The organism is Thalassotalea loyana (genome assembly GCF_030161435.1).
In the GTDB taxonomy this organism is placed as follows: Bacteria; Pseudomonadota; Gammaproteobacteria; order Enterobacterales; family Alteromonadaceae; genus Thalassotalea_G; species Thalassotalea_G loyana.
The window spans coordinates 115,343-173,013 of record NZ_BSSV01000004.1 but is presented as its reverse complement, the minus strand read 5'-3'; the positions used below and the strand labels follow the sequence as shown (position 1 = coordinate 173,013).

51 protein-coding genes and 1 tRNA gene (2 of these 52 running past the window's edge) are annotated in these 57,671 nt (G+C 38.8%); 29 read left to right on the top strand and 23 right to left on the bottom strand.

Features of this window, described 5'->3' with window-relative positions; genetic code table 11:
• The 6 genes from QQK05_RS10630 to hemH form a co-directional block, all read left to right on the top strand.
• Window positions 1-84, top strand: partial view of a heme lyase CcmF/NrfE family subunit gene (locus QQK05_RS10630; protein ID WP_284298382.1) — the end only. It extends 1,917 nt beyond the left edge of the window; only the last 84 of its 2,001 coding nucleotides appear in the window; its start codon lies beyond the left edge, outside the window; its stop codon occupies window positions 82-84.
• Window positions 84-629 (top strand): DsbE family thiol:disulfide interchange protein, encoded by a 546-nt coding sequence (locus tag QQK05_RS10625; protein ID WP_284298380.1) that lies wholly within the window; start codon window positions 84-86, stop codon window positions 627-629. Before QQK05_RS10630 ends, QQK05_RS10625 begins: the two co-directional genes overlap by 1 nt.
• Window positions 630-631: 2 nt before the next feature.
• Window positions 632-1,087 carry a cytochrome c-type biogenesis protein gene (locus QQK05_RS10620; protein ID WP_284298378.1) on the top strand — a complete coding sequence of 152 codons (456 nt, stop codon included), beginning with the start codon at window positions 632-634 and terminating at the stop codon, window positions 1,085-1,087.
• Window positions 1,088-1,093: 6 nt separating this feature from the next.
• Window positions 1,094-2,365, top strand: coding sequence for a c-type cytochrome biogenesis protein CcmI (ccmI, locus tag QQK05_RS10615; RefSeq protein ID WP_284298376.1), 1,272 nt, complete (start codon window positions 1,094-1,096; stop codon window positions 2,363-2,365).
• Window positions 2,366-2,451: 86 nt separating this feature from the next.
• Complete coding sequence (locus QQK05_RS10610) at window positions 2,452-2,982, top strand: glutathione peroxidase (RefSeq protein ID WP_284298641.1); 531 nt, start codon at window positions 2,452-2,454, stop codon at window positions 2,980-2,982.
• 15 nt (window positions 2,983-2,997) lie between these two features.
• Entirely contained in the window at window positions 2,998-4,020 is a 1,023-nt protein-coding gene (hemH, locus tag QQK05_RS10605) for a ferrochelatase (protein WP_284298374.1), read from the top strand.
• Window positions 4,021-4,099: 79 nt separating this feature from the next.
• Here the strand turns inward: hemH and QQK05_RS10600 are convergent, their stop codons facing one another.
• The 4 genes from QQK05_RS10600 to pepA form a co-directional block, all read right to left on the bottom strand.
• The gene (locus QQK05_RS10600) at window positions 4,100-4,309 is read right to left on the bottom strand and encodes a cold-shock protein (protein ID WP_193022195.1); all 210 of its coding nucleotides are present in this window, start codon (window positions 4,307-4,309) and stop codon (window positions 4,100-4,102) included.
• A gap of 347 nt (window positions 4,310-4,656) precedes the next feature.
• Complete coding sequence (locus tag QQK05_RS10595) at window positions 4,657-7,512, bottom strand: valine--tRNA ligase (RefSeq protein ID WP_284298370.1); 2,856 nt, start codon at window positions 7,510-7,512, stop codon at window positions 4,657-4,659.
• Between the two features lie 9 nt (window positions 7,513-7,521).
• The gene (locus QQK05_RS10590) at window positions 7,522-7,980 is read right to left on the bottom strand and encodes a DNA polymerase III subunit chi (RefSeq protein WP_284298368.1); all 459 of its coding nucleotides are present in this window, start codon (window positions 7,978-7,980) and stop codon (window positions 7,522-7,524) included.
• A 5-nt stretch (window positions 7,981-7,985) separates the two neighbouring features.
• Window positions 7,986-9,494, bottom strand: a complete 1,509-nt coding sequence (pepA, locus tag QQK05_RS10585) for a leucyl aminopeptidase (protein WP_284298366.1) — start codon at window positions 9,492-9,494, stop codon at window positions 7,986-7,988.
• Between the two features lie 239 nt (window positions 9,495-9,733).
• Here pepA and lptF point away from each other — a divergent pair, with 239 nt between their 5' ends.
• Together lptF and lptG are read left to right on the top strand one after the other, a co-directional pair.
• Window positions 9,734-10,867: an LPS export ABC transporter permease LptF gene (gene lptF / locus QQK05_RS10580; RefSeq protein WP_284298364.1), complete on the top strand. Its 1,134-nt coding sequence runs from the start codon at window positions 9,734-9,736 to the stop codon at window positions 10,865-10,867.
• Entirely contained in the window at window positions 10,864-11,931 is a 1,068-nt protein-coding gene (gene lptG, locus QQK05_RS10575) for an LPS export ABC transporter permease LptG (protein ID WP_284298639.1), read from the top strand. Before lptF ends, lptG begins: the two co-directional genes overlap by 4 nt.
• Before the next feature lie 21 nt (window positions 11,932-11,952).
• Here lptG and QQK05_RS10570 read toward each other — a convergent pair whose 3' ends face one another.
• Entirely contained in the window at window positions 11,953-12,444 is a 492-nt protein-coding gene (locus QQK05_RS10570; RefSeq protein ID WP_284298362.1) for an RDD family protein, read from the bottom strand.
• A 109-nt stretch (window positions 12,445-12,553) separates the two neighbouring features.
• On the opposite strand from QQK05_RS10570, the gene QQK05_RS10565 reads away from it, so the two are divergent.
• The gene (locus QQK05_RS10565) at window positions 12,554-12,946 is read left to right on the top strand and encodes a hypothetical protein (RefSeq protein WP_284298361.1); all 393 of its coding nucleotides are present in this window, start codon (window positions 12,554-12,556) and stop codon (window positions 12,944-12,946) included.
• Window positions 12,947-13,208: 262 nt separating this feature from the next.
• Window positions 13,209-13,293 (top strand) — tRNA-Leu (locus QQK05_RS10560).
• A 52-nt stretch (window positions 13,294-13,345) separates the two neighbouring features.
• Here the strand turns inward: QQK05_RS10560 and mobV are convergent.
• Genes mobV through QQK05_RS10545 form a run of 3 tightly spaced genes read right to left on the bottom strand, consistent with a single transcriptional unit; the run spans window position 13,346 to window position 15,056 of the window.
• Entirely contained in the window at window positions 13,346-14,515 is a 1,170-nt protein-coding gene (mobV, locus tag QQK05_RS10555) for a MobV family relaxase (protein WP_284298359.1), read from the bottom strand.
• A gap of 11 nt (window positions 14,516-14,526) precedes the next feature.
• Window positions 14,527-14,775 (bottom strand): hypothetical protein, encoded by a 249-nt coding sequence (locus QQK05_RS10550; RefSeq protein WP_284298357.1) that lies wholly within the window; start codon window positions 14,773-14,775, stop codon window positions 14,527-14,529.
• A complete protein-coding gene (locus QQK05_RS10545) occupies window positions 14,775-15,056 on the bottom strand; it encodes a hypothetical protein (RefSeq protein ID WP_284298355.1) in 282 nt (93 codons plus the stop codon). The genes QQK05_RS10550 and QQK05_RS10545 overlap by 1 nt, the downstream gene beginning before the upstream one ends.
• A 520-nt stretch (window positions 15,057-15,576) precedes the next feature.
• On the opposite strand from QQK05_RS10545, the gene QQK05_RS10540 reads away from it, so the two are divergent.
• The 9 genes from QQK05_RS10540 to QQK05_RS10500 all read left to right on the top strand — a co-directional run bounded on the left by QQK05_RS10540 (window position 15,577) and on the right by QQK05_RS10500 (window position 22,312).
• The gene (locus tag QQK05_RS10540; protein ID WP_284298353.1) at window positions 15,577-16,284 is read left to right on the top strand and encodes a TIGR00266 family protein; all 708 of its coding nucleotides are present in this window, start codon (window positions 15,577-15,579) and stop codon (window positions 16,282-16,284) included.
• Between the two features lie 114 nt (window positions 16,285-16,398).
• On the top strand, window positions 16,399-17,847 hold the full coding sequence (locus tag QQK05_RS10535; protein ID WP_284298351.1) for a replication endonuclease: 1,449 nt from the start codon (window positions 16,399-16,401) through the stop codon (window positions 17,845-17,847).
• Window positions 17,848-18,127: 280 nt separating this feature from the next.
• Complete coding sequence (locus QQK05_RS10530) at window positions 18,128-18,421, top strand: hypothetical protein (RefSeq protein ID WP_284298349.1); 294 nt, start codon at window positions 18,128-18,130, stop codon at window positions 18,419-18,421.
• 5 nt (window positions 18,422-18,426) lie between these two features.
• Window positions 18,427-18,627: a hypothetical protein gene (locus QQK05_RS10525; protein ID WP_284298347.1), complete on the top strand. Its 201-nt coding sequence runs from the start codon at window positions 18,427-18,429 to the stop codon at window positions 18,625-18,627.
• Between the two features lie 83 nt (window positions 18,628-18,710).
• On the top strand, window positions 18,711-18,914 hold the full coding sequence (locus tag QQK05_RS10520; RefSeq protein ID WP_284298345.1) for a major capsid protein: 204 nt from the start codon (window positions 18,711-18,713) through the stop codon (window positions 18,912-18,914).
• Window positions 18,915-19,051: 137 nt separating this feature from the next.
• Complete coding sequence (locus QQK05_RS10515; protein ID WP_284298343.1) at window positions 19,052-20,389, top strand: virulence factor TspB C-terminal domain-related protein; 1,338 nt, start codon at window positions 19,052-19,054, stop codon at window positions 20,387-20,389.
• Window positions 20,389-20,682 carry a DUF2523 domain-containing protein gene (locus QQK05_RS10510; RefSeq protein WP_284298341.1) on the top strand — a complete coding sequence of 98 codons (294 nt, stop codon included), beginning with the start codon at window positions 20,389-20,391 and terminating at the stop codon, window positions 20,680-20,682. The genes QQK05_RS10515 and QQK05_RS10510 overlap by 1 nt, the downstream gene beginning before the upstream one ends.
• A 20-nt stretch (window positions 20,683-20,702) precedes the next feature.
• The gene (locus QQK05_RS10505; RefSeq protein ID WP_284298339.1) at window positions 20,703-21,788 is read left to right on the top strand and encodes a zonular occludens toxin domain-containing protein; all 1,086 of its coding nucleotides are present in this window, start codon (window positions 20,703-20,705) and stop codon (window positions 21,786-21,788) included.
• 119 nt (window positions 21,789-21,907) lie between these two features.
• On the top strand, window positions 21,908-22,312 hold the full coding sequence (locus QQK05_RS10500; RefSeq protein ID WP_284298337.1) for a hypothetical protein: 405 nt from the start codon (window positions 21,908-21,910) through the stop codon (window positions 22,310-22,312).
• A 57-nt stretch (window positions 22,313-22,369) separates the two neighbouring features.
• On the opposite strand, the gene QQK05_RS10495 is transcribed toward QQK05_RS10500, so the two are convergent.
• Window positions 22,370-23,647 (bottom strand): site-specific integrase, encoded by a 1,278-nt coding sequence (locus QQK05_RS10495; protein ID WP_284298335.1) that lies wholly within the window; start codon window positions 23,645-23,647, stop codon window positions 22,370-22,372.
• A gap of 296 nt (window positions 23,648-23,943) precedes the next feature.
• Between QQK05_RS10495 and QQK05_RS10490 the strand changes: the two genes are divergently transcribed.
• A complete protein-coding gene (locus QQK05_RS10490) occupies window positions 23,944-25,380 on the top strand; it encodes a hypothetical protein (RefSeq protein ID WP_284298333.1) in 1,437 nt (478 codons plus the stop codon).
• Between the two features lie 140 nt (window positions 25,381-25,520).
• A complete protein-coding gene (locus QQK05_RS10485; RefSeq protein ID WP_284298331.1) occupies window positions 25,521-26,264 on the top strand; it encodes a substrate-binding periplasmic protein in 744 nt (247 codons plus the stop codon).
• Between the two features lie 13 nt (window positions 26,265-26,277).
• On the opposite strand, the gene QQK05_RS10480 is transcribed toward QQK05_RS10485, so the two are convergent.
• The 4 genes from QQK05_RS10480 to QQK05_RS10465 form a co-directional block, all read right to left on the bottom strand.
• On the bottom strand, window positions 26,278-27,006 hold the full coding sequence (locus QQK05_RS10480; RefSeq protein ID WP_284298329.1) for a DNA alkylation repair protein: 729 nt from the start codon (window positions 27,004-27,006) through the stop codon (window positions 26,278-26,280).
• A gap of 115 nt (window positions 27,007-27,121) precedes the next feature.
• A complete protein-coding gene (locus QQK05_RS10475; protein ID WP_284298327.1) occupies window positions 27,122-28,201 on the bottom strand; it encodes a GNAT family N-acetyltransferase in 1,080 nt (359 codons plus the stop codon).
• Window positions 28,202-28,354: 153 nt separating this feature from the next.
• Window positions 28,355-30,832: a TonB-dependent receptor plug domain-containing protein gene (locus QQK05_RS10470; RefSeq protein ID WP_284298325.1), complete on the bottom strand. Its 2,478-nt coding sequence runs from the start codon at window positions 30,830-30,832 to the stop codon at window positions 28,355-28,357.
• Window positions 30,833-31,304: 472 nt separating this feature from the next.
• Window positions 31,305-31,550, bottom strand: coding sequence for a YdcH family protein (locus tag QQK05_RS10465; RefSeq protein WP_284298323.1), 246 nt, complete (start codon window positions 31,548-31,550; stop codon window positions 31,305-31,307).
• 153 nt (window positions 31,551-31,703) lie between these two features.
• Here QQK05_RS10465 and QQK05_RS10460 point away from each other — a divergent pair, with 153 nt between their 5' ends.
• From QQK05_RS10460 to QQK05_RS10440, 5 genes are read left to right on the top strand one after another with little or no spacing between them, the layout of a single operon-like run.
• Window positions 31,704-32,384, top strand: coding sequence for an ABC transporter ATP-binding protein (locus QQK05_RS10460; RefSeq protein WP_284298321.1), 681 nt, complete (start codon window positions 31,704-31,706; stop codon window positions 32,382-32,384).
• A complete protein-coding gene (locus QQK05_RS10455) occupies window positions 32,372-33,325 on the top strand; it encodes an HlyD family secretion protein (protein WP_284298319.1) in 954 nt (317 codons plus the stop codon). Before QQK05_RS10460 ends, QQK05_RS10455 begins: the two co-directional genes overlap by 13 nt.
• Complete coding sequence (locus QQK05_RS10450; protein WP_284298317.1) at window positions 33,315-34,478, top strand: HlyD family secretion protein; 1,164 nt, start codon at window positions 33,315-33,317, stop codon at window positions 34,476-34,478. The genes QQK05_RS10455 and QQK05_RS10450 overlap by 11 nt, the downstream gene beginning before the upstream one ends.
• Window positions 34,475-35,662, top strand: a complete 1,188-nt coding sequence (locus QQK05_RS10445) for an efflux RND transporter periplasmic adaptor subunit (RefSeq protein WP_284298315.1) — start codon at window positions 34,475-34,477, stop codon at window positions 35,660-35,662. The genes QQK05_RS10450 and QQK05_RS10445 overlap by 4 nt, the downstream gene beginning before the upstream one ends.
• Complete coding sequence (locus tag QQK05_RS10440; RefSeq protein ID WP_284298313.1) at window positions 35,662-36,897, top strand: ABC transporter permease; 1,236 nt, start codon at window positions 35,662-35,664, stop codon at window positions 36,895-36,897. Before QQK05_RS10445 ends, QQK05_RS10440 begins: the two co-directional genes overlap by 1 nt.
• Here the strand turns inward: QQK05_RS10440 and QQK05_RS10435 are convergent.
• A complete protein-coding gene (locus QQK05_RS10435) occupies window positions 36,894-37,622 on the bottom strand; it encodes an SGNH/GDSL hydrolase family protein (RefSeq protein WP_284298310.1) in 729 nt (242 codons plus the stop codon). The two genes, QQK05_RS10440 and QQK05_RS10435, sit on opposite strands and share 4 nt — an antisense overlap.
• Window positions 37,623-37,682: 60 nt before the next feature.
• Window positions 37,683-39,599, bottom strand: coding sequence for a DNA topoisomerase III (locus tag QQK05_RS10430; RefSeq protein ID WP_284298308.1), 1,917 nt, complete (start codon window positions 39,597-39,599; stop codon window positions 37,683-37,685).
• Between the two features lie 121 nt (window positions 39,600-39,720).
• Here QQK05_RS10430 and QQK05_RS10425 point away from each other — a divergent pair, with 121 nt between their 5' ends.
• The gene (locus QQK05_RS10425) at window positions 39,721-40,746 is read left to right on the top strand and encodes an AraC family transcriptional regulator (RefSeq protein ID WP_284298306.1); all 1,026 of its coding nucleotides are present in this window, start codon (window positions 39,721-39,723) and stop codon (window positions 40,744-40,746) included.
• Between the two features lie 95 nt (window positions 40,747-40,841).
• Window positions 40,842-41,471, top strand: coding sequence for a transglutaminase-like domain-containing protein (locus QQK05_RS10420; protein ID WP_284298304.1), 630 nt, complete (start codon window positions 40,842-40,844; stop codon window positions 41,469-41,471).
• Between the two features lie 30 nt (window positions 41,472-41,501).
• Here QQK05_RS10420 and QQK05_RS10415 read toward each other — a convergent pair whose 3' ends face one another.
• From QQK05_RS10415 to QQK05_RS10385, 7 genes are all read right to left on the bottom strand, one after another.
• Window positions 41,502-42,146: a glutathione S-transferase family protein gene (locus QQK05_RS10415; RefSeq protein WP_284298302.1), complete on the bottom strand. Its 645-nt coding sequence runs from the start codon at window positions 42,144-42,146 to the stop codon at window positions 41,502-41,504.
• Window positions 42,147-42,272: 126 nt separating this feature from the next.
• Complete coding sequence (locus tag QQK05_RS10410; protein ID WP_284298300.1) at window positions 42,273-49,508, bottom strand: thrombospondin type 3 repeat-containing protein; 7,236 nt, start codon at window positions 49,506-49,508, stop codon at window positions 42,273-42,275.
• Window positions 49,509-49,711: 203 nt separating this feature from the next.
• On the bottom strand, window positions 49,712-51,847 hold the full coding sequence (locus tag QQK05_RS10405; RefSeq protein ID WP_284298298.1) for a peptidase domain-containing ABC transporter: 2,136 nt from the start codon (window positions 51,845-51,847) through the stop codon (window positions 49,712-49,714).
• A 276-nt stretch (window positions 51,848-52,123) separates the two neighbouring features.
• Window positions 52,124-52,324, bottom strand: a complete 201-nt coding sequence (locus QQK05_RS10400; RefSeq protein ID WP_284298296.1) for a hypothetical protein — start codon at window positions 52,322-52,324, stop codon at window positions 52,124-52,126.
• A gap of 1 nt (window position 52,325) precedes the next feature.
• Window positions 52,326-52,508, bottom strand: a complete 183-nt coding sequence (locus QQK05_RS10395; RefSeq protein WP_284298294.1) for a hypothetical protein — start codon at window positions 52,506-52,508, stop codon at window positions 52,326-52,328.
• 171 nt (window positions 52,509-52,679) lie between these two features.
• On the bottom strand, window positions 52,680-53,936 hold the full coding sequence (locus tag QQK05_RS10390) for an HlyD family efflux transporter periplasmic adaptor subunit (RefSeq protein ID WP_284298292.1): 1,257 nt from the start codon (window positions 53,934-53,936) through the stop codon (window positions 52,680-52,682).
• A 110-nt stretch (window positions 53,937-54,046) separates the two neighbouring features.
• Window positions 54,047-55,288 carry a multifunctional CCA addition/repair protein gene (locus tag QQK05_RS10385; protein ID WP_284298290.1) on the bottom strand — a complete coding sequence of 414 codons (1,242 nt, stop codon included), beginning with the start codon at window positions 55,286-55,288 and terminating at the stop codon, window positions 54,047-54,049.
• Window positions 55,289-55,455: 167 nt separating this feature from the next.
• Here QQK05_RS10385 and QQK05_RS10380 point away from each other — a divergent pair, with 167 nt between their 5' ends.
• On the top strand, window positions 55,456-55,710 hold the full coding sequence (locus QQK05_RS10380; protein WP_284298288.1) for a hypothetical protein: 255 nt from the start codon (window positions 55,456-55,458) through the stop codon (window positions 55,708-55,710).
• 99 nt (window positions 55,711-55,809) lie between these two features.
• On the opposite strand, the gene QQK05_RS10375 is transcribed toward QQK05_RS10380, so the two are convergent.
• Window positions 55,810-57,671, bottom strand: partial view of a TonB-dependent hemoglobin/transferrin/lactoferrin family receptor gene (locus QQK05_RS10375; protein WP_284298286.1) — the 3' portion only. Its footprint extends 316 nt past the window's final position; 1,862 of the gene's 2,178 nt are visible here — the last part of the coding sequence; its start codon lies off the right edge, out of view; the stop codon is at window positions 55,810-55,812.

Below are 57,671 nucleotides of genomic sequence, written 5' to 3'. Positions count from 1 at the left end.
CATGCAAAAGAGATAAAACTCAAGCCGTCAAATAAACCGATGGCAACACCGGCATCAACAGCAACAGAATCAGGTAATGCGTAATGAATAAAGTCATTCGATTTATTCCGTTAATTCTTTTCGTTTTATTAGCGGTGGTGTTATATCGCGGTCTTTCACTTAACCCTGAAAAGTTGCCGTCAGCGTTGATTGGTAAACCTATGCCTGTATTCACGCTAACGAAGCTAAAAGATCAAAATACCATGCTAACGGCGCAAGATTTAACAGGCGATATTGTTCTTGTTAACGTATGGGCGACTTGGTGCCCGTCTTGCCGCTATGAACACCCATACCTTTTGGACTTAGCAAAAAGTGATCGTATAAAACTTTATGGCCTTAACTATAAAGACGAACGCGATTTAGCGGTTCAATGGTTAAATCAATTAGGTGACCCATATGAGTTCTCGATTTTTGATGAAATGGGTCGCCTTGGTTTGGATTTAGGTGTTTATGCTGCACCTGAAACCTTCGTTATTGATCATCAAGGCATCATTAGAAAACGCTTTGCTGGTCCTATCGATGCCAAAGTATGGCAAGAAGAATTCGAACCGTTAATTAGTCAAATTGAAGCTGAAAAAGCGAAAGGATAGACATGAGATTTCTTACCTTAATTATTTCTCTATTTTGGTTAGCAAGTATTCAAGCGAGTCCAATTGACACTTATGAATTTCGAAATGAAGTCGACAAAACACGATATCAAGCACTCGTGAAAGAACTTCGCTGTCCTAAGTGTCAGAATCAAAATTTAGCAGATTCAAATTCACAAATCGCAGTCGATTTACGTGAACAAGTTTATGTCATGATCAATGAAGGGAAATCGGATAAAGAGATTGTTGACTACATGGTTGCTCGTTACGGTGATTTTGTGTTGTATCGTCCGAAAGTTAATGAGATGACTTATATTTTGTGGTTCGGCCCAGCGGTTATTTTGTTAATTGGCGTCTTGGTTGTTGTGATGATTTTACGTAAAAAAGCATCACCACAAGCCGACAAACCGATGAGCGCAGAACAAAAACAGCAACTAGCAGACATTTTAAAAGAAGAATAATTAGTTATGAGTACAGTAATTACCCTTGTTGTCTTACTTTTACTTGTCTTGGTAATTGTATGGCTACACTTTTTTAGACAACAACAAGTCGATGGTTTTGATCAAAACGTTCGTGATGATACCAATGTTAAGCTTTATCACGAGCACAAAGCGGAAATCGAAGCTGACTTTGCACAAGGTAAAATAGACCAGGAAAACTACGACTATTTAACACAAGAGCTTGATCAAAGTTTGTTGCAAGACGTGCAAGAAAATCAGCAACATGAAGAGGTTTTCGAGCAAAAGTCTCTATCAATCATTTGGCCGGTAAGTATTAGTCTATTTGTTTTGATTTTCAGTTTTGCGTTGTATGACAAGATTGGTGCGTTTGAGCAATTATCTCAACCCCAGCAAATGTCACAGCAAGATCAATTTGCACAAGAAGAAGCTGCGCGACAGCAGGAAACACTTTCTCGCGTTGCTGATTTACGAGAACAGATTAGTCAAAACCCTAATAATGCAGATACTTGGTATTCCCTTGGTCAAGCATTGGTGGGTGTGGGCGACTTTAATGGCGCGATTGCTGCTTTTGCAAAGGTTGAAGAGATTGATGGCCCACATGCCGATATTTATGGTGCGATGGCGCAAGCGACCTATTACCGTGAAAATCAAGAAATTACACCTGCTGTACAAGCCTTAATTGACAAAGCATTAGCGTTAGATCCATTAGACCCATCAACAAACATTATGCTGGGGATGGATAGCTTTATGAACCAAGAATATGCTAAAGCTATCCAATACTGGCAACCTGTCATTGACAGTGGTCGAAGCAATGTTAATGCACAAGCATTACAAGAAGCGGTTAACGAAGCTAAGAACCGCCTCTCGCTAACAGGAGGGGAGGTGAATGACGCTGAGCAAACCCCGGTTGTAGGCCCTGAGTTAACGCTAGAAGTTAGCATAGGTGAAGCGGCTATGGCAGAGCTGATCCAGCAAGAAGATAGAGCCGTATTTATTTACGCTATTGCCAGTGACGGACCTAAAATGCCTATCGCGGCTGTTAAAGTGTTCGCGAGTGATTTACCTGCAACGATCGTATTAAACGACTCTCAAGCAATGATGCCTCAAATGAAGCTTAGTATGTTTGAAAAAGTGCATGTATTCGCGGTAATTTCACAAGACGGAACACCAGGTGTTAAACCAGGTGACTACCAAGCTGTCGTGCGTGATATTCAAGTAGCATCAGGCGAGCCGCTTGACGTTATCATTGATGAGAAAGTTACGGATAGCGTTGAATAATAACTATTAAGGAATTGAAGATGAAGTTTTCAGCCATCAACAAAGCGATAGCGGCAACCGCGTTTATCGGATTAATGAATGTACCAATGGTAGGTAATGCTGCCAGTGACCAAGCGGCAACATCACAAGTAGACGCTCAATGTCCAGCATACTTAAACCAGACTATGCGCATGTTGCACTCAAGTAAAACGGTTAACTTGTGTGAGTTAACACAAGGTAAAACAGTGTTGTTTGTAAATACAGCAAGTAACTGTGGTTTTACACCTCAGTTTAAAGGGCTAGAAGCGTTATATAAAAAGCATAAAGATGACGGCCTAATGATTGTTGGCTTCCCATCTGACGACTTCTTTCAAGAAGAAGACGATGAAAAAGATACGGCAGAGGTATGCTTTGTAAACTACGGTGTAACTTTCCCAATGTTGGAAACCTCGAGTGTTCGTGGTAGTAAAGCGAACCCTGTATTCGCGCATTTGGGGGAGCAAACGACATCACCGAAGTGGAATTTCTACAAATACTTAGTCACCGACAATGGTAGTAAAGTTAAGCACTTCAACTCTCGTGTGTCACCAACAGACGAAGAATTTGTTCAAGCATTAAATCAAGCATTAACGCAATAGGGACAAGAACTAAGTATGTCGCGATTTGCTGGTAGAGATAAATCTCTACACGAAAAAACGCCGCGCACTGGTGTCCTCCTAGTTAATTTAGGGACACCTGAAGCCCCTACGGCTGATGCACTGCGAAAATATTTGCGCCAATTTCTATCCGACCCTCGCGTTGTTGAGATTCCTCGACTCGTTTGGATGATTATTTTACATGGCATTATTTTGCGTGTTCGTCCGGCAAAATCTGCAAAATTGTATGAGAGCATCTGGACAGAGAAGGGCTCGCCATTGATGGTAATCAGTGAGCAGCAAAAAGAGAAAGTTACGTTGAAGTTGGCACAGGAGCTTGATGAACCTGTAGAAGTCGCGTTAGCGATGCGTTACGGGGAGCCGTCAATAGACAAAGCGTTAAACAACTTTCAGCAACAAGGTATCGACAATATTGTTGTGATGCCTTTGTATCCGCAATATGCCGGTCCAACAACGGGATCTGTTTTTGATGCCGTTGTAGATGCAGTAAAACCTTGGCGTTGGATACCAAGCTTACATTTTGTCGGTAGCTATCATCAAAATGAAAAGTATATCAAAGCGTTAGCAGCAAGTGTCACCGAGCACTTTGAACAACACGGAAAGCCTGAGAAATTAGTATTGTCATACCATGGCATGCCAAAACTATTCCATACGCAAGGCGACCCTTATTACTGCTTCTGTGCGCTGACGACAAGAGCACTGGCCAAAGCCCTTAATCTGTCTGAAGATGACTACGTGATGACCTTTCAGTCGCGATTTGGTAAAGCCGAGTGGTTGAAGCCATATACAGATGCGACATTAGAACAGCTCGCCAATAATGGCGTTAAGGACATCGCTATCATGAGTCCTGCCTTTAGCGCCGATTGTTTAGAAACGCTTGAAGAGCTTGTCGAAGAAAATAAAGAAGTCTTTATTGAGGCCGGTGGTGATAACTATCACTACATTCCTTGCTTGAATGATAGAGATGACCACATCGAAGCTATCGTAGAGATGATTAAGCCTTATACAATTAGACCTTAATGTTTAATGGCTTGATGTAAGAAAGTTAGGTATAAAAAAAGGAGCTTCTAGCTCCTTTTTTTATGGTAAAAGCATTAAATTATAATGCTGTTACGTTCTCAGCTTCAGGGCCTTTTTGACCTTGTTTAACGCTGAAAGAAACTGCTTGGCCATCAGTTAAAGTGCGGAAACCCGAACCTGTGATGTTTGAGAAGTGAACGAAAACGTCTGGGCCGTTTTCTTGCTCGATAAAACCGAAGCCTTTTGATTCGTTAAAAAATTTAACTTTACCAGTTACTGTGTCTGACATACTTACATTTCCCGTAGTACTAAAATTTAAATAAATGACCTAATGGTCGTTTCACGGAGTAAATGCCCTCTACCCAAAAGTACAGACAGAGGAAGGTATTGCCAATAACACTAGCGCGCCAGGTGAATCAATACATCTATATTTGATTATGAACCTTCATCCGAACGCAAAAACTCAACGCGAATATGGATTATCATGCATGTTTGAGAGGCTTGCATGTCCATACCCTTGGCAATGTACCTGCTTTTTGTGACAATGTCATGAACTATTTAATAAAAACAAAAAAAGCCAGCCGAAGCTGACTTTTTGGTCAAGTAAAATAGCCTATAGAAAGCTATTTTGCTCTATTATAGTGCAGCAATTTGAGCTTTTTGTTCAACAAGTTTTGCGAGTGCTGATTCTGCTTCTGCAAGCTTGTCTTTCTCTTTCGCGATAACTGCTTCAGGTGCTTTAGACACGAAGTTTTCGTTGCTCAGTTTGCCCTTTGTGCGCGACACATCTTTTTCAAGCTTCTCAATTGCTTTAGTTAAACGTGCTAGCTCAGCTTCTTTGTCGATTAGACCCGCCATTGGAATGAGCACTGATAAATCACCAACAACTGCTGTTGCTGACGCAGGGCCTTCTTCGTCATCAGCTAAAACTTGAATAGACTCAAGCTTCGCCAACGCACTTAAGAATTGCTCGTTTTCGTCTAAACGACGTTGGTCTTCTGCGCCAACGTTTTTAAGTAACACTGGTAATGGTTTGCTCGGCGCAATATCCATCTCACCACGAATGTTACGAATAGCTATGATGAATTGTTTTAACCATTCAACGTCAGTTACCGCTTGCTCGTCAACTTGATTGTCGTCAAATTGCGGGAAGCTTTGAACCATGATGCTATCACCTGACGTTTCAAAGTTAGTTAACGGCGCAACGCGCTGCCAAATCGTTTCAGTGATAAATGGCATAATCGGGTGCATTAAACGCAATAAGCCTTCTAGTACTGAGACAAGCGTATGGCGTGTACCACGCTGTGCAGCCTCATCACCTTTAAATAGGACAGGCTTAGTTAGCTCTAGGTACCAGTCACAGAATTGGTTCCAAGTGAATTCGTAAAGCGCTTGCGATGCTAAGTCGAAACGGAATGTTGCAAATGCTTCATGAACCGTTTTAACGGTTTCCTGGAATTGGCTTTGAATCCAACGATCGGCTAACGAGAATGTCATCTCACCACCATTCTTTCCGCAATCATGCTCTTCAGTATTCATTAGCACGTAGCGAGATGCGTTCCAAAGCTTGTTACAGAAATTACGGTAACCATCAAGACGCTTCATATCCCAGTTGATATCACGACCTGTAGATGCTAATGCAGAAAGTGTGAAACGCAGTGCATCAGTACCATGAGCTTCAATGCCTTCTGGAAACTCTTTCTTGGTCGCTTTGGCAATCTTCTGAGCTAGCTGCGGCTGCATCATATTACCTGTACGTTTCTCAAGTAAGTCGTCTAATGAGATGCCATCAATCATATCAAGTGGATCAATAACATTACCTTTAGACTTAGACATCTTATCGCCACTTTCATCGCGGATAAGGCCCGTCACGTAAACTTGTTTAAATGGTACTTGTGGTTTGCCATCTTCGTCTTTGATGAAGTGCATCGTCATCATAATCATACGAGCAACCCAGAAGAAAATAATATCAAAGCCCGTCACCAACACATCGGTTGAATGGAACTTCTTCATCATTTCTTCTTCGTTTGGCCAACCTAGTGTTGAGAATGTCCACAACGCTGAAGAGAACCAAGTATCAAGTACATCATCGTCTTGTTTTAAGATTACATCATCAGCTAAGCCGTTCTTTTGGCGAACTTCAGCTTCATCACGACCTACGTAAACTTTACCTGATTCGTCATACCATGCAGGAATTCGGTGACCCCACCATAATTGACGCGAAATACACCAATCTTGAATGTCTCGCATCCAAGCAAAGTACATGTTCTCGTATTGTTTCGGTACGAATTCAATATCGCCATTTTCAACCGCTTCAATTGCTGGTTTTGCTAAAGGCTCAACTCTTACATACCATTGGTCGGTGAGTAATGGCTCGATAATCACACCAGAGCGATCACCATATGGTGCAACCAAATCGTGATCTTTCACAGCCTCTAATAAACCTAACTCATCAAACTTTGCAACGATGGCTTTACGCGCTTCAAAACGGTCAAGACCGGCAAATTCAGCAGGTAATGCCGTGTCAAAGTCTGTGCTTGGTTCACCATTTGTGTTGTAAACTTCTGCCGCTTCAAGAATTGCCGCGTTTTTATCTAAGACATTGATCATCGCTAGGCCACAACGCTTACCTACTTCATTATCATTGAAGTCATGCGCTGGTGTGATTTTTACACAACCTGTGCCTTTTTCCATGTCAGCATGTTCATCACCAACAATTGGGATAAGGCGACCAACAAGTGGTAACTCAATGTGCTGACCAATAAGGTCTTTGTAACGAGGATCTTCAGGGTTAACTGCTACACCAGTATCACCTAACATGGTTTCAGGACGAGTAGTAGCAACAACAAGGTAGTCTTTACCTTCAGCGGTTTTTGCGCCATTAGCTAATGGGTAACGCAAGTGCCACATGTGACCTTTTTTGTCTTTGTTTTCAACTTCTAAATCTGAGATCGCCGTGTGCAATTTTGGATCCCAGTTAACTAGGCGTTTACCACGGTAAATTAGGTCATCTTCGTATAAGCGAACGAAAACTTCTTGTACTGCGTCACTTAACCCTTCATCCATTGTGAAGCGTTCGCGCGTCCAGTCAATCGAGTTACCCAAACGGCGCATTTGCTTACCGATGTTGCCACCCGATTCGGCTTTCCATTCCCAGATTTTGTCAATAAACGCATCACGACCATAGTCATGACGAGTTTTATCTTCTTCTGCAGCGATCTTACGCTCTACCACCATTTGCGTTGCAATACCTGCATGGTCAGTACCTGACTGCCATAAGGTGTTTTTGCCTTGCATACGTTGATAACGAATCAATGTATCCATAATGGTTTGTTGGAAAGCGTGACCCATGTGCAGGCTACCCGTAACATTCGGTGGTGGAATGGCAATGCAGTAACCATCACCTTCACCTGTCGGGCTGAAGTAACCTTTTTCTTCCCAAGATTGATACAGGGAATTCTCAATGTCAGCTGGATTAAATGTTTTTTCCATCAGATTTACTTAACTTTCTGTGATCGCTTGTTCTTGCTTTGTTTGGTGGGTGTTTAACGAAAAACCCATTGAGCGGTATTGTTTAAATCGCTCTCTAGCATGCTGTTTCAACGTGCTATTGGCTGGAACAAAGTCGATAATTTGTTGATATTGATTAGCAAAGTTAGGTACTTGAGTTGTTAAATTAATCAGTACCGGACGACGATTTTTTGGAGGCTGGTGGCCTATTTCTATTGCCGCACCTTGCTTATTTCCCTCGCCAACAAGGTTATGAGGGACGAATGCTTGAGGATCAAATGACCATAGTAACTCATCAATGTCGTGAGCTTGGTTGAGATCTTCGGTGTATATATATGCTCGTATGTTTTGACGATATAAGTTTGCCGCGTGCACACAGGCTTGAAGCAGATAATCATTATTATCTGCTTCCGTGTCAGGTAATACGAAAAACTCTACCTGTGTTTGCATAATGCTTACTCGCCTTGCTCTTCACCAGAACGGTTAAGTAAGAATTGGCTTAGCATGCTTACAGGACGACCTGTAGAACCTTTGTCCTTACCGCCACTGCGCCATGCAGTACCCGCGATATCAAGGTGAGCCCAGTGATATTTTTTAGCAAAGCGAGATAAAAACGCTGCTGCGGTAATTGTACCCGCAGGGCGACCACCTAAGTTAGTAAAGTCAGCAAATGGACTTTCCAGTTGTTCTTGATACTCATCCCATAATGGTAGGCGCCATGCTCTGTCACCACTTTGATCTGATGCGTTTAATAACTCGTGAGCAAGTGGGTTGTGGTTACTTAATAAACCTGTTGCGTGTTTACCTAAAGCGATAACACATGCACCGGTTAACGTTGCAACGTCAATAACAGACTCTGGCTCATAACGCTCAACGTATGTTAATGCGTCACAAAGCACTAAACGACCTTCGGCATCAGTATTTAATACTTCAACCGTTTGGCCTGACATCGTCGTTAACACGTCACCTGGACGGTATGCGTTGCCACCAGGCATGTTTTCACAACCAGCTAACACACCAATGACATTAATTGGTAGGTTCATTTCAGCTAGCGCGTGCATAGCACCTAATACGCCGGCTGCACCACCCATGTCATACTTCATTTCATCCATGCCTTCGCCTGGCTTAAGTGAAATACCACCTGAGTCGAACGTTAAACCTTTACCAACGAGTACAATTGGCTTTGATTCGTCCGTCGCACCTGAGTATTTAATAATACTCATCATAGATTCGTTAACACTACCGCGACCAACAGCTAGATATGAGTGCATACCTAACTCATCCATTTGCTTCTCGCCAATAATCTCAGTTGTAATGTTGTCGTAATCGTTTGCTAAAATTTTTGCTTGTTCGGCAAGGTAAGCAGGGTTACAGATGTTTGGTGGCATGTTCGCGACGTTTTTACACGTTGTGATACCTTCAGAAACCGCTAAACCGTGAGCAATTGCACGCTCACCAATGGCTAATTCACGACGTGTTGGCACATTGAAAACCATTTTACGAAGTGGACGACGTGGCTCTTCTTTGCGAGTTTTCAAACTATTAAAACTGTATAAACAATCATGCGTTGCCTCGATAGCTTGACGCACTTTCCAGTAGGTATCGCGACCTTTTACATGAAGCTCAGATAAGAAACATACTGCTTCCATTGAACCTGTTTCATTTAGTGTGTTGATTGTCTTACTGATAATTTGGCGGTATTGACGCTCGTCTAGTTCACGTTCTTTACCACAACCTACAAGTAAAACACGCTCACTTAAAATGTTAGGTACATGATGTAACAATAGCATTTGGCCTGACTTGCCTTCTAAGTCACCGCGGCGTAATAAATTGCTAATGTAACCTTCACTGATTTCATCAAGTTGTTCAGCGATAGCCGAAAGGCGACGAGGTTCAAAAACACCTACGACGATACACGCACTGCGTTGTTTCTCAGGACTGCCACTTTTTACACTGAACTCCATGGGTTCTCCTATTTACCTTTAAAGTCTGTAATTTTTTGATAAAAAAACGATTAAACTTGCCTAAATCATCTAATAATAGATAAGCTTACTATTATTTTAAGCTCGCTAAAGGCTATAATTATAGCCATACTCGCAACTTTTACCTATGCGACTCGAAAATTATTTATATATAAAAATGACAAGTTTACTCAATATTCTTCCAAATGTCAGAAAAAAACTAAGTTTTTAGGGGCTTATTCGTGATTATTTTTCGTTATTTGTTATCAGAAGTAGCCAAAACTCAGTTTGCGGTATTTTTCATTTTGATGACCATCTTTATCAGTCAGAAGTTTGTTCGTGTGTTAGATGATGCGTCAGAAGGTGGTATTCCAGGCCATTTAGTGATGATCTTTATAGGCTTAAAAGTCCCCGATCTTGCTGGCACCTTGTTACCGCTTAGTCTGTTTCTTGGTATTTTACTCGCCTACGGCCGTATATATGCCGAGAGTGAAATGACTATCTTGCATGCGTGTGGCGTAAGTGAGTGGTATGTAGTACGGGTTACGCTAGTACTTGGTTTAGTTACTGCCATTATTACTGGCGTATTTACGCTCTACTTGTCACCAATGGCTGCAGAATATGAGTATCAAGTTAAAGAAAAGCTCGCGGCAGATTCCGGCATTAGTTCTGTAGTTGCAGGGCGTTTTCAAAAGACGAGTAATAACAAAGCTGTGATGTTTGTACATGATAAAGATCGCGAAGGGAGTCGATTAGAGAAAGTCTTCGTGGCGCAACTTCCTGATGAAAACAGTAGCTTTACAGAAATTATTAATTCAAGCCTAGTTTATGCTAAATCTGGTCGCGTATTAGAGGAAGAAAATGGTGCGCAAAAGTTAGTCTTGGAAGACGGTGTTCGTTACCAAAAAGATGCAGAATCACAAGAGTTAAGAGCGGTTAGTTTTGGTAATTATTCATTCGATATTCAAGACAAAAAAGTAGAACATAAGCGACGAAAAGTGACAGCGACGCCAACAAATGAGCTGTTCGGCAACGATGACCCAGAAGCAAAAGCTGCGATGCAATGGCGTGTTGCTTTTCCTATCTCATGCTTAATTTTAACCTTGATTGCTGTGCCATTATCTGTGGTTAACCCGAGACAAGGTAAGTTCGCTAAGCTTGTACCAGCATTACTTTTATTCCTAACGTACTTCTTATTACTCACCTCAATTCGAAGTGGTATTGAAAGTCAGGCTGTGCCACCGTTTATCGGTTTGTGGCCGATTCATTTATGTGCGTTAGTACTTGGCGTTAGTTTAATCGTTCAAAGTAGAACCAGTGGCCGTAAAATTAAAGCTAAGTTGCCAAAAGTGCAGTTAAGAGGGCGTAACGCATAATGAGAATTTTAGATTTATACATTGGACGCGTTATTGCTTCTACCACAATTATGACACTAACAGTGTTTGTCAGTATCAGTGGCATTATTAAATTTGTTGAGCAAATTCGTGCCGTTGGTCGTGGTAATTATGACTTATCGCATGCAGCCTTATACGTGCTTTATGCGACACCTCGCGACATCGAAATATTTTTCCCGATGTCTGCACTTATTGGTGGCTTGATTGGTATTGGTATGCTGGCAAGCCATAGTGAGTTGATTGTTATGCAAGCTGCTGGCTTGTCACGTCTTGATATTATTAAATCAGTTATGAAAGCCGCAGCGATTCTAGTATTACTTAGCATGGCGGTAGGGGAGTGGTTAGCACCGCAAGGTGAAGCAACGGCCAGAGAAATACGTGCTCAAGCAATTTCTGGCGGTAGTTTAATCTCCTCAAAAACCGGGGTTTGGGCAAAAGACGGTGATTATTTTGTTCATATCAACGAAGTAGAAGACACGGGTACACTGAAAAAAATTCAAATTTATCGTTTCGATGAAAACCTCAAACTAGAAAGTTGGTCAGCAGCCAGTAAAGCAACTTACCAAGAAGATGCGTGGCTGTTACATGAGGTTAAAAATACCCAAATCTCTGAAATGTCATACACAACAGATATTGCAGACACACAATTATGGCAGTCAACACTAACACCTGAAAAGTTGGGTGTGGTGACGGTGAAACCTGAGGCATTGTCTATTCGAGGCTTGCTGGAGTACCTGGAGTATTTACGAAGTAATGACCAAGATCCAAGTCGCTACGAATTAGCCTTATGGCGCAAAATCATTCAGCCATTTAGTGTTGGCGTTATGTTACTGCTTGCTTTGTCATTTATTTTTGGCCCGTTGCGATCTATGTCGATGGGGGCAAGAATCGTGATGGGGGTTGCGACCGGAATCATTTTTTACTTGGTAAACCAAGTCGCGGGGTCCATCAGTTTAGTGTATCAATTGCCACCTGTGCTTGGTGCAATTTTACCGTCCATTATTTTTGTCAGTGTTGCACTGTTTTATATGAATAAGCGCGCCTAATGCGCGCTTATTGAGTTGATGCTATCTAGGTCGATTAGCTTCTAGTGTTAACACCACAACTTCAGTATTGGTGACACGGTCTTGCAAGCTGAGCTTGTTCTTTCTATCGAAAATCACCAATAGGTTGCCTAATCCAAATAGTGTTGGAAGCAGGCGTTTAAGCCCTGTTTTTTTACTGATTAAAGTGCCATCTTGGTTCTGCAAACGTAAACGCCAAGCTTTCATCCCAATGGTTTGGCCACTGCGAGCCCAGAAAAAAACAAAGAAATAAGCTACCCACGCAAACTTAAATACCTCGTTTAGCCACGTGTAGACAAAAGAATTTTGCATCACGCTAATAACGTGTTCTTCACCACCATTTGGAATTATTCCTGTACTCACTAGTACCGCAAATATACCGAAACTAATCGCTCCTGCCGTCATGTAAACTGCGACCGCAATTAAGACGTCATAAACCCAACTGCCAAAGCGTCGAAAAAAACCAGCACGAGGAAACTGCTCTTGAGATGACATAACAAAACCCATTGTAAATTTTCGGCTAGTCTAACAAAGCAACATATAAAGGTTAAGTCTTGAATTGTTTGCTAAAGTTAAAGTGATGGATAGAAATAAGGTGCACGTGTTGAATAGTCAGTTTAGAGCTCACGGTTATTGTGATATTCATACTAAAGATAACATCATTTATATTGATGCTTACGGTCCCTGGAATAAGGAGTATTTTGATAATTTGCATCAACGACTTGCTGGTGTTGTTACTGAGGTTGATCGAGACAACTTTGCGGTTTATCTATGCCCAATTGGTGAAGCCATTGCAATGAAGGACGGATTAGAACAACACAAAATGTTTTTAGAGCACAGCAAAGTCAAAGCTGTGGCTATCAATTTGAATCAATGCGCCACAAAATTTCTGACCAAAAAATTATGCGTTGATATTTATGCTAGTCAGAATATTACTCACGAATTTTTCACTGAGAAGCAGATAGCAATCAACTGGTTGCGTGGGTTTTTAGACTAACTTGGTTGTTTGCTAATCAATCAGTAACTGCTTGAGATAAAACAGTTGCTTAGCGTTTTGTTTATCGTATAATGCCAGCCATCAAACGTTTTGTTTGTCCTATCTAATGCCGGAGTGGTGGAATTGGTAGACACGACGGATTCAAAATGCAACCTGTTTATGTTGTTTTTGTATCTAACTATATAAAAAACCTTAACTTTTAGGTCTTTTTGTCTTCCTGTCAAGCTGGTATGATTTGGTATGAAGATTTTTGTTAAAAAATGCCAGTGTGATGGAATTGGTAGACATGGGTGATTCAAAATCACCTGCCGAAAGGCGTGGCGGTTCGAGTCCGCCCACTGGTACCATTTTTTAAAATCTTTCAATCTTCTTGACCGATCATCAATAAAAAAAGCTCTATTACATAGAGCCTTTGTTTGGTTTTAAAGTTGGTTTAGGTTTTCTTTTTATACCTTCTTTTTTTCTTTTTTCTTCTTCTATTTTTAGAGCTAGGTCGAATCCCCCCGATTTTATTTTTTCTAAACCTCCTTCTGGATATTCATATTTTATTTTTCCCTCTAAGAATGATTTACCTGATAAGTTAACTTCTTTCTTTTCTTGTTCTAGGTTAGTTAATTTACTTAAATCATAATCAATATTAGCTTTTGCTCTATTGTCTTTAATAATTGCTTCACGTTGCTTTTCCTTGTTTATTTTAAGTTCTTTTAGAAATCTCTTAGCAAACTTAGGTAGTTTGTCCATTAACGTAGGGGTAAATTTAAATAGATAGTCTGAAATAGCTTCTAATACATCTGTTAAGCTTTTAATCTTCTTATTGGCTTGTGTAAGTTGGTTTTTTAATTCCATTCTTTCAGCCTGTAATCCTCTTATACGCTCTTTTAGGTTTTTGTTTATGTTATTGATAGATTCAACTTTATGTTTAGCCTCAAGCTCTTGCTCTGCTAGTTCTTCCTTAGTTTGTTCTAATTCACCATAAAATGTTTTTAGGTCTTTATGATTTGCATTAGAACCATGTGTGTACTTAGATATGAAAGGAAGGTCTTTGAATGCTTGATAGTATTCATCTTGCATTTTTACCAGTAGGGGTTTGTCGAAGAATCTTTTAGCTGCGACTTTATGTTTTTTAGCCTTATCATCAAAGTAGATTGGTACTACTACAGCATGTATATGTGGGGTAGATTCGTCTAAATGTATAGATATGTGGGCTAGCTTGTTGCCGTATTTTTCCTTTAAGAATTTAATAGCTCTTTTGCTGAATTGGTCGATAGATTTTTTATTGAATGTATCTTTATAGTCTAATTCACCTTTAGTGAAAAACTCAGGTGATAAAGAAAGAACCATGTGATTGCATAGAACAGCATTTTTTCTTAATTTTGTATAATCAATGTCATGTTTAGACATTAATTCTCTAACGTCTTTTGTTAAATTTGATGAACCAAATAACCTTTTTATGTGTCTTTCAGGGTCAGCATTAGGTACATCTTTTAATCTGTTATTATGAGCACCAATTGAATGTAATTGTTGCCATGTTTTTACTTTTTCCTGTCTTATTATTGTTTTAACGTCCATGTTAGTTATCCTTATAATTGTTTATTAATATTTCCGCAATGTACACAAATTACATTTCCTGATTCATTTGATTTTGTGAAATTGAATCCTTCACATATTTCACACTCATATATATCCATATCTTCAATTGGTTCTGTTGAATCAAAGTTGTTATAATATTTTTCTTCTTCTTTGTTTATATTGCTAGGGAAGAAATTTAAGTATTTTTTGTATTTTTCAAATTTTTCATTTATTTCTTTTTCTTTTTTAATGTTTTTCATTATTTATATTCCTTTATTTGAAAGTTAAAATATCTGTACGTTTTCATAGCTCCAAATTCAGGGTGTTGGTAATATATAGTTATTAATGATTCTTCTTTTCCTCTGAATTTAGTTTTTACATTTGACATTGGCGTTGTCATTCCCCAAATATCTATCCCAAATTCTTTATCTAGTCTTTTTACTTCTCCAGCAGTAAATGCAACATGTTTTTTGTTGTTTATTGCTTGAGTAAGTTCATTAAGCGTTTCTATAGCGCTTTTTTCCTTTTTATTATATTTCATTTCTTATCTCCTTTAATTTATGAAATAAATTTCTTAGCTCCGCAGGACGAACCTTTTGGAACAAAAGTGTAGTGAGTACACTTTTGAAAAAAGTAAATATACAAATTGTGTATACACTTTCTTATATTGTTAATTAGTACCACTTATTTAAAAAAATAAAAGAGATAGTGTTGATTTTAAAAATAGTTATGTAATATTTATTAATATATAAATAAAAATTTCTGTTATGGATGAATTAAATAATAAATATAAATATCTTAAAAATAAGTGCTTAAATAGTAAAACTTTTGATGAAAAACAAAAGTACATGAACTTATTGTCTAAGGTTCATAATCAAATTATTGAGGATGAATTAAAGGAAAGAGAAGTTTCTAGATTGTCTAATAGAGGTTTGTTTTAAATTGTGTGTGTAAAAAGGAGATAACAAATAATTATTGTAAGAGGAAGTGATAACCTCTATAAAAAATTTCACATCTCCTTCTGCCCCTTCGGGGGCAGTTTTCATTTATAAGGAGATATTATGAAATATGAAATTTTAGGTAACGATCTACAAACATTAGAAATAACTTTGGATTCTGAGGAATCAATAATTGCTCAAGCTGGAAGTATGTATTTTATGCAAGAAGGTATTGAGTTTGAGGCGATTGCTGGTGATGGAAATGAAAGTAATGGTTTTATTTCTAATATTATGAAAACCACAAGACGCGCTGCTTCTGGTGAATCTGCGTTTTTTGCAAAGTTCAATAATTATTCCATCTTTGATGGAAAAGTTGCATTTGCTAGTCCTTATTTAGGTAAAATTATACCTATTAATCTTTTAGAACATGATTCTTCAATTATATGTCAAAGAGGTGCTTTTCTATGCGGCTCTGTTGGTACAAATATAGATATACACTTTAACAAAAAAATAGGTACTGGTATTTTTGGAGGTGAAGGTTTTATTCTTCAAAAAATTGAAGGTATAGGTGAAATATTCCTTAATACTTTTGGCTATGTTAAACAAATAGAACTAAATAACGAAGAAATAAAAATAGATAATGGTTGTTTAGTTGCTTATTCTGGTGATATTGAGTATGGGATATGTACTACTGGTAATATAAAAAATATTATATTTGGTGGGGAAGGCTTATTTTTAAGCACCTTAAAAGGTACTGGTACTGTTTGGTTGCAAAGTTTACCAATCGAAAAATTTAAAAACTGCATCCTACAGGATGCCTTGGATAAATAAGAATAAGTGTCGTAAAAAAATATTTCCCTATAAATAAAGGTATTTTGATTTTCCTAAATTTTCTCTCTTGCATGATTATATATAAGTGGTATTAATTATAACAAGGGGATAATTATGGAAGATTTAAAAACATTATTAAATGGCATTAAGCTTTGCCGTGAAAAAACTCAATCTGAAAGGATTTTAGAAGAGTTAATAGCAATTCAAGAATATGATGATTTATGTGAGAGAAACGAGCTTTTACAATTTATTTATAATCATTCTATCGTTCAAATAAAACAATCAAAAAAATCATCAATCGTATTTTATGAAAACTTATCTTTAGTTACATATAACCTAATTTCTTATTATAAAGATAAATTTGATTCTTTAAGTTCTAATAGTGAAATTGCATTCGGTTTAAAATTCTCTCAATTAGCTGGTAATAGAAAGGATTCTAAATTTAATCATTTGATGGATTTCGAATATCTATACAAGAAACTAGAGCAAATAAAACTTATCTATATTGAATGTATTAACTTGCATAAATATAAAATGAGTTATGTTACTGATCGCCTATTAGACAAAACTAAGAAAAAGCTTGAAAAAGAAAAACTATATTTAGAAAACACTTATCTTAAAAATCAATCTGGTGAAGTTTTCTCTTTAGCTCAATTAACTAGAGATAATGATACAAAACTAGCTGAATTACATGCCTTTAACAAGCAATTAGAGCTTAAAGCTGAAGCAATGGGTTTTACATGGGTATTTGCAACTATTACTTGTCCTCCTAAGTTTCATATTAACCCTAAACAATCTAAATCTGACTGTTGGGATAGAGAATCAACACCAAAAGATTCTGTTAATTTTATCAATAAAATCTGGTCAAACTTTAGGAAAAAGATTGATAAATTGGATATTGATATGCCTTTTGGTTTTTGGTCTAAAGAGCCACATTCAAGTGCTGCTGTTCATAAACACGCTCTAATATTTTGTAGAAAAGAAGATGTTAGTGCTATCTGTAGATGGATTAGTCACTATACAAAATTATCTTTTTCAAATGTTGGTCATAAGTATGTACATGATGTTTCATGTAAATTTGTAGTTGAAAAAACATCTGAAAAATTAGCTGATAAAGGAAAGAAAAAGGCTAAACCTTCTTCGTATATTTTTAAGTATATAAAGAAAGGTCTTTGTATCTCTGATGAAGATAGTAAGGAGTTTAGACAAATACAATCTCATTATAAAGAACATAAATATAGAAGATTTGGTTTTTTTGGTATAGATAGGTGTATTGTATTATGGAGGGAATTGAAAAGATTTAATAAACTTGAACTTAAAACGGATGATGAAGCATTGTTAGAATTATCTAAAATGGTAAAAGATAATAATTTCAAAGATTTTTGTACATCTCCATTAAAGGATTTTGTTGAATTTATATATAAAGATGCAATATATGATGAATATGGTAATTTTATAGAATATTATTTGGATGATTATGGTGATGATAAAAAACAAATATGTGGTTTTGTTTGTAATGGTGTTGAATATAAAACTCGTAACGAATATATAAAAATTAATTAAAATAATTTCCTTGTTATTGTTGACATTATTTATTTCTATGTTTTAATTAAATCATAAGCAATTAAGCTTTTTTTAAATCTTGCTTTTGCAATAAATCAATCCCCCCTAAAAAGCCATCTTCGGATGGTTTTTTTACGTCTCAAAAATATTAAACTCAAAAAATACCAATAGGTAATATCTTTTTTTAATATATTAAAAATAATTATTGTTTATCTCTTTTAATATTGTTTTTGTGTGGTAATTGTTTAGTTATAGCCAAAAATTAAAAAGGAGATAGGTTATGTTTGATAAGAACAGTTATTACATTGTTGGTGAAATTCGTGATGTAAATTCTAATGAAAATAACGGTAATACTTTTATAAAGGTTACTGTCCTACTAGATACTAAATTCGCATATCTTAATATTACAAAAGAACTTATAGATAAAAATCCAAATATCCAAGAAGATATTTTGTCTCTTGTTGGTAAAAAGGTTAGTGCGGAAGTTAGCTTTCAAAACAAAATAAATAAATCAGGTACTGGTATATATGAGAATGTATATCTTAGATCTATGCCTGAAACTGTAGAAAAGTAATTATTATGGAAGGTTATGTTTTGGTTTGTTCTGAACCTTATGATGTTGATCGCACTTGTAAGGGTACAGAATATATTGTTCATGTTAATGAAATCCAAGGAGGATTAACACATGAAGAATATTATGAAATGTTACCTTCTGTTATTGCAATAATGGCTCTTGCGTTTCTTTTTAGAATGATTTTAAAGAGTCTTATTAATAGGTAAGGATTTAGCTTTTTGCTAATTATTGGATTTAACCAATTAAAAAAAAGAATAAGGAAATTATAAATATAACAAGGAGAAAAAATATGAAAAATTTACTTATAAAATCTGGTGTTGTTGTTGGTGCAACTGTAGCAAGTACAGCAATGTTTGCTGTTGATGTATCTACTGTTACAGGTGGATTACTTACTGATGGTACTGCTGCATTAACTGCTGTTGGTATGGCTTTAGTAGGTCTTGCTGGTGTAACAATCCTATTCAAATGGATTAAAGCTGCAATATTCGGTTAATCAAATTAAATAAGGCGTGTAAACGCCTTATTTGTCAAAGAAAAAAATTAAAAAAAGGAGATTTTTAATGCTAAGTATTTATGACTATTACATGATAACAATGATTATCTCTTTTCATATTATGATGGATGCTTAATATGATTAGGATAAAAGATAGTTCTGGTTTTGTTACCAGATATATATTAATGGCATTTGCTTTTATATTTCTTCTAAAAATTGACCATGCTTTTGCTGGTGCTCCTACAATTCCTGATTATCAGTGTGGTACACCCAGCCCTTCTTTTGAAACTTTTGATTGTACAGTTCATCCTGATGGATTTATTTCTCAAGGCTCTTATTTGGGGCAGCCTACGTATACTATTTATACTTCTTCTTCACAATCTTATGGAAGTCCCGCTGGTACTAGAACAAGAGCAAGTCACTGTCCTAGTGATGTATGGACAAGTAGTAAAATATATCTGTATAGAATTGACGATTATGATCCAAATGCAAAAGGGGTATTTAGTTTAGAGGGCAAATGTATTGACCAAAACGACCCTCAATATACAGAGTGTGATGTAGGTCATTTAGGTGCTAAATATGATGCACAAGGTACTTGTGTTAATAACGTCACAAAAGATGATGTTTGTTCTTACCTATGTAATGAAGATAATAGAGTTCCTGAATGTAAAGTAAATGGTAATTGGACAAGTGGAAGTAGCGCATGTGTTGGTAATACATGTGTTTCTAGTGGTGTTCCTATTGCAAATTGTGATACAGACCAAGGTAATACAGCCGATCCAGAACATCCTTTAAATAGTAAAAATCAAGATGGAATAGCTACTGATGGTTCTCATGGTGGTGGAACATCAGGTGGTGATGGTGATTCTGATACTGGTTCTGTTGGTGGTAATCCAGAAAATCCCTGTGTAGACCCTTCTAATTGTCAAGCTTCTGGTGATGGTACAGGAGCTGTTTCATACACACATACTCAATGCGGTGAACCAGAACAATGTGATGGTGATCCTGTCCTTTGTGCGTCTGTTGCTTATCAAAAATTACAATATTGCAAGTCTTTGGAAGGTGGGGATTCGTCAGAAACAAATACTAAGTTAGATAATTTGAATAACTCAGTTAATTCAAGTGCAGATAAGATTGTAAATAAACTAGATGATGTAGCTAATAAAATAGTTGAATCAAACAAAATAAATGAAAGTGATATAGATGCAATTGTTAATGAACAAAATCAATGGAAAGCTAATAACGAAGATGGTTTTTTTAATGGTGAAACATTCGATTTAGATAGTTATTTCAAGGAAACATCTATTTTAGGTTCTGGTGGCGGAACTTGCCCCGCTCCTGAAACATTTACTGTTATGGGAAAAGTGTTTTATATCAAATACGATTTGTTTTGTGATTTCGCAATAATGATTAGTTATTTAGTAATGGCATTTTCTTATTTTAAGGCTTACCAGATTATGTTTAGGGGTAATTAATGGGGTATTTATTAAATGCATTAATATCTGTTGCCATACCTTTAGTTTTAAAGCTATTAACATATTTTGGTGTTGGTTATGCAACCTTTACTGGTGTTTCTAATTTAACAGATGGATTAACTTCAAAAATTATTGCTAATTTAAATGGTTTACCTGTTTCTATGTTGGAAATGTTGATGTTACTAAAAGTTGATATTGCAATGAATATTATTATTACAGCAGTAACAGTAAGAATGGTTATGAATGGATTGAATGGGGGAAGTTTTAAAAAGCTTAGATTTGGTAAGAAATAAGAACAAAAAGGAGATTTGTTATGATTTATTTAGTTACAGGAAAGCCAGGGAATGGCAAAACATTAAACACAATTAAAGAAATATATGAGAATTATATTTGCACTAGAAAACTAACTTTTAAAGAGAAGTTATTATGGAATATTAAGGGTGTTTTTCCAAAGCCAGATGAAAATCATAGACCAGTATTTTATTATAATATTAATCAATTAGATCATGATGTAATTCCTTTTAAACCAACTACTGAGGAAGCAATAAGAGATTGGAAGAAGTTTCCCAAAGATGCAATTATTATAGTTGATGAGTGTCAAGAAATATTTAGAGCTAGAACAAATACTCGTGAAACAATTCCTGAATTTATTACAGATTTAGAAAGGCATAGACATTATGGTTTAGATTTCTTTCTTATTACTCAAAACCCTACCATGATTGACACTCATGTTAGAAAATTGACTTATCGCCATATTAATTATTATAGACCTCGTGGTGGTAAACTTGTTGTTCGTGCTGAATCTGATACGGTTTTTAACCCTGATAATCGTAAAGAAGTTGGTGATTTAAGTTCTAAAGCATTTAGATTACCAAGTAAGTATTTTAAAGTTTATAAATCAGCAGAAGTTCATACCCATAAATTTAAAATGCCAAAACAAGTTTATGTCTTATTGGCTGTTTTAGTTGGTATTTATTTTCTTGTAGACTATTTATATAACTTAATGAGTTCTCAAGACCTTCGTAAAAAAAATACCAGTAATACTGATACTACAAAATCTAGTAATGTTATTGGTGGAAACTCAGATGTAACTAATGCAGTTAAAAACGGTACTGTTGATACAACTAAAATGATGATTGGTAGAGGTAGGGAATATATGAGTGAAGAAGAATATTTTGAAATTCATAAACCAAGAATTGCAGGTTTACCACATACAGCACCAATATATGATAATGTAAATTCACCAAAATTGTCACCAAAACCTAAATCATGCGGTTTTATTGAATATGATGGTAAATCAGATTGTTTTTGTTATACAGAACAAATGACAAGAATAACTGGAATGTCTGATTCTCAATGTATGTATATCGTTAAGAATGGTTTATTTGATGCGTCATAATAAATTATAGGATAAAAACATAAAAAAGGGCGCATAAATACAAAGCTGTGCTGTATTGCGCTTTTATGTTTTATTGTTTAATGATATATTATTAATGTTTATTATCAGAGGGTATATATATGGAAGATATATTTTTAGATGTTAAGAAATTAAAAAAAGTTTTTGCTAATTTTTCAGTTTTAGAAGCTCAGAAGGTAGAGAAGAACATAAAAGAGGCTATGAATAGCCTCAAATTACCATCAGAAAAGCTTTTGGCTCTCATGAAGGAAGAAGGCTTATCTTTTGAAGATTTCAAAGCTGGTGAACGCTCTCAAGAGTCTTCAAGTTCAAAGACTCCAAGAAAACTAAAAGCTGAAAATCAATCATTTGCAATAGTTGGTAACAAACGTGATTTATTGTTAGTTAAAGGTAGAGCTAAACAGAATTATGATACTGTTATCTCTTTTGAAGATCTTGATGATAACCAAAAAGAAATAGCTATAAAAATAGTAGAATTAGATAATCAAGAAAGAGGGGCTATCTAGCCCCTTAAATTGTCAATCGTTAAAATGTAACAAACTTGTTTTGTTATATTTTGATGATTAGTTAAAGTGTTCAATGTCAAGCTCTTTTACTACATGTTCAGACGCTAGCTGGCTTGTAACTTTTGAATAACTTCTCTGTATTATTTCTACTGAATTACCTACATATTTTGCTAGTTTATATATATCTACATTGTTGAGTAGTTTATCTGTTATGTAGTAATGCCTATAACTATATAGTGTTATTTTTTCATCAGATAATCTATTGTTTAAATGTTCTTTTAATTGATTGAATGAGTCTCCAAAGTTTGGTATTTTTTTATCACTTCTTTGAAATATGTATTCATTTTCAATTTTTGCTAGTTTAATAAAAATAAATAAATACTTACTACTAAATTTCATTTCAGAAGATTTATCTTTTAATGGGTTGTCATCTTTCATTTTTCTTCTTAGAAGCTCAACAAGGACACTAAAAGTCTTTTTATCAATGGCAATATCTCTTGATTTCTTTCTTTGCCCCATTTTTCCTTTTTTAAGTGATATAACTATTCTTTCTTTTCCATCTCTTTCAGATGAATAAATATCTTTCCATTTTATTTTTGTTTCTTCACCACTTCTTACGCCAGTATTTTTAAGGAACTCCATGTATAAATATAAAAGCTCTCTGTTTTCTCTCGATGTTTTATTAGTACCATTTTCAATAAAGTTTTTATAATCGTTTTCTATTATTTCAAAATCATTTTCTCTGAAAATAATCTTTTCTTCTGGTATTTCTTTTTCAACTTTTATTCTTTTGAACTCAGGTGTATCTCTTTGATTGATTATTTTGTTTTCCACTGCATAGAAAAATAGTTTGTCAAATGTTGTGTTTGTTAGTGTTATTCTCGTTGGAGATTTTGCCTTTTTATTATGATAGAACTCTTTTAATTCTCTTATTTGTAGGTCTTTGAAATATAAATGTCCTAACTGTGGGATTATTTCCTTTTCAAGAATTCTTATGTAGTCCTTGTGTGTTTGCCTCTTTATTTTCATATCCTGTATTTCTTTTATTACTTTTAGGGCAACACTTTTTACAGTAGGTTTTAATTCATAAAGTGGAATTCCTTCTTTTATTTTTACTTTATTTTCTGCGATTAGGTTAAGACCAAAAGCCACAGCTTCATAATAATTCTCTACTGTTCCAATTTTAATTCCTGTTGGTATTCTTTTTCTGTTGTTCTTAAAACCTAATTCTGGTGGTGTTTTAATCTGTGCATACCAATAGGACGAATTCTGTTTCATAATCACTAATTCGTCATTGATTATGTTCCAATTTGTAATATCGTTTTTTATGTTCATTTTCTACACTCTGGTATGAAGAATGGTATGATAGAATTATAAAGTAATCATAACACATTGATAATATAGGTGTATAAGTATAAACAGTGTGAATTCAAAATCCGTTGCTCTTGCGAGCGTGACGGTTCAAGTCCGTCCTCCGGTACCATTTGTAATACATATTCTTATTTTATGAACATGCTGCACAGCTTATGTGCTGTATTTCTATTTTCATTTTTTCCTTATTGCTTTTATTAACTCATTGTTAAAAATATGTTAATGTTCTTCCTTTTTGTAGTTATTTCAAAGGATTGAACATGAAGTTTAATGCTGTTTTTGTCGCGATAACGTCGTCTTTACTCTTCTCGTGCGGTGGTGGTGGCGGAAGTTCATCTACTGCGACAAATGGTGGCTCTGTTGATCAGGGCTCAACACCTAACCTCAATACACTAACAGTGTCGGCTGTTTATCAAGATGCGTGTGGTAATGAAACACCCGTTAGTAATGCTTCGCTTGTTATTCATGATGCAAACTTCGGAAATGAAGAAGTCATCAGTGCCAACGCAAATGGTGTGATTACCTACGCTACGGCAAGCGATTCACGCGATATTTCGGTGGTTATGCCTACATTAGGTGACGTACAAGGTGTTACACCAATTGAAATGTACACCGTGATTGACCAACCAATGTCAGATGAACTGAATTATCGCATATACACAAACGAGACAGGTCAATGTGAATGTCAGGATATTGAAATACTGGCAACGGTTCCGCAAAGAGCGACGGACTTTCCTTCAGGTGGGTTCTTAGATGACGTCAATGGATATTCAATGACTCCATCATTGGGCGCAGCGAGATTTAGAGATATTGAAATTTGTAAGCCTATTCAGGGTGATTACAACCCAATTAGTATCATGCTTACTTATAGTGATCCTGAAGAAGCTTTTGGTGCGTTCATCAATGACTTCTCGCAACCGCAAATTACTGTGCAGCCAAACCTTTATGGTAGCGAAGTACTGATCAATACAGATGCTCAAAACTCAACACAAGCGCTAACATTTAGTGATGGCGAAGGATTGTTCAGAAATTACGTTTTCTCACACGAAGACAAACCACTTTATGTGTTTGATCATGAGGACAAAGATTACTTTAGTGTAAGCTCGTATTATTTTGAAGATGTTAATACTGGCACAGGTGCTGACCGCGCTCAAATGTTTTACTTTAATCGATTGGATACAGAAAACAATAATCAAACTTTTGATTTGCCAATCGAGTATGTGGATTATTCCGAGTTAGCAAATGTGGTTTCTGGTGTCTCAGAAACTTATGACCTTTCGAACTATCAAAATTATGATTATTTATCGATATCGGTTGATGCTTTTTCACAAGGTCAATCAGTGATTTACTGGTTTTTAACTGCGCCGACTTCGGGGACTGTGCCTAGCTTTGAAAATTTAGACACGAATCAGTTTATACCGGATGCGCAAGTAGAGAGCCTTGTTGATAACGCTCGTTTTAACATCGCGCTTGGCGGATATGAGGGAATTAATTCATATCAGGATTTCTTAACCAATAGTACGCCAGTTGAGTCACGAACAAGTGAAGCGTGGAACCACTTCCACTATGCGCGCTTAGGTATTGTACTGAGTAATTTAGATTTAGGGCCTTTATCTCAGTTTTCCGAAGTGACTAAGTCTCTCACTCAGGGCAAAGCAACAGTAACACCGGTGAAAAATAAAGCACCTATTCTTTAAAATCTATCACTTAATGAAAAGCCCGAATTATCGGGCTTTTATTTAACTTGTTGTTCTTTATAGATAACTTTAATTAAGCTGTTATTAGAGATGTAACAAATGTTTACAGGCGGAGTATTTTTTACTATCTTGATCTGAATATGATTAGTGTTTTGTTTGTAACTTTATCTTTGTTCTTTAGCTTTTTTGCCTATGCGGGCGATAAAGACATGATAGCCTGTATTGATGATCATCCCCCATATCAATACTTAGGGCCCGAACCGTACGGTAGTCACATAACTGCACTCAAAAAACTATCAAAGGTCTTAGACCGTAATCTTACCTATATTCAAGCACCAAATTTTGCACGTTGTGTTGCCTTGCTCGAATCGGGGCATGCCGATGTTATTGCCGGGCTAAATATCACGGAAGAACGCAAAGAATTTGCGTTTTACGCGCCGTTTAAGTTAGCTGATAAGTTAACTATTATCACGAAAAAAGATATTGCGATAAATACCTACGAAGACTTTAAAGGGAAAATTATTGGTGTTCCACGAGGCTCTACCTATTTCTTCAAATTCGATAATGATGATTCGTTAAACAAAGTATCAATTCAAAATGAACGAGTCGGCTTATCTTTGTTAGTGAAAGAGCGTATCGACCTGATGATGACCAATCCGATGATGTTAGATTTACATTTATCAGAGATTCAACGAAGAGCGCTGCGTGTATCGCCTATGTCACTCGATAATGAACGTTCGAAAGAGACGTATTTTGGGTTCAGCAAAAAGCACAATATTGGTTTAGAGGAAGAGCAAATTAAGTTGCTCATTAGCGACGCATTTAAACAGGGCGTGTTTCTCCCTGATCCTAAAAATGCTAAGAAGCTTGCACCGCATTATTAATACGATTGAGGTACTAGGATTTATTGAGTTTTTCGAGTAATGAAGGGCTAACCAAGTGCTTGTGCACATCAAAAGGATCGCATTTAGCGCCGTCTTCGTTAAAATCTATCGGACCTATATCTTTGGCTATTTGCGCAGAACGAAGGTTTAATGCTTTATTTCTTTTGCCAATTCCCATCAGTGACCCGCCCATGGCTAGACGCATAGATTTAGACTCATTGTCTGCTTTCAACCTTTCTTCTAAGTGGTCAAGGCAATTAAAGAAAAACTCGTCAGTGAGTTTAGCGTTACGTTTATTTTTGGAAAGTTCATACAATAATCCGTAAGCGCTTTTTCTCCGATATTCGTCATCTGTTTCAAGCCATCGGTTTGCTAAATCAAAAGCCAAAGGAGATTTGGCTAATGTGGCATCGCACGAGCTATAAACATGCACTAACATGCCCGCTGCTAATTCATCGACTTGTTGTTCGGCTTGTGCTTCCGTTATTGCTTTAGGGTCGTCTATCAGAAGTGCGATTACTTTGGCGTCATACACATCAGATTGCCAAAGTAGCGCTGATAATGAGCGGTTACGGCCGATTTTTTTGGCCAGTTTTCTAAGTTGAGTTAGCCCAATGCCATACGAGGTAAGTTCATGCTTATTGGATAACTTTTCCCAGTTATCAATGCCTCGTTGGTTTTTATTCTCATCGAGTAGAGCAATAACATCGTCAACGCTATTATATGGTTTTTTGTCAGTCATATAGTCCACTCTACTCTAATTCGTTATTAATGTTTAATAGCCAATAAGTGAAGGAAATGCAAAGTGATAATAGTCACTGCACTCACCCGTTTGTGGCGTGCTCTAATACTTAAGATTAGCGTTTATCGGCAATAAGCCTTAGGCATTTTTCCACATAGCCTGTCATTGTTCTTTTTGAGATAACCCAGCTATTTAACATGTCGTGATGTGTTGATAAGCGAGCTTTGTAGCTCGCATGACTGGCCAAAAAGTTATATTTTGCTTTGTTGGCGTTAAGGTTGTATTCGATGGCTAAGGTGTGTGATATCAGACCTGGCCTAAACTTATTTTCAGGCAAGTAGTTAAAGCCACTTTGATAAAAAAGCACCTCATTGTTGTGAACAAAGTTATATAGATAACCCAGAACTTCTTTACCACTGGTGACTTTGAGTAGCTGAACAACACCAGCGTCAAAATAATCTTCTATGAGCGTTTTGTGAAATACTTCAAAGAATGTCGATGCAAAAGAGCCTGTTTTTCCTTTGCCTTGCCAATATACTTGATGCAAAGGCTTCAAGGCGTCAAGGAACTGGAGCGCTTGTTGTGTTGAATTGGCAGCAACGATTTGAAGTGGGCCGTACTGGTTTTGATAGGCATTAAAAGACTGCCTAAGTTGATGACGCGTATTTTTACTTCGTGTTGTATTGTAGCTAGCAATGTCACTAAATTGTGTTAAGTCTACCCAGTAAGCTGGCGTTTCTTGTTCCCGTACAAAGTAGTCAGAAAATAATGACACATCTAAGCCAAAACTATGGGGTACCCTCAGTTCTTCAACCTCGCTTAAATGGTTAAACGCAATTCTTAACTGTTCTGCTGGTGAATCAAACGGTGAAATAACACTATTGTATTCAATGACTAAATCATCAAATACTTCATCGCCTGTACTATTGAGGAAACCACGTTGCTTTTTAAATCGATTTTCTTTTTTATGTGTCAGGCCTAAGAAAAAACACGCAGTAGGCTGCTCGTTTGCCAAGTTAACAACGAATTTAATCTTTTGGTTTTCAGGTAAGCATTTTAGCCAGGTTGACAACCAAGGCCAGCTGTTAAAAAAGCTTATATTCTGAGCGTTTGACGCTAGTTGTTGATATATTTCCTGCACACGCTGTCGTGATTGGTATGGACATAATGTGATGGTCTCGAGTTTAGCGTTCACAGTCGGTCGTTATTATTATGTGTTCATGCTATTACATCAAAACTAAGCAATCTCAACAAGTTGCATTTTTGGCTTACGGAAAAAAATGTTGATTGTGATCTTTTGAAAACAAAAAACGCTAGCGAGGCTAGCGTTTTTTATTAGGCTGACATCTTAAAATTTATAAGATGTACTCACGAAGAAGGTTCTACCTACTACGTCATAAATGGCTGGTACTGTGCCCATGTCGTTACCGTCTGGCACTGACTCTGGTTCAGTATCAAATAGGTTTTTAACACCGCCGTTTACTTTCCATTGATCGTTAATGTGGTAAGCAGCTGAGATGTTGTGGTAAACAACAGAGTCGGTGCTATATGCTTCACCGTAGTAGTCACCATCCATACCTTGGATATATTGCGCTGTGTAAAGCACACTAAAGTCGTCAGTAATATTGGCAGAAACATTTAAATTAGACTTTAACTCCGCATATCCACCCATGTTACCGTCGATAGTACCGGTATAGTCGATGCCATCTTCGGTGTAATCAATTAAGTAGGTTGTATCTAGTGTTACTTTGAACATATCGCCCGAGTAGGTGATGTTCCAGTCCACACCTGATGTTTCTAAACTACCTACATTGGTAAGTGGCGATGAAAGCTCAGATAGATCGCCGTCTGGCGTGATATTGATGGTGTCACAAGCAACCATATTACCTGCATAACAAGCATTCATTGCTGATTGCACGTTAACACGAGTAATTGCGTCGGTAACATCAAACTTCCAGTAGTCTAACGTTGTTGATAAACCTTGTTGAATTTCCCAAACCATACCGAATGTTAATGATTCACTTTCTTCTGGTTTAAGATTTTCATCAGACGTGTAATTAACTAGAATTTGTGGGTCAACTTCATTACCCCACGGATCATCTAGGTAATCGAATGAACCTGAATTACCACCATATAACTCGGCAACATTAGGTGCTCTAAAGCCTGTTGCTGCGACGGCACGCATCATGAATGAGTCAGTTACTTGGTAGGTTGCACCAAGTTTCCATGTTGTTGCACCACCAAACGTTGAGTAGTTGTCGTAACGTAACGCGGCTTCTACATTGAATGCATCTGTTACGGGAACGGCTACTTCACCGTATACCGATTGAACAGAGTAATCGCCTTCAGTCGGATCTTGCTGGGCTGCTGTACTTTCGCCAGCTTGAGTCACTTCATCTGGTGTGTAAAAACCTGACTCATAACGGCTTTCAACGCCAACTGCGTAGCCAATATCATTTTCAGTTGTGCCGCTGTAACCCGCAGCTAAAATGAACTGTTCGTTGCCACCTTCGTTTTCTTCGGTGTAAATAACACCTTCATTAACTAAGAAATCACGATCTAGGTCATCACCGCTAAACCATAAGTCTTGATTAGCGTAAATACTGTCTTCCATGTTGCCGGCATGGATTGAGTTTTGGACCTTGTCTTTAGAGTCGTTTCGGCCATAAGTAGCAGAAATATCCCATTGAGCATCGTTATCTAAGTAGCCAATAAGGCCGATAGACGCACGGTAGGTATCCGTCTCTTGTTCATAGATACGAGGGCCAGCATCTGTCATGCGACGCTTGTAACGTAACTCTTCAGGCACATTGCCATCTTCATCTTGGAAATGATCAGTATATTTACTGTCTAATTGGCTTGAGTCTAAGTCAATGTCTGCTGGCTGTGGTGCCATTTGCTGATTTGACTCACGACGCGTATACATAAAGTCAACCGCAAGCTCTGTATCGGTTGCAATCTCTTTGTTGTAGCTGGTAAATAGGCTCGCTAATGTATTTGGTGTTTGAGCGTAGCTATCTTCTGTGTAGTCGTAACTAGTATCACGCGGTTTAAAACCACCGTTACCGTCTGGAACCATATCGTTTAAGCTACCACCAGGCACAAAAGAGGATTCACCCGGCGGAACAAAATCGCGATCCGCTTGAATCACCTCACCACGATCAGAATATTGAACACCAACCACTAAGTTACCACCAGCTAACTCAGTGCCGTGTAAAATACTAAAGCCACCCGTTTCACCGTCACCTTTGTCAGTAATGCTGCCATCAACGGTTAATTCTGTGCCTTCAAAATCTTTTTTCGTGATGATGTTAATTACGCCAGAGATCGCATCAGAGCCATATACTGCAGACGCACCGTCTTTAAGTATTTCAATGTTTTTAATCATTGATACAGGAATCGTATTTAAATCAACTGACGCATCTGCACCTGTGCCCGATGCAACCATTCGACGGCCATTAAGTAATACAAGTGTGCGCTGTGAACCCATACCACGTAGGTTTACCGTGGCACTACCACCTGAACCATTATTAGTTGTTGAGCCGATGTTCATGCCCGCTACCATAGGTTGTGAAGAAAGGATTTCTTCAACCGATTGGAAGCCACTGTCGGCAATAAATTCTGCGTCAATAACGGTAATAGGGCTAGATGATTCAATATCGGTGCGGTTAATACGAGAACCGGTAACTTGAATGCGTTCTACTTCTTTTTCAATTTGTTGGTCGGCTCTCATATCAGCCATTGCTTGAGTTGCTGCAAATGGGGTGGAAGCAACACTTAATAAAATAGCGCTTTTAATCGCTTTATTTAATTTACTGATGTTCATGTTTTCTCTCTATGTTTCATTACTGCTCTCTATGAAGCACGAAAACAGTGTGCATCAGCTATTTGCTAAAGTTTGTTTATAAATGTTTTTTTCTTATAGAAATTCGTGACGTTTGTAATCAAGGTGTAATTATTCCGCAAAACTGCGCTTTTTTTAGTCGGTTTTCGGTGTTTTTGTGAGTGGTTATGCGGTAAATGTAGTTAGGTATGCGTAGTTTATTCGGTCTTTGATTGTTAATGAGGTGCTCGTTTTCTGTTAACAGAATGATGTGTTATATAAGTTGATGAATTTTCTGGGTTTGTTTTTATTTTCTTTTTGAGGGAAAAAGATGGCGTTAATGAATACTAAAATGAATAAAAATAAATAAAAATAAACAGTAAATTACAAACTCACCTCGTCTTTTGATTATAATTTACTGTTCGTGTGTTGTTTATCTGGTTATCCATATTTGCTCTTTTGTGAGCGGTGCACCTTAGCTTCTTGCACTGAGCAGTTGCTGGTACAGCTTATCTTTTAACTCTGCTCTGTCATGTTTTAATTGATGCATGGCTTCGTCTTTTATTGGCGAGTCTCTCATCTCAAGTACTCTTATTTCTTTGTCCAATGCGTTGTATCTTTTGTTATCTGCTACAAATCGTTCGTTTGTTGCCATTAAGGTTTGTAACTGATCCTTAAAGTCCGGGAAGTCGTTTTCTAAAGAGTGCTGTTCGCCTAACATATGGTGTCCTCTACTAAGTCGAGTATCTACTCATTGAGCTTTAAGCATAGTCAATATTTTTACTTGTAGAGTTCAATTCTTATTATGTTAATCTGTTGTTAATTTCTCTTGGGCTGTGTATATTGTTTGGGTTAAAGAATAAAGGGAATTATTTTGATAGAAGTAATTGATATTAATAAAATTTATGGTGAGAACGAATCAAAAGTTATTGCGCTGAATAACGTTTCTCTTTCCATCAAAAAAAACGAGTTTGTTGCCATCATGGGCCAGTCTGGCTCGGGCAAATCCAGTTTAATGAACATTCTCGGTTGTTTAGATACGCCCACTAATGGCGAGTATTTGCTTGCTGAACAGCACATTGAAAATATGGATGATGAAGCTTTATCCGCTTTTCGTAATCAAAAAATTGGCTTTATCTTCCAAACATTCCACCTGTTACCCCGCTTAAGTGCTGTTGAAAATGTCATGGTGCCGTTACGTTACAGCGATTGCACAACACAAGAAGCTCAAGAAAGAAGCTTAGCCATGCTCGACTTAGTTGGCTTGAAAAGCCGCGCGTACCACAAGCCATTTGAAATGTCTGGTGGTCAGCGCCAACGTGTCGCTATAGCTAGAGCATTGGTCAATAACCCTGAGGTTATTTTTGCTGATGAGCCAACAGGTAACTTGGACTCAAAAACATCCCACGACATTATGAATTTACTCAATCAATTACATCAGCAGGGCAATACCATTGTATTAGTGACCCATGAAGAAGATATTGCCGAGTATGCGCAACGCGTGATTCGTATGAAAGATGGTGAAATTGTAGAGGATAGTTTATGCGCCGTTTAATGCTCGCTTTCGCCTTGGTAAGTCCGTTGTGTTTTGCGGAATCTTTTTTACTATCAGGACAAGTTAAAACTCAAGACAGCCAAGTATTTTATGCGCCAAAAACGGATAATTGGCGTGTCCAATTAAAATGGATGTTACCGGAAGGGGATGTTGCTAAACCAGGCGACGTCGTGGTGGTATTTGATAGTGCCGGTATCGAAGGTAAGATTGAGCAAGCAAAAGCAGGCTTAATTAGCGCTGAAGATGAATTATTTCGAGTAACCTCCGAAAGTAATCAAAAGCTTATTGAAGCAGAGCATCAAGTTAAGCGCACCAAGTTGTTACTTGATAAAGCCAAAATCGATGCGGGCATTGGTAAAGACTACATCAGTGCGTTTGATTATGAGAAGTATCAGCTTAACTACGAAAAAGCCATTGTTGAATACGCTAAAGCCACAGAGCGACTCAAGCAGGTAAAACTGTCAAATCAGGTTGCCATCAAAAAGAAAGAACTCGAAATTGCGAAAAATAAAACTGAGCTTGCCTATCAACAAAGTAAACTTAGTAAGATGCGCCTTACAGCTCAAGACGAAGGGGCTATTCTATATGGTAAGCATCCATGGAATGGTGAAAAAGTCTTTGTTGGTATGACCGCTCAACCGTCGTGGAAAATTGCTGAAATTCCGTCTGGCAATAACCTATACATTGAAGCTTGGCTTCATGAAGTTGATTTTCAAAAAGTTAAGAAAGGCCAACGTGCATCGTTCATTTTTGACGCCCACCCAGCACGTTCATTCGATACAGAGTTGGTTGATGTAGCTTCACAGCCTGAAGAGCGCACTATGTGGGGTGATGACGTTTACTATCGCCTTAAATTTAAATATTCATTGAAACCTGACTTCACCGTATTACCCGGGATGAGTGTTCAAATTGAAGTGAAGGAGGGTGCTAATGCTTCGTAAAATAATGGCCGTGTTGGTCACAACATCTTTTCTAGCGGCTTGCGAAAAGCCTCCTGTCACTTCAATACAAGTAGAAACACTGAAGCAAAGTGTGAAGGCAAGTGGTGAATTAGAATCTAAACAGTCTCAGTTAATCGCACCACCATCAATTGCACAAATGTGGCAGTATCAAATAAAGTCATTGGTGCCTGAAAACAGTAAAGTTAAAGAAGGGCAAGTGATTGTTTCATTTGACGACAAGCAAGTATCAGATCGTCTCGTTGAAGAAAATGGCAAGCTTGTTCAAGCGAAAAAAGAGCTCGAAAATAAGGAAATCAAAGAGCAAGAAAAAGAGCAGGAATTGGTACTTGAGTTGGCCGAAAAGCAAATGGAGTTTGATAAGTCAGAGCGTCGAGCGGGTATCTATGACAATAGCCAATCGGACAACGATAGAGAGAAATCGAAAATTGACTTTATTATTGCCGAAGCTGATCTAACACTTGCTCAGCAAAAGCTAGATTTCCATCGTAAAAATTCAGTACTTAATTTAAATCGTCTAAAAAGCAAAGTGGCTCGTCTAACGTCTGAAGTGGATATGCTTAAATCTGATATTGACCGATTGAAAGTCAAAGCACCTATGTCGGGCATGACGTTATATCGTACGAACTGGCAAGGTGAAAAACCTGCTGTTGGTGAAAGCATTCAATTTGGTCAGCCAGTATTAGAAGTTGCGTTAATCGAGGAAATGCAAATTGTTGCACAGGTAGCTGAGCCTGATAGCGGCAAAGTTAAAGTAGGGCAGGTTGTTGAAATATATCTAGATAGTGCAAAAGACACTAAATACCTGGGTAAAGTTGTCGCGCTTGGTAAAGTCTTTAGAGATAAATCTTATCAAGATCGTAGCCGCGTATTTGATGTCATTATTGACATTGATGATATTGACGTAGGCACCATGAAACCGGGTATGACCGCTCGATTAGAAATAATAACGCAACGATTTGACGAACAATATACCGTTCCATTGCAAGCACTTAAGCAGGATGATGATGGCTATTTTGTTGAAAAAAATGGCATGTGGGGCTTATCGAAACTACCTGTTGATGTTATTCAAGTCGTCGGTGATTCAGCCGTCATTAACGGTGATATTACCAAGGATATGGAGGTCACATTATGAGAATACTGACAAAGGTGGCTGCATTATTGTTCATTGCTGGCTGTTCAAGTGAAGGTCAAAAAACACCGTTACTATACAAAGTAGAAGAGCAACCGTTCTTTATTGAAGTACCTGCAAAAGGTGAGTTGTTTGCAGCGAAGTCTACGGTGATCAATGCACCTGTAACTCGCTATGGCGTACAAACGTTAGCATGGCTTGCGCCCGAATTTAGCCAAGTGAAAGAAGGCGAAGTAATCGCGAAATTCGACGCTGAAAACCTCACACGCCAAAGTGAGTCTCGAACGCATGAATTGACACTGTCTTCAGAAGATGTGCGTGAGAAACAAAGTGAGCTGGCTATCGAACTTAGCGGCTTAAATAAAGATATTGAGATAGTGGGCGAAGAAAAAATATTTGCCAATAAATATCAAATTAACGATGAAACCATTTTATCTAAGCTTGAAATTTTAGAGTCGATGCAAGACAGCGAATACCTTGCGACCAAACAGGATTATTTGTCTTGGAAAGAAGAAAGCTTTAGCGAAAGTTCTGCGGGCGAAGTTGATCTGTTATCTATGAAGGTGAAACAGCATGAAAATAAGCTGGCGATGATCAACGATGGCTTACAAAAACTCGAAGTTAAAGCGCCACATGACGGGCTATTGGTATATAGCTCAAACTGGCGTGGTGAAAAAACTCGGGAAGGGCAGTCGGTTTGGTCTGGGCAAAAGTTGGCTGAATTACCTGATTCATCTGAAATGAAAACTAAGCTGTTTGTCAAAGAAAAAGAAGCGATCGGCCTAGCTGAAGGCAAGCAAGTACGCATGCGTTTGAACGCCGCGGTTGATACTGAATTTGTGGGTACGATTGAATCCGTTGCTAACTTTCCGCAAACGGTTAAGCGTGGTGATCCACAAAAGTATTTTGAAGTGATTGTTAAGCTAACCTCTCAAAATGAATCATTATTTGTACCGGGCAGAAAATTAACCGCACAGATTGATGTAGAAACTCAACAGCCACAGTTAATTGTGCCGCTTCAAGCTATTTTCAGTGAAAATAATCAGTACTTTGTTTACTTGTTTGAAGATAATGAATTTATAAGAACCCCAGTTGAGCTTGGGCAAACAAGTCAAAGCCATGCTGTGATCGTTAATGGACTCACCACAGGTCAACGTATTTCATTAACCAATCAGGAGTCTAGTTAATGAAAAATTTAGAATTATTCTATGATGCGATAGCGCAATTACTACAACATAAACTTCGAACACTATTGACCTTGTTGGGCATGATTTTCGGTGTGGGCGCGGTTATCGCCATGCTCAATATTGGTGAAGGTGCGGAAAATGAAGCGCTTAAGATGATCAGTACGATGGGGCTTCATAACTTAATTGTTGAGAGTAAGTCGTTTGAAGAGCAAGAGCTCAAAGAACAACGTAAACATTCGGCGGGTTTAACCTTGCGAGACGCGCAAATTGCCCAGCAATCGCTACCCTTTGTTCAAGAAGTCGCTGCACAGCGTAAACTAGACACCTACACCATTTTTAGCGGTTATGGTCAAAGTAACAGTGATGCTGTAGGGGTAACTTCAAGTTACTTTTCTCTGTCTAATTTAAGCGTTACCCACGGCCGTCTACTGACCCAAAGTGATGACGATAATTATCGCCAAGTTGCCGTATTAGGTAGCCATGTTGCCAGCAAGCTATTTCCGCTTGAAGACCCAGTAGGGCAGAACATAAAAATCAATCATTTGTGGTTTAAAGTGGTTGGCGTTATTGCGTTACCTCATCTTCGAAAAGACGAATTTCAAGGGGTTAAACTTGGTGGTGAGCAAGACAATGTCTTTATTCCTTTAACAACGGCTAAACGCAAATTTAAGCAGAAACCGCTTGCGAGTGAGCTAACCAGTATTAAGTTTAAACTCAGTGAAGATGTTGATGCGGTGCAAGCGTCTGAAGTAATCAATCAATTACTGATCAAACGTCACAATAATATTGATGACTTTACCTTAACTGTACCGGCTCAGTTACTGGCACAGCAAAAGCAAACGCAGAAAATATTCAATATTATTATGTCGTGTGTAGCGGGGATTTCTTTACTTGTTGGGGGTATTGGTATTATGAATATCATGCTTGCCACTGTGCTAGAAAGAACCAAAGAAATTGGCTTGTTACGTGCGGTTGGGGCTACTCAAAAGAATATTCAACGCCAGTTTATTGCTGAGAGTTTCACGATATCTATTCTTGGTGGCATTATCGGTGTTGTGTTCGGGATTATTCTCTCTGAACTTATTGCCCTGTATTCAAATTGGGCCGTCACCTGGTCGCTAGGCGCCATTGTTTTATCATTTAGTATTTGTGCCTTAGTGGGCGTGGTATTTGGTGTTTATCCAGCGATAAAAGCGTCAGAGCTTGACCCAATTACTGCCTTACAAAGCGATTAGGTAATTTTATCGGCGATGTGTTCACTCGCCGAGATTGCCCATTGTTGATAAACCGGTTGGCCAGGATGAAAACCGTCGCTGGCCATAAGCGAAGGGTCATTAGGCAGTTCAATTGTGAGCGTATGTGTTTGCTCATACGCTTGGCAAATTTGCGTTAAATCTTTATTCAATTGTTTAGCCCTGTTACCTAGATACCAGCGAAGGGGATTAGGTAGTGCAGGAAATTGATGCATTGGTGGAATTTGCGTGGCAATGATCACCGACGCTGAAAATTTGCTGATCAGCAATTTGATTAATTGATGCTGCAGTGCGCTAAATTTATCACGCGTAATACCTTTGGTGACATCATTAACACCAAGCGAAGTAACTACCACGTCAAATGGTTCGGCGTTCAATGCTTGTATCCTCGACAATGTCATTTGCGTTGTTGCACCCGTGCTTGCCATCAGTGTTAATGAAATATCTTTATGCTTTAGCGATTGATTTAATGTTGTTGAGAGTTGCCCTAACAGTGCATCGCGCTGGTTTGAAACGCCCACACCTGCTGCCGCTGAATCGCCAATCACAAGGACATTGAGTGTATTGGTAGATGCAGCGTTAGTAGCGTTACCAGAAACAATACGTGGACCAGAAGCTTCAGCAAGCTTTGGTGTATTTTTGCGAACGTATTTGCCTTGAACAATAAAGACAGGAAGTAAAACCAAGGTAACTAGCCAATGAATCATAATCACTACATGTTATTTCGAGTGAGTTTACTGTGAAATATTATCTTAGCTTCGTCAAGGTCAGGTGGTTGCTTTCGCTTTTTTACTTGTTGACGGTTTACGACGTTTTCGTTTTTTAAAGCTTGGTTTATCTACCTTAGGTAAGTCAGTGAATCTGATGGTAGAAGCGGTATCAATTAGCTGATGCAATTGGGTGCTTAGCCCCGTCATAAACGATTGGTAGCTACATTGTTTTTGCGTCATAAGATTAAGTGACGACTCCCAATGTGCGGTCATATCCGGCAAGGTGGTTTCTTTGGGTAGTGCTTGAATAAAGCCACGGCCAAGATCTGATGCATGAATACTTTTACCTTGTCGTTTTAAATACTGACGTTTAAATAGCAAATCGATAATGCCTGCACGTGTTGCTTCAGTACCTAAGCCGTCGGTATCTTTTAATTGCTTTTTAATGTCGGGGTTCTGAACAAATTTAGCTATGTTTGTCATTGCGGCGAGTAAGGTTGCGTCAGTAAAGGACTTGGGTGGTTGCGTTTCTTTTGTTAACAACTCGCCATTTGAACAGGTCAACACGTCACCTTTTTTCAACGGTGGTAATTGCGCCTTATCTTCATTGTTCGCGTTAAATAACTTCTTCCAGCCTAGCTCTAGTGTTTTTGTACTTTTACTGGTGAACAGCCCACCTGCAATATCGAGCTCAACACTCACCTCGTGAAACTGAAAATTAGGGTAAAACTGAGCTAAGTATTGACGACAAATCAATTGATATACATTCTTCTCAAAGGTATTGAGGTTAACTGACGTAACGGGCTTTAGCGTTGGGATTATGGCGTGGTGAGCACTAACTTTTGCGTTGTTCCACGCTTTACTTTTAATGCTGGCGTCGGCTTGGCTTGCTGCCGTTGCTAAGGGTTCTTCAGCCTTGCTCAACATCGAAATTATTTGCTTAGCCTCACCAAATTGTGTTGTCGGTAAAAAGCGACAATCTGAGCGAGGGTAGGTAATCAATTGGTGTTTTTCATATAACGCTTGGCAAATATCTAACACCAGTTTTGCGTTCATTGAGAAACGTTTAGCTGCGTCAATTTGAAGCGCTGACAAATTATAGGGCAATGGCGGTGCTTGCTTTTTGTCTTTGCTATTTAGTTTGGTTACGGTAGCTTGCTGATTGGATATGCGAGTAATTACATGTTCAGCGAGTGACTTGTTAATCACTCGTTGTTCGCTATCCATGTGCGGCGCGCATGCTTCGCTTGGCTGCCATTTAGCACTAAAAGGTTCTTGGTTTTGAGTGGTTAAGTGTGCGAGCACTTCGTAATAATTATGTGGTGTAAAGTCTTCAATTTGTAGGTCACGTTCAACGACCAAACCTAATACTGGGGTTTGCACTCGTCCTACTGAAAGCACTGAGTTGAACCCTGATTTTTGCCCTCTAATTGTTAATGCGCGAGTTAGGTTAATGCCATATAACCAATCAGCCCGAGAGCGCGCCAATGCCGACACTGACAGCGGCATAAAGTCTGCATTTGGTTGTAAATTATTGAGCGCTTTTTTGACTGCGTTAATGTTCAAGTCGTTAACTAAGAGGCGCTGAACACGACGTTTTTTATCGTCAGGAATATTAACGTAATTAATGACTTCGTCGACAAGTAGTTGACCCTCGCGATCAGGGTCACCAGCATGAATAATGTTGCCCGCTTTTTTGATCAAACGCGTTAAAATTGTGAGCTGCGTTTTACTCGCTTTTTTCGGTACTAATTGCCACGACGCTGGCTCAATGGGTAAGTGTTCATAATGCCATTTTTGGTATTTACTGTCGTAAACCTGAGGTTCAGCTTGCTCTAAAATATGGCCAATGCACCAACTGACAATATCGCCGTTGCCAACTTCTATATAGCCATTTTGTTTTTTGTGCGGTTTAGGTAGTGCCGAAACAATGGCTTTAGCTAAGCTAGGTTTTTCTGCAATATATAAATTCACGCGCTGACTTCTATTAGGAATACATTGTTATCATATACTGAATTTATATACAGTTAAATAGTTTGTTTGAGCAAATAGGAAAGTGATAAGCTAATACGACCTTATTTAAAAACATGACGTTATGACGCAAGCCCTGATTCCTAATCCGTTTATTCGTTGGCATTTTCGAGACTTTCAAAAAAGAGGGTATTCAACCGAAGAGATTTGCCAGCAATTTTCTGTGCCTGAAAGCGTGTACGCAAACGAAGGTAAAGATGTAAGCGAAGACGGATTTGCTGAGATGATCAAGCAAAGTGTGTTGGCGATAGACGACGAGTCATTTGGTGGTGTTAATTCTACCTTACCTGCCGGTAGTTTTAGAATGATGACCTATGCCTGCATTACCTGCCACACGTTAAAACAGGCGATTCATCGTTCATGTAATTTCTACGGTATATTAAGTCGAGAATTAAACTGGCGTTTAGACATTGGAGAGCAAGTCTCTAAAGTAGTGTTCGACGATAGTGAAACGTTGTCTGACGATGCGAGTCACGACTACTTTATTATTTTCACCAGCTGTGTGATTTGGCGCTGGCTAAGCTGGATGATTGATAAGCCGATTGAGTTAACTCAATTCAATCTCAAGTTTTCAGCCGGTTATGCAAGTTCATATCTGCCTGGCTTGTTTAAAACTCAGGTTAATTTTGATCAACAAGAAAGCGCCATATACTTCGACACCGCGTTACTTGATACACCAATTAAACAAACGCCAGACAGCCTTCAAACGTTTTTAATTAACGCACCACAATGCTTAATGTCGCATTATCAATCGAGCATGAGCTTGAGTAAAAAGGTGCAAGAATATATCGAAAATGCTGCGTTTATTGGTGATACTAACTTGCCTCATGCGGCAGAGCATTTCTTTTGTAGCGAGCAGAGTTTAATTCGAGGTTTAAAACAAGAAGGGACGCGTTTTAAAGATATTCGTGAAAAAGTACGTAAACAAAAAGCGTCATACTATTTAGTGAAAACCGAATTAACTAATCAGCAAATTTCAGCGCAGCTAGGCTTTTCTGAAGTGAGTGTATTTTACCGTAATTTTAAAAAGTGGTTTGGAGTAACGCCAAGCCAATATCGAGAAAATCCAAGAAGTGCGCCTCACCAGTAGGGTGATGAATTTTTTGTTCAGTAAATTGTCAGTAATCGTCATTTTGTTATTGGCACAGTGGGTAATAATAACCAAAAAACTGCTGAGCAAACGTTATGGAACAGTACCTAGAGGCAACGCCCTTTTTCAATTATAACGATCCGCAAGTTGCGGCGTACTTTGACACGTTACCTGTATATAGCAATGTGGCCGACATTGAGAATGCAATCACAATTTATTACGCCGTACGTGATGGCTTTCGATATGACACGAGCGCCGCCTTTGACGGTGAGCCTACCTTAAAAGCCAGCTTTTGTTTCGAAAACCAACAAGGTTATTGTTTGCCAAAAAGCGCGTTGATGATAGCGCTATGCCGTAAAATAGGCATTCCGGCGCGTATTGGCTTGGCAGATGTCAAAAACCATTTAGCTAACCCTAAGTTACTCGAAATACTGCGCACTGACGTATTTTCAATGCATGGCTATGTTGATCTATTCATTCAAGGGAAGTGGGTAAAAGCCACTCCAGCGTTTGATCAAGCGTTATGCGAGCGCAACAATATTAACCCGCTTGAGTTTGACGGTATCAACGACTCAATATTTCATGAGTTTACCGATGGTGGTGACAAGCATATGGAGTATTTAGTGGATCATGGCACATTTGCCGATATGCCAGTGTCGTTTATTCAAGAGAATGTATTAAAGCACTATCCACACCTAGCGCAATACTTTAAGCGTAGTGCCTAGGTATGAAATTGGTATGAAGGGGCTAACGCATTAGCGGCTGAAGATTTTATCTTCGGTTGCTAGCTGTTGTTTTGCTGCATCTAGGCTTAAAAAGTGGTTGTAAAAAGCACAGACTTTTGGCCACTTGTTGTCGTCTATTGTGTATTGGGCGCGTGTTAAGCTCATTAAGTTACTTGCAATGGCAACGTCTGCCACACTTAAGCTGTCACCAATAAAATAGTTACCTGACGTTAACTTACCTTCTAAGAAATCTAGCACGGGTGGAATTAATTCATTAATAACCTGCGTAACGCGTTCTTGGTCGGTTGTGTGTTCGAAAAACGCTGGGCCTACCACACGTTGGAAATACAGTGCGTTGGTCGCTTCAGACATTTTAGTATCCGCGTATTCTTCTAACCATATCGCTTGTGCGTATTGCTCAGGATCGCTTGGGTAAAGCGGCGTATCGGTATGCACTTTTTCTAAGTACGCGATAATCACCGACGAGTCAGAAAATAGGGTGCCTTTATCCGTTTGGTAGCCTGGAATTTTACCCATCGGGCTCGCTTGTCTGAAGGTTTCGTCGTCGCTACCTGGTGGCACCATTTTGATCTCAAACGGCACTTGTTTAACTAAATGCGCTAGCATTGCTTTGCGGACAAATGGTGAGGCAGGAACGCCCAAGATTGTTGCCATAACTGTTTCCTTGTATGTTTTTGAATTACTCTAGCATGCTTTTTATCAAGAGGATGTAAAAAGCAGGCTAGTGATAGAAAAAGACCCGAGCAATGCTCAGGTCTTTTCAAACATTTTTGATATTTATTAATTCATATTAACATCAAACGGGTAAGCATCATTTTCGTCATTAACCTCGTCATTGTCATCATCAGGATCTAGCGAGTCGACGATGCCATCTCCGTCAGAATCTATATCCATGACTTGATAAAACTGAATACGAGGTGGGATGTTAATTGACCACACAGGCGTTTCACTCGGGAAGTTGTAGGCTGCATCATTTATCTCTTCCCATTCGAGTACGTAAATTCGATCGCCTATTGTCGCTAACGGTTGCCAATATCTGACACGCCAATAATTGCAATAGTCATCGTTTTCAGCGTCACAGTCTGCAAAAGAGCCTGAGTCACTGCGTAAGCTTGTCATAACAACAAGGTTATTTTCTTGGAACTCCCAGAACCATCGGTCCCAACCACCGTACATTTGTGATAAATCGAAATCCCCGTTGGTTATTCTTGTCACTCTGCTGTCGTTGTTTTCTAAACGCCACCCAAACACTCGGTCATCAACTAGCATTCCTTCATCGTCATAAGCATTAGGGTCTGTCAAACTAAAACTGTTTTGGAGGAATAAATCAGTGTAGGTATTGAGATCACCAATTTGCTCTTGCTCTACAAGCAAAGCATAGTTTGTATAGGTTAATCCATTCACTTCATAAGTGATGTAGGCACCAATACCTGTGTCATAAACTGCCTCTTTCGCAATAGAAATGACTTCACCAGTGTCTAAAGTAATGATCAACAGCCCATCATTGTCAATTTGCCAATTAAAACTTAAGCCAAATATTGACGATGTACCGGTACCATTATCTGCAAAAGTTACAATATCGGCATTAATGGTTTGCGATAGCTCCTCCAAACCGAAATCAAGTTTGACTGGCATCGCCCAATTGTTCACTAACTCTTCGCTGGTCCATGCAGTAAAGCTGAGTGAGTCGTAGTCGACCAAGGTAACAATCTGTCCATCACTAACGAAAGGCTGGGCCGGCGCGTCCAAAGCGCCAAACAATAGTTCTCGGTAATAATCATCTACTATTTGTAACGTTTGAGATGAAATTTGCCAAAAAACATATTGGTCGCCATCAGTATTGATTAGCTGCCATGTTACACCTTGTGTTTCGACGTTAGTTTCGATGAAGTAATCGCCATTTTGTTCAAGAAAGTTATCGGCTGTTTGTTGGTCGATAATGCCCATATCAACTAAGTCATCGACTTGGTAATACTGCGTTAGTGTCTCAGAGGTGTCAAAATCAACGGTCAATGTATCATTTGCTAAAGCATAACCCCCAGTTAGTGATGCAAATGCACTTTGCTTCATAGCGACGTTATTAGCAAAGCTGTAGGTATCACCGTTTGAAAAACCTAAAACGATATCAGGCTCATCAAGTGCACCATCGGAAATAAATACATATTTCGTCAGCAGGTTATCACTTGTAAATGCCAATGCAGCGCCAACATCTTCATTAAACGGAGCAAGGTCTGAATCATTCAACGTGCCGTCACCATCGATATCATCATCTGAATTGTCACCAATTCCATCCATGTCTGTATCTGAAGTTTCAGAATCATCTAATGGAAATGCATCGTTTTTATCATCAACACCATCATTGTCATCATCGTTGTCAGCGTTATTACCTATTAAGTCACCATCACTGTCCATTGACTCATTAGGGTCAAATGGGAACTCATCATTTGCGTCATTTACACCGTCATTGTCGTCGTCGTTATCGATGCTATCTAATACTCTATCTTTATCAGAATCGATATCGTAAACCTCATAGAAGTTAATACGCGGAGCAATTGCTACATACAAGTCCTCATCTGCTGATGGCACGGTGAATGAATTGTTGTTTCGTTCTTCCCATTCCAGAACATATAAGCGGTTACCTACAAGTTGAAGTGGGCGCCACATTCTGATTCTCCAGCGATTACACTCTTCGTCTGTTTCCCAAAAACAAGAAGCGTATACACCATCGTAACTGTGCCACAGCGCATTGAGCTCTATATCGCCATTTTCTTGCTCTGACCAAAACCAACGATCCCAGCCATCTCTATGATTATAGAAATTAAAGCCACCATCTAGGATGCGTGTCGCGCGAGAACCACCCGTTTCTAGCCTATAACCAAAGAATGCATCGTTAGCTAGCATGCCATCTTCATCGTAAGCATCAGGGTTGGTTAAACTAAAGCTATTTTGAAGATAGCGATTGAGTAATGGTTCGATATCAATACTTGAACCTTGCGTTAACAATAATTCATATGAAGATATTGTTGACTGGCCATCTGTCGCTTGAATAAGCGCACCAACACCCGTTTCAAACGTTTCTATTTTTTGAATCGTAACCTGGAGGTTATCTCCTAGATCTAAAACTAATAGTCCATCAGAATCGATTGCCCAAGTGAGTTCAATATCGAATATTTGCGACGTCGCAGCATTGTTTTCGCCAAAATCAACAATATCAAATTGTTTTCGATCCCATTGATTTTCAGCAAAAAGGTCTATATTCACTGGCAGTGTCCAGCTACTTGTTAATTCATCAGCTGTCCATGCAATGGTATTAATCGTTGAATAGTCTGTAAGCTCGACGAGCGCGCCGTCAGACTCTGTTACAAAAGGATTTACTGCAACTGAGCCAGTTAACTGCTCACGTTCCCATTCAGGACTAATCAAGTACTGCTGTTCTTGAACTTGCCAAAATCTATGAACAGGCGCAACGCTCTCTAACCTTTGCCATTTTGTCAGACCTGTTGTGATAATGACTTCAATTTGATAGTCACCGTACATAGCTTTGAAATTATCAGCGCTTTGTTGGTCTATCATGCCTATATCAACCATTTGGTCGACGGTCATGAAGCTTGAGCTGTCCATATTACTAAAATATAGATTGAGCGTTGCTGTTTCGGCAGTGAAATTGAAGTCAGCAAAGCTGCTACCAAATGAATCACTTTTTGACATAAAGCCTTGATCAAACTCATAACGCTGACCATCGTTAACACCGAGTCTGAGTGTTGGTTCAGTTAATGCGCCATCAAGGATTTGAACATAGCTTGATAATAAATCATCTGCAGTAAAGCTAATTGCTTGGGTTACAGTGTCATCAAATGGATCTAAATCGTCATCATTTACGACACCATCACCATCAATGTCTGTATCAGTGTTATCACCAACACCATCACCATCGGTATCATTTGACTCAGAATCATCTAATGGAAATGCATCGTCGTCGTTTGATACACCATCATTGTCTTTATCATCATCTATAGGATCTGGGATACCGTCACCGTCGGTATCAACGTAGTTAAATGCCGCAAGAATGTCGTTAAACGCAATAGAGTTAAAGACGATACCTGTATCATCGCGTTCTCCTGCAGTCTGTTTATGGCCACGGCGAACAATAGTGCTGGCTTCCAACTCGCTGTCTTCAAATACCATCGGCATTGAGTCTTCAGAATGAATGTCTAAGAAGTTCTGCAAAGAGTCAGGGATTAGGAAGCTATATGCAGCAACATCACCAACCATATCGACAGTAACATCAACTGAATCATACAACTCTGGGGCTGTTCCATCATATGTCGACTTGTATATGTTTGCTTTAAGGTTGGTTCCATCGGCTTGGCCATTGTCAGAGACAAAATAAGCTTGCACATCATAACCATTCTCGGAACCGAGCCAGATTGCACCGTGCATTTGGTCGGCAGGAGTGCCTGGTATGTTGACAATATCATCAATAGATTGGGCTAACTCAACATTGTCAGTATTCCAAGATAACACTACACCATTGCTACAGACTAACGCTTCGTTAATTTGGCTGATAAAACTATCATCACACCAGAATTCAAAAACGTCATTTAGCCCTTCAACCACCGGAAGATAAGCAACAGCGCCTTCACTAAATACAGCCTCTTTCGGAATAACGCCATAGAATTCTTCTTCAAGTAATCCTAACTGCATTACGCCAGCAAGTGGTGTAGCTAGAAGGTCAATGCTTTCGTCAATAATGCCTGTCGAAATAATTGCCGTTTCACCATTTTCACCAAAGCTCTGTACTTCAAAAATATCGGGATCAGCAATTATTCCATCTGGCGTTAATGCGTAATCACTCGTCTCTTCATCATCAGCTGTTACCCAGGTTTCAGTTTCCTTGTCGTAGGAGAAAATTGACTCTGGGCCACTATTTGTGATGACACCATATTCGAAGAACAGTTCTGAAACTCCAGTAGCGTCATACTCCATATCTGCTTCAAACCATGCAATACCATCGGTAAATGCTGCTTCTTCATTAGTGTCCGTAAATTGAGTCGCAGTAATTGTTCCCGTTACTGCACATTCTGTTGCAGTATCCTTATCAAAGGTCTGGGTATACTCAATAGTTAATAAGCCAGTGTCTTTATTATAAGAAGCGTCTTGTGCTTCAAAATCATCTTCGTCATCTAACGGCGATAGCTCAATGTTACCGGCTAAATCTACAGTGCCTTCTGCACCGTCATCTTCATCATCGTCATCAGCATCCTTGATAAATAGCATTTCACCATTCATCTCAATGTCGAGGAACCATGTTTCAGATTGATGCACACTACATTTAGGATCATTTTGGTCAAAGCTGATAACTTCTGTTGCCAGCCAAGTGCCATTCAAATCAAAGCTGTATTGATCACAAACATCACCTACGCCATTTTCATCAATATCCGTTTGCTCTGGGTTGGCAACCATCGGGCAGTTATCAGCATTATCACCAATCATATCCTGATCAAAGTCATTCGTTTCGGTTGGATCATTTGGGAATGCGTCACTGTTGTCACCCACACCATCTTCGTCTGAATCGACAGATTCTTCAGGGTTGAAATCAAATGCGTCATCACCATTAGCGATACCGTCACCATCAATATCATCATCGTTAACATCAGGAATAAAGTCACCATCAAAATCATCCGGTAAATCTTCACCATTTAACGGATCTGAACCCGCGTCAACTTCATCGCTATCTGAGTATTGATCGTTATCGTCATCGGTATCAGCGTTGTTACCAGTACCATCTTGGTCACTGTCTAGCCATTCATTGATATCAAGAGGGAACTCATCCTGTTCATCGGCAAATCCGTCACCATCGTCGTCGTCATCAAGAGTATTGCCAATGCCATCTCCATCAGTATCAATAAACTCTGTACCTGGGTTAGACGCATCGTTATCATCAGGGTCTTGCTCTGTTGGCCAGCCGTCACCATCAGCGTCACTCGCTTCACTTCTTGTATCATCAAGCGGGAAGTCATCTTCAGTATCAGGTACACCATCGTTATCGTCGTCATTGTCACATAGGTCACCAAAGCCATCTTCATCTGTGTCTATTTGGCTTGTGTTAATAACGAGCGGACAGTTATCGCTTTCATTACCTACAGAATCATTGTCGCTGTCGAAGCGCTCAAGAGGATCGAGAGGAAACGCATCGCTGCCATCAAATGCACCATCATTATCGGTATCACTATCTAACGGGTCTGTACCAATTAACGCTTCTTGTTCATCGGTTAAGTCATCACCATCATCATCTAAGTCACTATTGTTGCCAATACCGTCTAAATCGGTATCGATTGACTCTTGCGGGTTACGTGGAAATAGATCGTCATCGTTGGGAACATTGTCACCGTCTATATCTGTATCGGTATTATCACCAATGCCATCATTATCTTGGTCATTTGATTCGGTAGCATCGAGCGGGAATGCATCGTCAGCATCAGAAACACCGTCATTATCATCATCTGGGTCAGGTGCCAGACCTCCTGAGTCTGCTAAACCATCACCATCTGTATCTACAAAGTCGCCTTCAGGTACAGCACTGTCGTTATCATCACTATCTTGACCTTCAGGCCATCCATCATTGTCTTGATCTATTGCGTTGGAGCGAGTGCTGTCTAAAGGGAAGTCATCATCTGTATCAACAACACCGTCACCATCGTCATCATCGTCGGCGTTGTTACCAACACCATCTTGGTCGGTATCTAAAAATTCGGTATCGTCTAGTGGGAAGTCATCGTTCTCATCTGCAACACCGTCGTTATCGTCATCTGGATCTGAGTTTGCTTCATCAATATCTTCCGTTCTTACACCGTCGACCACAAAATAGCTGACATCGGGAGTACCATCATTGTCAGTGTCTGTGTCAGCGGCTGCAGATTCAGGAAATGCATCATCAGAATTTAACACGCCGTCACCATCAATGTCGGGTGACGTTTCTGCGGGTTTTACCACAATTTCTTCATCGGAGTTTTCGAATTCGGTGGTATCTGTGTCGTCTTGTCCGGTTTGCTCAGTTTCACCAACAACAACATCTTTCACATCTGATACTGTGCGTCCTTCAGGGTCGTTTGGTATAGGAAGCGTTGCAGGATCTTGGGCTAACACATCAAGTGCTTCTTCGGGGTAACTTGCGGTTTCCTCGCCGTCTACTTCACCATCTATCATACCGTCGGATAAATCAGCTGCCATGTCGTCGATAATTGCATCGGTGGTTGTATCGCCATCACCAGACAATTGCTGCATTTCGAACACTATGGCTGTTAGTGCCTCTACGGCGCTACGATAGGCAGTTGTTGATGCTTGAGCGTCGGCAGAATCAGTTGAATCATCAATCAACGGTGGTGTTGTAAAAATATCCACGTCGTCATCTAAACCAAAGCCTAAAGTTGATTTTACTTGGCTTTGCGCTGCTGGCATGGCTGCCATGATTTCTTCTAAAGTAGTATCACCATCATTATTGCCTGTATAAGGTGCTTCGTCAGAGTCGGCATTTTTAAAAATCAAAGAAACCGTCATATCTGTTAACGGCGTAGCATAGATAGCAATTTGATCATCTATCATTTGCTGAGTTAACAATGTGCTGACTTGCGTAATAACAGGCGAAAGGCCAGTGGTTATGTCAATTGTTCCTTCAATTGCAGTAATTTCGAGTAAATAAGGAGGTGATAAAGGCGGGGTTAAGGTTAGGTTTTCAATTTGGGCCTGTGCATTGGTTGACCCTGTTCCAACGATATCGCCTTTAAAGTCTTCTGCCGTTGGGTCTATTTGATAGACATTGACCTCGGCCAATGCCATTGGTCCTTTTACACCACCACCGGAAAATGAAACGGTTTCTGGCTCTGGCGGAGCAGGAGGCTCAGGTACAACAATATCGGTGACATCATCGTTACTATCAGAACAGCTTGTTATAAATGATAGAGAGCCAAAGAGTAGTATTACCTTTAAGGAAGGTATTATTTTTTTTAGCAAGTCCATACTAAGTCCCTATGAATGTTAGCTTTTTTAAGGAGGGCATGTATTCCTGCTAACACGACCTCCATTTCAGTCCTTTAAAATTAGTACAAAAATCTAAAAAACCAAGGTAACCATAAAAAATATATGGTTAATGTTTTGTTAATATTTTTTGAGGTTGATGCAGTGGGAGTTGAGCCAATGAGCATCATTATTTTCAATATGCGCTATTGAATCGCATTGCTTGGCTTTGGCGGATTTACTTGTAACAGTTGTTTATTTGTTAGTTTATATACTTTATCTGCCATATTTATGGTTTCTTGCCTATGGGCAATCATTATGCGAGTGATTGGTAATTGCTGGATTTGCTCACTGATTTTCGCCTCATTGGTTTTATCTAAATGGCTAGTTGCTTCATCCATAAACAATACACATGGAGACTGATAGAGAGCACGAGCTAATAACAACCTCTGCACTTGACCGCCGGATAAATTAGAACCCATGTCACCTACTAATGAATTATACCCCATTGTCATTTTTGAAATATCATCGTGTATTGCGGCTAAGTGGGCACACTTCTCTATTTTTAAATAATTAGGTTGTGGATCAAAAAAGCTAATGTTGTCGGAAATTGAACCTGCAAGAAGCGTGTCATCTTGCATGACGGCTCCAATTGTTTTGCGGTAGTGTTTTAAACCAAAGTGATTTATGTTTATGCCATCTAACATGATCTTACCAGATGTTGGCTGTAGTAAGCCGAGCATAATCTTCATTAACGTGGTTTTTCCAGCACCCGACGAACCTGTTATCGCAATTGAGTCACCAGGGGGTATCGTTAAAGTTATGTTTTCAATAACATAAGGTTGCTCATCTCCATAACGAAACGAAATGTTTTCTAGTTCCAGGTGTCCTTTGGCTTTAGAAATTCCTACTTGACCTTCTAAGTGAGCTTCTTGGTTAGCCAGTGCAATATCTGAAATTCTATCTAAGTGTAAGCGCATCATTTTAAATTGAATAATTTGCTCAATTAAATTAGCGAATCGAGTGGTCAATTGGCTTTTATATGCAATAAAAGCGAGCACCATACCAATAGTTAATTGATTAGCTATTACAATTAGCGCTGCTTGGTAAATGACTATTACATTCTCTAACCCAAATAATAGCTTTTTGAATGAATCAAAACCAATATTCAGGCGGCCTAAAATAATACCTGAGTTAATAACTTCTGCGTATCGGTTTTGCCAAACTCCTTGTCGCTGTGATTCATTACCAAATAATTTTATCGTTTGGATTCCTCGAATACTCTCTAAAAAGTTAGATTGCTCCTTGGCTGAGCTCTGAATTAACTCTTCCGTTGCATGGTGGAGTGGACTATATAATGTCATCCTAACGGTTATATAAAGCGCTAAAGCTGACACTACAATTAGTGTAAGTTTAAATGAGTAGAGGGACATCATAATTAAAACTGTAATTGCCATTACTCCGTCAATAATTGTTTCAACAATTCCCGTGGTTATTCGTTCACGAATTTGAGATAAAGAGCCAAAACGCGAAACAATATCTCCAATGTGTCGTGATTCAAAGTAATTTATAGGAAGGCGTAATAAATGCCTGAACAAATTGTTTCCCATTTGCATATTAAGAAGGCTGGATACCCGCAAAATTAGCCAGCTTCGCACAGCATTGGTAGCTGTTGATATTACAGATATAAATGCAAAGCCCAATGCCAGGACAACTAGAAGAGATTCGTCAAAACTAATTAGAACTTCATCAACTACCCATTGCATGTAATAAGGGGACATCAATGTAAACATTTGTAAGACGAAAGAAAGCGCCAAGAGCTTGAGGAGACCTGACCTTAACCCCGTCATAGAACTCCATAGTTGAGATAACTTCATTCGAGACTTTTCTGTCTTTTTAACGAACTTATTGGTTGGTGTGAGCTCTAGACAAATTCCTGTATAGTGTTTACTAAAGTCTTTAGTATCAATTACTCTTTTTCCAACGGCAGGATCATTGATATAAAACTTAGTTTTTGCCCCTCTACCTGAAACTTTTGTTAGAACTACAAAGTGATTCATATCCCAATGAAGAATACTCGGTTTTTGTAGTTTGTGAACTTCACTCATAGAGCATTTTAGAGCTCGTGACGCAAGGCCGAGAGAATCAGAAATTTCAATAACTTGTTTCAGATTCATGCCCTGTATATCGGCAGAGTATTGGTTTCTAATTGCTTTTAAATCAATTTCATGGCCGTGATAGCAAGCCACCATTGCTATGCAAGCAAGACCGCATTCAGATATTTCTCTCTGCAAAAGTAAAGGAACACTTTTAAGCATCGCAAAGTTTAACTCTTGCTTCATCTGTTTTCCTACTTTCTTTGACCAGAATCTGTTACTAACAGTATTATTTTGTTGTTTTCGATTCTTTTTCTACCATAATGTTGAACCAAGCTAGAATTGCAAAAAAAGGTAATAGGTTTGCGTCAATCGACCATGTAACATCTTTCGTTGCGATAATAGAAGCAACGTTGCAATAAGCAACATATACTCCGAAATACTGCAATGTGCTGACAAATATTTTTTTTATCATTTCAAATCCTAGAATAAACGCGGAAACTATGTTTCCGCGTGTTTAATTTAGAGGAGAGGGTCATTTTGACTATCTAAGAAACCTTCAAGATCACCGCCATTGCCAATATCCCACAATTTTTTCGACTCGGCGCTGTAGGCTTGTTCAGCTATGAACTCACCGACATACTCGCCCACTGACTCCCAAAAGTCATCCCATGCACCGCCGCCTGAAACATTCAAGCATTCTAATTTACTGAGCTCTTTCATTTTAGTTCCACCCGTTTTTATCTTTTAATTCTTCTTTTTTTGATTCAAACCCTTTTTCAAATCCTCTTTTAATATTCAGACTCGCATCTGTAGCTGCAAATGTTGCTCCCACTGTAGTCCAAGCAACCCCCCAAATAATTCCACCATTCACTTCTTGTACTTCATTTATGCTTATTTCACGCATAACTTTCTCCTTGTATTCGACACTTTTATTCGCTAGTGTCGAGTCGTTAAATGCTAATTCCTTTTTGTGGATTAGCGGTTAATATAGTTCGCTTTAGTGCTATCGCTAAAAATACTAAAGCGAGCCGCTCTCTTCATAATGCATAGGGGTACTATGCATACAGAAACAGTTTTAGCTGATTCTCCCTTTTAGGCTTAAAATAGGCTCAAATAACCACTCGATTAGAGAGCGCTTCTCTAACATGATATCTGCGTGAAACAACATGCCACTTTTAAGATTAAAGGATTGGCCATAGGCTTTAATTTTTTGTTGGTCCAATTTTGCTCGTAAGCGGTATACAGGCTCACTCAATGCAATCGGCAGTGATACTTCATTAGGCGATACAAGAGCACGGTCTACTCGAATTATTTCACTCTCGATGTAACCAAATCTTTGATAGGGAAATGCATCAAATCGTAACCTCGTGTTCTGTCCTATTTCGATAAATCCCGCTGATCGTGTCGGCAGGAGTAGTTCAGCAATCAACTCTGAATCTTCTGGTAAAATATGAGCTAAAGGCCTTGTTTGAGCTACTGATTGTGATAACGTCTCACCCTCTACAACTTGTATTCCAGTAATGAGCCCCGAGTGACTGGCATTAACCGTATATTTGTAGCTACCTTTCACTTGAGTAAGTTGATTCTCAATATCCGATCTTTGGCGCAATAGGTTATTAATTCTTAATTGATATTGTCGCGGTAAATTGACTAATTCGAAGTCGATTTGAGCTAATTGATTTTTAAGCTGTAGCAATAATCTATCTATTTGATGTTTTTCTTGCTGCGCATCAAGGAGTGACTGTTTATGACGCTCTACGTCAATTGTTGAAACAAATCCATCTTTCTTTAATGACTCGATGTCAACAAGTTGATTAGTCAGAAGATCTAATTTTTCTTGCGAAAGTGACTTTTGTTTAGCCAAAGAAAGCTTTTCATTATTTAAAGCACTTTTTCGATTTACTAAGTTTTCGTTCTCAGTATGCTCAAGTTGTTGATTATGAGAAATTTCATTGGAAATTAACTGTATTTGCTCTGTTAATTGTGATGTTAATTGAGTTATCAGGGCAACACCTTCATGACTATTTCGGTGAATCACTAAAGTAGCAACTGGCTCTCCCTTACTAATGAACTTACCTTCACTCACCCATATTTTTTCAATTGTTCCACCTTGGTGAGCAAAGCTCTTTATTACACCTTTATCCGGCATTAAAAAGCCTCGAACGGTTTCCTTACGAGAATATTCAGAAGTAAATAAAAATAAAACAATGGCGACTGCTAACGTTAGAAGTAACGAGACAGTAAGCTTAATTGAAAGCGGCTGAGCGAGACAAATTTCGCCAGTTAAGCGTTCACGCTGATGATTTATGGCTTCTTGCCTAAATAAACTCATATTCAGTCCTTTGAATATCTGATGACTAAAAATTAGTTTAAAAAATAGACAATATCAAATGGTTTTGTAAAGAAATTGAGATAAATATGACAATATATTTTAAGTCGTTGTTATATATCCTTATTTTTGTTTTTAGTTTGGCTAATCACCTCTACCTTCTTCGCATTCATCGCATCTTTAATGTCTTTGCCTTTCAGCCCTTGTTCAACAAATGGTTTTGCGGTGACTTGCTGGCAGGCGATAAAGCAGGCTTTTAGGTAGTCGGCTTGTGGGTAATCGCGGTTTTCAAAGCCTGTTCTGCCTTGAAAGTCGGCTTTATTGGCGATTAAAAAGTCGTCGAAGTTTTCAGGTTTTCGCCAAACGTCAATGCTGTTAAACACCTTTAAAATGGTTTTAGGGTTTAACTCAAACGCTTTGTGGCAATGTAAGTGAAATTGGCATACTTGTAGGGCAAGTAACTCATAGCTTTTAGGAACTTTGAGTTTTTTGCATATCTCTTTTACTAGTGGCAAGCCGGCGCTTTCGTGGCCGTGGTGGCTAGGCCATTTTGCTTCGTCGGTTAGTCCTTTGCCTAGATCATGGCATAACGCGGCAAACCTGACTTCGGGTTTATCGCTAAGTTGTACAGCGCGTTGCAGTACCATCATGGTGTGAATACCCGAGCAAATTTCTGGGTGCCATTTGGCTGGGTTGGGAATGCCCCAAAGTACGTCTAAACTTGGCCAAATACGTTTAAGTGCGCCACAGTCTTTGAGTACTTGAATAAACACTTCTGGGTGATCTTCCGCAAGTGAACGGTCAAACTCTTTGAATATACGCTCAGCTGACAGGTTCTCTAACTCGTCTTGCTCAACAATATCGGCCATGAGAGCCATCGTTTCTGGTGCAACGGTAAAGCCGTACTCAAAGTAGCGGGCAGCAAAACGTGCAACACGTAGCACGCGAAGTGGGTCTTCAACAAATGCGTTGCTGACATGACGAAGTACTTTGTTTTCAAGATCTTGCTGGCCGTTGTATGGGTCAATAATTTCACCCGTTGAGGCTTTTGCCATGGCATTTACGGTTAGGTCTCTACGCTTTAAGTCATCAACAAGGGTAACGTCAGGTGAGGCATAGCACACAAAGCCCTGATAACCGTGGCCTTGCTTTTTTTCGGTGCGAGCAAGGGCGTATTCTTCTTTTGTTTTAGGGTGTAAAAATACGGGAAAGTCTTTACCTACAGGTTCGAATCCTAGTGTTAGCATTTGTTCTGTGGTTGCACCCACAACAACATAATCGCGTTCAATAACCTTACGGCCAAGTAATTCATCGCGTACTGCGCCACCAACAAGGTAGGTATTTAACTTCGTCATTCTTTATCATTTTGTACTGTAGGTTGTAGACTATCTTATCATATTGAATTGATTCTATGACATGTCCAAAATTTATTTGCGGTATGTTGAGCGTAACGATAGTGTAAAGAGTATAAATTAAAATAAAAAAACAATAATTCCCAATTTACCTACTTTGAAGTGTACATATGAAACTATTAAAAAAGCACCTTCTATGTTCGTGTTTATTCGCGAGTATGGCGTTATCAACGGGTTGCTCATCTACCAAAGAGTTTTTCGGTGTAGAGGACCAAAAGACAGTGCAGGTGGTTGTCGACTACTCTGAATACCCTCATAGCGGGGCTAGTTGCCTCAATATTAAAATGACATGTGATCAACAAAATTATCGCAATGTTTTTGATGAAAAAGGGCGTTTGTTGTGTGGCTGCGATGAGAAAGAATAGGGGGTGGCTCAGTTTGTAAGGAGTCAATAACGTAGGCGTGCCTGGAGTTGCCTTGTTATTCTTACAAACTGAACCTGCTTGGAGAAGTTAACTTAGTGGTTAGAACTGGTAGCTAACGTTTGCTGCAATTGTGCGGCCAGCTTCAGTTAAACCTTCTAATGTTGAGTCACTTGCGTGACCGCCTACGCCAATTTGGCGAATGTATTCTTTGTCGAATAAGTTATTTACTGCAACGTTGAAGCGCCAGTCGTCATTCACGTCGTAGCTCACCATGACATCTACCGAACCGTAACCGGCTGCTTTGAATTCGCCGTCGTTGGCTTTTTTCATGTCGTCAGCCCAGTTAAGCACAACGTCAGCTGTTAAGCTTTCAAGTGTGTAACTTAATCCTAAAACACCTGAAAGTGGTGTTAATGTAGTTAAGTAGTCACCTGTTTCGTCGTCTTCACCTTCGTTGTATGCTGCATTAGCGTATACTGCAACTTCGTCGTTAATGTGGTAACGAACCGACGCTTCAATCCCTTTAATCGTTACCGCGCTAATGTTGCGGTATTGGTAAACTAATACGTCTGACGGTTGGCCCGTCCAAGGATTTACGCTGGTTTCAATATCAACTAATTCTGTTGATAAGAAGTTGTCGTACTCGCTGTAGTACACGGCACCACTGAAGAAAACGTCACCAGCGTGGCCACGAACACCGATCTCAAACGTGTCACTTTCTTCTGGTGATAAATCATCACTTGGTACAATTTTGTAGCCGTATAATGAGTTATCGTGGTCAATGTAAGCTAGGTCGTACGCCGGAACTTTAAAGCCTTGCCCATACTGAGCAAATGCTGCGATCGAGTCTGAAACTTTGTAAAGCGCACCAATGTTTAGTGATACATTACTTTCATCAAAGTCGTTGTATGCTGTGCCGTCTTCTTTTAACGCACCGTTTGCTGTCATATCGTATTGGTCGAAACGAGCACCTGGTGTTACCGTTAAGTCGCCATCTAATAGGGTAATTTCGTCATTAATGAAAATACCTGCGCGCTTTACTTCTGTTTTTGGAAATTTAGCTGACTCTTGTGGGTAACCTGGTTTAGCTACACCTTCAACTTCGTATAGTTTTACTTCTGTACGTGTTGATTCTGAGTTTTCAATGTCTAAACCGTAACCAAGTGTATGTTGGTCATTAAGTTTTAAACTCGCGTTCGATAAGAAACCGATTGTATCTTGCGTGTAAACTGATGTTTTCCACATGTCACGAATTTCAATTAATGGGAAACCAAAGTTCGCGTTAATGTCGAGTTGACCATACTCAATGTCAGTTTGTTCAGTCTCGTTTTTGTAAATAGAAACGTTTAATACATCATAAATTGGTGTCGCTGTTTCTGAGAAGTAGCGTAGCTGGAATGACTTATTGTCTTGCTCACTTGTACTATTTTCATCAATCACCGTGTAACCATTTAAGTCACGGAAGTATTCTAATAGGCCGTATGCGTAGTCACCCTTTACGTCTTGCTTCCATAGATCAGCGCTAAAGCTGATGTAGTCAGTGTCGTTTAAGTTGTATTTGCCTTTATAAAGAATTGATTCTGAATCAATGTCTAATGCTGGCTCTGTTTCATTGTAGTTTTGCTGCTCTTCACCCGCGCGTTTCGTTACACTGAATAGGTGCTCTAGGTCACCTGTTTTAAGTGCTAATGTTGCGCCACCGCTGTATTGCTGGCTAATTGAGTTGTAACCAAACTTGACTTTACCTGCAACGTTTTCACCTTCTTCAAGGTAATCGCTTGCATCTTTTGTTGTGAATACAACAATACCGCCTAGTGCGTCAGAACCATATAAAGAAGAAGCAGCACCTTTAGCAACTTCTACTTGTTTCACTGTGTCTGTGTCGATAAAACCACGGCCAACAATGTCGTTTAAGCCATTTGCGCCGTAGCCTTCGTTCATGCGCATACCGTCTTTAATCA

Bases quoted from the DNA above. Each gene is read 5' to 3' on its own strand.
- QQK05_RS10425 (WP_284298306.1), top strand. From the start codon at position 39,721: ATGACGCAAGCCCTGATTCCTAATCCGTTTATTCGTTGGCATTTTCGA.
- QQK05_RS10385 (WP_284298290.1), bottom strand. From the start codon at position 55,288: ATGACGAAGTTAAATACCTACCTTGTTGGTGGCGCAGTACGCGATGAA.
- QQK05_RS10485 (WP_284298331.1), top strand. From the start codon at position 25,521: ATGATTAGTGTTTTGTTTGTAACTTTATCTTTGTTCTTTAGCTTTTTT.
- QQK05_RS10435 (WP_284298310.1), bottom strand. From the start codon at position 37,622: ATGATTCATTGGCTAGTTACCTTGGTTTTACTTCCTGTCTTTATTGTT.
- ccmI (WP_284298376.1), top strand. From the start codon at position 1,094: ATGAGTACAGTAATTACCCTTGTTGTCTTACTTTTACTTGTCTTGGTA.
- QQK05_RS10620 (WP_284298378.1), top strand. From the start codon at position 632: ATGAGATTTCTTACCTTAATTATTTCTCTATTTTGGTTAGCAAGTATT.
- QQK05_RS10445 (WP_284298315.1), top strand. From the start codon at position 34,475: ATGAGAATACTGACAAAGGTGGCTGCATTATTGTTCATTGCTGGCTGT.
- QQK05_RS10550 (WP_284298357.1), bottom strand. From the start codon at position 14,775: ATGAAAAACATTAAAAAAGAAAAAGAAATAAATGAAAAATTTGAAAAA.
- QQK05_RS10600 (WP_193022195.1), bottom strand. From the start codon at position 4,309: ATGTCAGACACAGTAACTGGTAAAGTTAAATTTTTTAACGAATCAAAA.
- QQK05_RS10505 (WP_284298339.1), top strand. From the start codon at position 20,703: ATGATTTATTTAGTTACAGGAAAGCCAGGGAATGGCAAAACATTAAAC.
- QQK05_RS10530 (WP_284298349.1), top strand. From the start codon at position 18,128: ATGTTTGATAAGAACAGTTATTACATTGTTGGTGAAATTCGTGATGTA.
- mobV (WP_284298359.1), bottom strand. From the start codon at position 14,515: ATGGACGTTAAAACAATAATAAGACAGGAAAAAGTAAAAACATGGCAA.
- QQK05_RS10525 (WP_284298347.1), top strand. From the start codon at position 18,427: ATGGAAGGTTATGTTTTGGTTTGTTCTGAACCTTATGATGTTGATCGC.
- QQK05_RS10415 (WP_284298302.1), bottom strand. From the start codon at position 42,146: ATGGCAACAATCTTGGGCGTTCCTGCCTCACCATTTGTCCGCAAAGCA.
- QQK05_RS10420 (WP_284298304.1), top strand. From the start codon at position 40,842: ATGGAACAGTACCTAGAGGCAACGCCCTTTTTCAATTATAACGATCCG.
- QQK05_RS10510 (WP_284298341.1), top strand. From the start codon at position 20,389: ATGGGGTATTTATTAAATGCATTAATATCTGTTGCCATACCTTTAGTT.
- QQK05_RS10515 (WP_284298343.1), top strand. From the start codon at position 19,052: ATGATTAGGATAAAAGATAGTTCTGGTTTTGTTACCAGATATATATTA.
- QQK05_RS10455 (WP_284298319.1), top strand. From the start codon at position 32,372: ATGCGCCGTTTAATGCTCGCTTTCGCCTTGGTAAGTCCGTTGTGTTTT.
- QQK05_RS10610 (WP_284298641.1), top strand. From the start codon at position 2,452: ATGGTAGGTAATGCTGCCAGTGACCAAGCGGCAACATCACAAGTAGAC.
- QQK05_RS10545 (WP_284298355.1), bottom strand. From the start codon at position 15,056: ATGAAATATAATAAAAAGGAAAAAAGCGCTATAGAAACGCTTAATGAA.
- hemH (WP_284298374.1), top strand. From the start codon at position 2,998: ATGTCGCGATTTGCTGGTAGAGATAAATCTCTACACGAAAAAACGCCG.
- QQK05_RS10625 (WP_284298380.1), top strand. From the start codon at position 84: ATGAATAAAGTCATTCGATTTATTCCGTTAATTCTTTTCGTTTTATTA.
- QQK05_RS10595 (WP_284298370.1), bottom strand. From the start codon at position 7,512: ATGGAAAAAACATTTAATCCAGCTGACATTGAGAATTCCCTGTATCAA.
- QQK05_RS10410 (WP_284298300.1), bottom strand. From the start codon at position 49,508: ATGGACTTGCTAAAAAAAATAATACCTTCCTTAAAGGTAATACTACTC.
- QQK05_RS10590 (WP_284298368.1), bottom strand. From the start codon at position 7,980: ATGCAAACACAGGTAGAGTTTTTCGTATTACCTGACACGGAAGCAGAT.
- QQK05_RS10490 (WP_284298333.1), top strand. From the start codon at position 23,944: ATGAAGTTTAATGCTGTTTTTGTCGCGATAACGTCGTCTTTACTCTTC.
- QQK05_RS10405 (WP_284298298.1), bottom strand. From the start codon at position 51,847: ATGAAGCAAGAGTTAAACTTTGCGATGCTTAAAAGTGTTCCTTTACTT.
- QQK05_RS10480 (WP_284298329.1), bottom strand. From the start codon at position 27,006: ATGACTGACAAAAAACCATATAATAGCGTTGACGATGTTATTGCTCTA.
- QQK05_RS10390 (WP_284298292.1), bottom strand. From the start codon at position 53,936: ATGAGTTTATTTAGGCAAGAAGCCATAAATCATCAGCGTGAACGCTTA.
- QQK05_RS10520 (WP_284298345.1), top strand. From the start codon at position 18,711: ATGAAAAATTTACTTATAAAATCTGGTGTTGTTGTTGGTGCAACTGTA.
- QQK05_RS10570 (WP_284298362.1), bottom strand. From the start codon at position 12,444: ATGTCATCTCAAGAGCAGTTTCCTCGTGCTGGTTTTTTTCGACGCTTT.
- QQK05_RS10395 (WP_284298294.1), bottom strand. From the start codon at position 52,508: ATGCGTGAAATAAGCATAAATGAAGTACAAGAAGTGAATGGTGGAATT.
- pepA (WP_284298366.1), bottom strand. From the start codon at position 9,494: ATGGAGTTCAGTGTAAAAAGTGGCAGTCCTGAGAAACAACGCAGTGCG.
- QQK05_RS10440 (WP_284298313.1), top strand. From the start codon at position 35,662: ATGAAAAATTTAGAATTATTCTATGATGCGATAGCGCAATTACTACAA.
- QQK05_RS10465 (WP_284298323.1), bottom strand. From the start codon at position 31,550: ATGTTAGGCGAACAGCACTCTTTAGAAAACGACTTCCCGGACTTTAAG.
- QQK05_RS10540 (WP_284298353.1), top strand. From the start codon at position 15,577: ATGAAATATGAAATTTTAGGTAACGATCTACAAACATTAGAAATAACT.
- QQK05_RS10470 (WP_284298325.1), bottom strand. From the start codon at position 30,832: ATGAACATCAGTAAATTAAATAAAGCGATTAAAAGCGCTATTTTATTA.
- QQK05_RS10535 (WP_284298351.1), top strand. From the start codon at position 16,399: ATGGAAGATTTAAAAACATTATTAAATGGCATTAAGCTTTGCCGTGAA.
- QQK05_RS10380 (WP_284298288.1), top strand. From the start codon at position 55,456: ATGAAACTATTAAAAAAGCACCTTCTATGTTCGTGTTTATTCGCGAGT.
- QQK05_RS10400 (WP_284298296.1), bottom strand. From the start codon at position 52,324: ATGAAAGAGCTCAGTAAATTAGAATGCTTGAATGTTTCAGGCGGCGGT.
- QQK05_RS10450 (WP_284298317.1), top strand. From the start codon at position 33,315: ATGCTTCGTAAAATAATGGCCGTGTTGGTCACAACATCTTTTCTAGCG.
- QQK05_RS10495 (WP_284298335.1), bottom strand. From the start codon at position 23,647: ATGAACATAAAAAACGATATTACAAATTGGAACATAATCAATGACGAA.
- QQK05_RS10500 (WP_284298337.1), top strand. From the start codon at position 21,908: ATGGAAGATATATTTTTAGATGTTAAGAAATTAAAAAAAGTTTTTGCT.